Source organism: Occallatibacter gabretensis (genome assembly GCF_001449115.1).
Taxonomy (GTDB): Bacteria; Acidobacteriota; Terriglobia; order Terriglobales; family Acidobacteriaceae; genus Telmatobacter; species Telmatobacter gabretensis.
The window spans coordinates 345,889-401,736 of the sequence record NZ_LAIJ01000012.1 but is presented as its reverse complement, the minus strand read 5'-3'; the positions used below and the strand labels follow the sequence as shown (position 1 = coordinate 401,736).

Genomic DNA, 55,848 nt, shown 5'->3' with positions numbered 1-55,848 from the left:
CCAAAAATCGCAATCTTCCTACTCATCTCGATGGCGCACGCATCTTCAATGCGGCCGTCGCACTCGGCGTCGATATAAAGGACCTCACGCGCGGCTTCGACACCGTCATGTTCTGCCTGTCAAAAGGCCTCTGCGCGCCCGTAGGCTCCATGCTCGTCGGCTCAGCCACGCATATCGAACAAGCCCGCATCTATCGCAAAGCCCTCGGCGGCGGCATGCGGCAGGCCGGTATCCTCGCTGCCGCGGGCCTCATCGCGCTCGAAGAGATGCCGAAGCGCCTGCACGAAGATCACGCCAACGCGCGCTTGCTGGCCGAGTCACTCGCACAGATCGAAGGCATCGCCATCGATCCCGCTACAGTTGAGACCAACATCATCGTCTTCCGGCTCACCGGCTCGCTCACAGCCGCAGAGCTCTCTGCAAACCTGAAGACCCGTGAAATTCTCATCAGCGCCGTCGGCCCTCAAACCATGCGTATCGTCACACATCACGACGTCACGCGCGAAGATTGCCTGGCAGCAATCGAAATTCTGCGCGCACAAATCGAATCCACCACTACCGTCCGAGCCTGATCACTTCAGCGTGTTGTTGGAATATTTTCGTAAATAGTTGCCTGATTGCGCCCCTGGCGCTTGGAACGGTAAAGAGCCTCATCCGCGCAGCGCAAAAGCTGCTCCGGGGTCTCTCCATCATTCGGATACAGTGCAATGCCGATTGAAATCGTGAACGCACTATAAGTCTGCGAGCCGACAGACACGCTCATGTGTGAGACCGCCTGCAGAATTGTTTCGGCGCGCTGATATGCGGCCTCAACCGTGATGTCTGGCAGTAGAATCGTAAATTCCTCGCCACCATAGCGACATGCAATATCTTCCGGGCGAATACTGCTCTTCAGAACATTCGCAAGTCCCTGTAACCCGGCGTCTCCTGCCGCATGACCGTGGGTATCATTGAATCGTTTGAAGTGATCCATATCCAGCATCAGCACGGCCAGTGACTGCTTCTTGCGTGCCGCGCGGGACAGCTCGCGGTCCAGAGAAATCTGCATGAAATGCCGGTTGAATAGCCCGGTAAGCGCATCACGAATCGATTGATTTTCCAGCTTGCTCTGAAGATTCAGAGTAGCCACAGACATTGCCAGAATCTGCAACAACTGCCGCAGGCCGTCCATGCGGCGATTCACCGCTTGCACAGCGGCCTCGTCCGCGCATTGCACATAAAGCACTCCCAGTGTGCTTCCATGCGCCGCGATAGGCACACACACATAACATTCCGGCGCTTCTCCGGTGAAATGCGTACAGTGAATCTCTGAAAGCCCCGGCTGACGCCAGCGCGGTTGCCCGGAGCGCAGTCCGCAACAAGCCTCCGGCGGATTGAAATCATCCACCGTCGTCGTTCCCCAGAACGAAACCACTTCCACCACCTGGCGCGAGTTATCAATCATGCACAGAGAGCCGGACGTCTCCGGCAATAAGAACGAAAGCCTGCGCGAAGCCGAGCCATAGAGTTGCTGAACATCCATGCATAACTGGAGTTCGTCGCGGGCCGCGGTCAGTAAAGTGGCTTCCTGCGCGCGATCTTCCAACGCCTTCACGCTCTGCTCCAGATGTTGGTTAGTGAACTTTATCTTCCGTTCCACACGCTCGCGACGCATCGCATCGCGCACCAGAAATGCCAGCAGCACCGCGGAGGTCAGAAGCCACAGGCCCACTGCCCCCGCCTCTGTCGTGACGGAAGTAAAAATGCTCCGCTGCGATCTCTCATCGCGTTGTTTCAGCAGAGACTGCTCGGTATCCGTCATCACGCTGACAATCTGTTGGCAGTGTTGAATCTCCAGCGTCGGCAGCTCGGATTGCTTGTTGAATCCGTCAAGCGCCTTGACCAGCTCATCCGAGCCGTTTGCAAGCTTCTCTACGTTCCCGGCCTGGTCGGGGTTGTCGGAAACCAGCGTCTTCAGGTGCGTAGCGGATGTAACCAGCTGATTAGCCGCCGTCCGCGCGCGATTGAGCTGATCCTCATCTCCAGTCAGGAGAAAGAGCCGGCTGCGGTATTCGATGCGTTCCGTCAGCAGGGAGGCACGTTGCAACGTGCTTAGCACCTCTTGCGTGTGCTCTACCCATTTGTTGGCGGAAATAAGCTGCTGCGTGTTGTTGTATACCAGCAGGCCCGTGACAACCGTCACCAGCACTGCTCCGCTTGCAGCAGCGATAAGCGTTGTGATTGCGGAATACGATCGCCGGGACCGCTTAATCAACTTCGCCATCAGTGACCCGCACGCAGTGGAAAAACCCTTACTTAAGTAACAACTGTACCGCAGAGCGAATAAGAATGAAACAAGAATACTTCGCGTTGATGCCTGCGCGTCGAGCCCATGGGCCATAGTACCTCGCTGCTCATCCCTTCTGCGTACCGTCTTTTCTCAATAATTCCGCCACATCCTCCACCTTGTCCGTCAACAGGCTCAGCCTGTTGGAAAGCGCCTGAATCTCCGTCTCCGCGCGCCGGTTCACCTCAAAATCCAGCTCGCTTCTGAGCCTGTCCTTTTTATCCGTCCTGTTCTGGCTCATCATGATCACCGGTGCCTGTATTGCAGCCAGCATGGAAAGAATCAGATTCAGCAGAATGAACGGATACGGATCCCATGCGCGGGTTTTCAGTACAACATTAATGATCGAATAAACCACCAATCCCATCAGAAACGAGATAATGAATCTCCACGAGCCGCCAAAGCCCGCCACCGAATCCGCGACGCGCTCGCCCCATGTTTCCTGCTCCTCGATCATCTCGTTCGGATCGCGATTCGCTCTGCTCTGCACCAGCCTCTGCGACGCGTGAAACTGCCGCGCCTGCATCGTCAGCATGTCCAGGCCTGCCAGTGGACGCTTCGTCAGCAATGTCATCAGGTCATCCCGGCCAATCTCCAGGCACACGCTCTCATCCAACGCCATCGCGGAGGTCTGATGCGCCGTCTGCTGCAGCATAGAAGCAAAGCCGAAGAAATCTCCATGCTCAGGCTCATCCAGCACAACTTCCTGCTGATCTTCGTCCGAGGCATACACACGCACCTTGCCGCTCAACACCACGTAGCCGTGCTCGCCCGCCTCACCCGTCTTGAAAATGCGCTGCCTCGGCGCAAATTTCCGTATCTCTACCTGTGCGGCCAGAACCGCCGCCTCATCGTTATCCAGCAGCTCAAACAACGGCACATGTCGCAACTCTTCGGGATTACATGGCATGGCATCTCATCTCACATGGGATTTCGCGGCCATCACTGCCCTCCAGCCACCGCACACTCAGTATGCACGTCCACTCTGCCGCTGAGAATTTCAGAGCAACTAATTTCTCTTTTTGGCGTTCGAACAACCAGTAGTAGATTCTCTATCTCCATAAATAAGGGAGGATGTATTCGTGAAAAAATTCGTTCTTGCAGCTTTGCTCGGATTGAGCCTGCTGCCTGCTGCCGCCATTGCGCAGGTTGTTGTGCGCGTCGCCCCGCCGGTTGCGGTGGTGGAACACCCCGGTCCGCGTCCGGGCCCGGGATATGAATGGATTGCGGGCTATCACCGCTGGGACGGTGGTCGCTACGTTTGGGTTCCCGGTCGCTATGACCGTCCCCCTCATGCCGGGCAACATTGGGTTGCCCATCGCTGGGTCCATCGCAACGGCGGATACGTCCTGCAGGAAGGACACTGGAGATAAAACAAAAATTAAAAAATCAATAAATAAAACAGGCCGCCCGGCATTCACCGAGCGGCCTTTCCACTTCTACCAGTCACTAGCTGATCTCAATCACATCCGTGTTCTTCACTGCCGCTGCTTCAGCGCGCTCCTGCAGCTTCCCCGCAGCTTCATAAAACGCCGCAGCCGCCGGGCTCTTTGGACCTGCCAGCGTAATCGGCAATCCCTTGTCGCCTCCCTCGCGGATCGCGGGAATCAATTCAATCGATCCGAGGAATGGAATTCCAAACTGCTGCGCCATGCGCTCAGCGCCGCCCTTTGAAAATATGTCGATCACCTCGCTGCAATGCGGACAGGTAAAGTGGCTCATGTTCTCCACAATGCCCAGCACCTCCACATTCACCTGCGCAAACATCTCCAGCGCTTTGCGCGCATCCTGCAGGCTCACATCGCTTGGTGTCGACACCACTACGGCCCCTGTCAGCGGAACAGTCTGCACCAGTGAAATCACAACATCACCCGTGCCCGGCGGCAGATCGATAATCAAATAGTCCAGCTCACCCCACTCCACCTGCTGTAGAAACTGCCGGATAATCTGGTGCAGCATCGGTCCGCGCATCACCATCGGCTTATCGCCCGGCGAAATGTACCCAATCGAAATCGTCTTGATCCCGTGCGTAAGATTCGGAACAATAATGTTCCCTTCCGTCACCCGCGGCTGCTGGCTCGAACCCATCATCAGCGGCACATTCGGCCCATAAATATCCGCGTCAATCAAACCCACGCGCTGCCCCAGCCGGCTCAGCGCCAGCGCCAGGTTTACAGCTACCGTGGTCTTTCCCACTCCACCCTTGCCGGAGCCTACTGCAATGATTTTAGAAACGCCCGGAATCGATGCGGGCGCAGGCATGGCGTGACCATGTGCCATTTTGAATACTCCTTGTCTTGCTTCTGACGGGCCTTAGCCCGAATCATTCTTTCGATGCGCGCAATTTCAATTCGCTGCATTCGCTAACGCAGCCGTAGCCTTGCGTCCCGCCTTCCGCCGTGCGGCTTCGGCCTCACGATGCTCGCGCCGTAGTTGCGCATCCGCGTAGCGCCGTTCCTCATCACCTGTTGCAGTCTTTACTTCCGGAACCACAACCCTGCGACCATTTGTATCAATCGCTACAAACACCAGGTATGCGCTAGCCACGTGCAGCCGAGTGCCTGTAAAAGTGTTCTCTACCCACGCCTTCACACCCACCTCCACCGATGTGCGAAAGGCGCGATTCACGCTGGCTTTCAGAATCAACAGATCGCCCACATGTACCGGATGGATGAAATCAATGTGATCCATCGCAGCCGTCACCACGTGCGTACGCGAATGCCGGTACGCAGCCATAGCGCCGGTAAGGTCGATAAAGTGCATCAGCCGCCCGCCCAGCAAATTGCCCAGCGTGTTCGTGTCGTTGGGCAGAATAATCTCCGTCATCTCCGACTGCGATTCGGAAACAAAACGGGCATTGTGTTGATTTTCTATGCTGCTCATCTCTTGCCTTCTCCGTTACTTCCCGCCTGGTGACTTATGCATGCGGAAATCGAAACTTCGGTGTTAACCCGCAAACGCTCCTGAACAGCTACAATGATTCAGGCGGGGGCCGAATTCAATATGAAGTTCATATCCAGTTTCGGCAATCGCGCTGATTTACGCAAATCCCCCCAGCAGGACACCTAAGATTCCTTCATGAGTACCACTGACAAGATTGCGGGATTAAAAGAAATCCTTGCTCTGGACCCGAAGAACAGCTTTGCGCGCTACGGCATTGCTGTCGAACTGGCCAGCCGCGGCGAGGTCGACGCTTCCGTAGTCGAGTTCAATCAGCTCCTTGAGGGCGATCCCGATTACACCGCCGGTTACTTCATGGCGGCGCAGACACTCTCCAAAGCCGGCCGCAACGACGAGGCCATCATCCGCCTCAAAGAAGGCATCAACTGCGCCGCACGCTCCGGGAACCGCCATGCGCTCAGTGAGATGCAGGCAATGCTGGATGAACTTGCCGGATGAGATCTATTGATAAAGTCACTTTTCAAGCCTTTTAACTCTTGATTCCTCTCTTACTTCGCCCTTATAACTCTTTGTTTTTCCATTAACTTTTCAAGTTCTGCGGCATCTATACTACCAATATGCCGAAGTATTCCATCGTCGTCCCGTTTCACAATGAAGAAGAGAACGTAACCGCACTGTACGCCCGCCTCAAGCAAGTCATGGAGCAGGTCGGAGACAGCTTTGAGCTGGTCCTCATCGATGACGGCTCCAGCGATCGAACCTACAAGCTGCTTGAAGAGATTGCCGCCGTCGACAGCCGTGTGCTCGTCGTCAAACTGCGCCGCAACTTCGGCCAGACCCCGGCTCTCGCAGCGGGCTTCGATCACGCATCGGGCGAATTCATTCTCTCCATGGACGGCGACCTTCAGCACGATCCCAACGAGATCCCCAACTTCCTCGAGAAACTCGAAGAAGGCTACGACGTTGTCTCCGGCTGGCGCGAGAAGCGCATCGACAACTTCATCATGCGCCGCATTCCCTCGCGCATCGCCAACTGGCTCATGGCCAAGCTCTCCGGCGTAGACATTCACGACTTCGGCACTACCTTCAAGGCCTATCGCCGCGAAGTCATCCAGAACATTCCGCTCTACGGCGAGATGCACCGCTTCATCCCCGCGCTGGCAAGCTGGTATGGAGCCTCCATCTGCGAAGTTCCCATCAAGAACGTCAATCGTCTTCGCGGCAAGAGCCACTACGGCATCGGACGCACCTTCCGCGTCTTCTTTGACCTGCTCACCATTCGCTTCCTGCTCCAATATATGAGCCGCCCGCTGCACTTCTTCGGAGCCTTTGGTGCGCTGGGTATTCTCCTCGGCAGCTTCTTCTCGTTCCTGCTGTTGGGCATGAAGATCATGAGCCCGCATCAGAACGTCATGGACGCACACGGCCCGCTCTTCGTCATCGCCGGCGTGCTCATCGTTGCCGGCATCCAGATGCTGGCTATCGGCCTCCTCGGCGAACTGCAGGTGCGCCACTACTACACTACGCAGCAGCGCTCGCCCTACGCCGTCGACCGCTTGGTTCGCCTGCGCGCCCCGGAAGAACCCAGCATCCTCTCCGATGGCCGCGACAGCAGTTTCTAAATCCTACAAGCAAACAAAAGCCCCGCCGGACTCAGTCCGCGGGGCTTTTTCTTTTCTCTGCGCCTCACGCTGTACACTTCTTTCCGGAAATCATTTCGAGGTGCACCGCGTGTCTAGCTCCCGTCGTTGTCTGTTGTTCTCCCTCATAGCATTTGCCTTCACCCTACCCACATTGGCCCAGCCAGCCCCCCAACATATCAAGCACATCCTCGTCATCGGCGACACCAAGGGCTTCGAGCACGACTCCGTGTCCTCCGCCATGGCTGCCATCTACAACATGGGCAAGCAGAGCGGCCTTTGGGACGCCACCCTCCGTACCGACACCGAGCTCCTCACCAAAAAGAAGCTCGGCAATAACGCTAAGAATCTCGATTACTTCGACGCCATTGTCTTCGCCAGCACCACCGGCGAAATCCTCACCGATCCCGACCAGCGCGCCGACATGCTCTCCGCCATCCACGATGAAGGCAAAGGCTTTGTCGGCATCCACGCCGCGCTCGACACCAACTACACCTGGCCCGAGTACGGAGAAATGATCGGCGGATGGTTCGATCAGCACCCGTGGATGACCTTCGACGCACCCATCATCAACGAAGCACCGGATTCACCCATCGTCCATCAGTTCCCCAAAACCTTCACCAAACACGATGAGATCTACCAGCCCAAGGCATGGTCGCGCGATAAGGTGAACGTCCTCCTAAGCCTCGATCCTGCGAAGCTTGACTACAACAACAACCCCCGCGTCCACCGTGCCGATCACGACTTCGCAGTCGCCTGGACCAAGATGTACGGCAAAGGCCACGTCTTCTACTCCACGCTAGGCCATACAGTCGAAGCCTGGGACGACCCACAGATCCGCACCATGTACTTCGAAGCCATCAAGTGGTCTCTCGGCCTCACAGAAGCCAGCACCACCACACACCCGCGCCCCGCGCAATAGCCATCAAGTAAAGCAGGCCAAGCACAAAGCTTGGCCTGTTTATCGTCCTTCGTCATTCGTCATTCGTCCTTAAAACGAATCCCCCGGCTCCCACTCCACCACATCCACACCCGGAGCTACATATCCCGCCAGTTCCTTCGGCGTGCCGGCCAATAGCGGCCAAGTCCCCCAGTGGATCGGCAGAATCGTCCTGGCACCCAGATATTGCACCGCCACCGCCGCCTCCCGCGGCCCCATCGTATAGTGCCCGCCAATCGGCAGCATCGCAATCTCCGGCTGGTAAAGCTCTCCAATCAATCGCATGTCGCCAAACACCGTCGTATCGCCCGCGTGGTACAGCGCCGGCCCGTCCTCCGGCGTCAGCACAAAGCCCGCAGCCACTCCCACATAATGCGTGCCCGTGCTGTCCTGCGCCCCCGACGAGTGCTTCGCCTCTACCATCGTCGCCGCCACATCGCCCAGTTGCACCGTTCCGCCCAGATTCATGCCAATTGTCTTTTCCACGCCCTGCTTTGAAATAAACTCTGCCAGCTCCACCATCGCAACCACGGTCGCGCCCGTCTTCTTCGCCAGCGGCGCTGCATCGCCAACATGATCCCCGTGCCCATGCGTCAATAGCACGTAATCAATCTTCTCCGGTAACGCGAAGCCCTTCGGATATTTAGGGTTGTGCTCAATAAACGGATCGATCAGCACCGTCGTACCCTTCGCCGTTTCCACCAGCACCGTTGCATGGCCTAGCCACGTAATCTTCACTGCCTTTGAGGAAGCCATCTTTATCTCCTGTATAGAAATTACAAAATCAACTCAAATCAAACCCTTACAGAATGGCCCTTGACGCCGGATGCGCGCAAGCGTACCGTAACTCAAAAGGCGAATATATGGCGAAAATTGACAATAGCTTTACAAACTCCCTCTTCACCATCCTCGGCCAACCAGAGCCAGCCCCACGCATAACGCCCCTCGCCCGCACCGCTGCCGCAGCCCCGCTCGCTGATACAGGCTGCCTCACCGAATACCGTCCCCTGCGCTCCCGTTCCATCGTCAGCAAGGTCGTCTCAAAACGCGGCACGCCGTTCTCCCACGCCATCAACCCCTATCGAGGCTGCGAGTTCGGCTGCCGCTACTGCTACGCCCGTTACACCCACGAATTCCTCGAAATGCGCGATCCAGAGGAATTCGAGCGCAAGATCTACTTCAAGGAAAACGCCGCCTGGGTCCTCCGCCAGGATCTCCGAAGCCTCAAGCCCGGCACCGTCATCGGCATCGGCACTGCCACAGATCCCTACCAGCCCCTCGAACGCCGCCAGCGCATCACGCGCTCAATTTTTGAGGTATTCGCTGAAGTCGGCGGCTTCCGCCTCGGCCTCATCACCAAGTCAGCCTTGGTACTCCGCGATCTGGAGCTCCTTAAGGCCGTAGCCCGCCGCAATCAGCTTGGCATCCACATCACCATCACCACCATGGACGCGCGCCTGGCCCGCACCCTTGAGCCCCGCGCACCCCGCCCTGACATGCGTATGCACGCTGTCGCGCAGCTTCGCAAAGCCGGCCTCCGCGCCGGCGTCATGTGTTCACCGCTCATGCCCGGAATCACTGACTCGCGCTCCTCCATCTCCGCCGTAGCAAGCGCAGCCGCAGAAGCCGGAGCAAACTTCCTCCATGCAAACGCACTCTTCCTCAAGCCCTGCTCGCTGCCTGTCTTCTTCCAATTTGTCCGTGAAAATTTTCCCGCTCTTGAAAAGAGCTACCAGCAGCGCTACGGCCAGAACGCATTCGTATCCACCGAATACCGCAAGCGCGTTTCAGAACTCGTCGAATCCATCCGCCGCGAATTCAAACTCGGCGAGCGTACCCAGTTCGGCGAAGCCTTCGCCAGGCAGACAATCACGCCCGTTTCACCCCAGCCCTGGCTGCCATTTTCGTCATAACTAACGGGGACCCCACCTTGGCGGCGTGCTTATTTTGCCGCCAAGGTGGGATATCTATAGTCTTTGCCTTTTATGTATTACCTAGTCCCTTGTCCCTATGTCCCTCGACGCGCTTCAGCGCGTCATAATGACTTCAGAAAGACTATCCTTCGCCAGAAATTGCCGATGGCCGCTCCATCCCGCAAACAGCTTCTCAATACTCCGGTTCGTAAACACCCGCTGAATCGGAAACTGTTCCGCCAGCTGCATCTCCACGTCATCTCCCGGAGTCACATGGAACCGGCAATGCACCGTCTCTTCGCCTTGCATCCGCGTGTGAAAGAGCGCCAGCACACTCCCGCCCGGATTCATCACATCCGCCAGCCGTTGCACTACCGCAGCCACCAGCGCCTCGGGTAGATAATCCAGCGTCGTCCACAGCAGCACAATGTCGAACTTCTTCTCGGAAAAGCTCAGGCTGGAATCCAGAAAGCCGTTCACGTCATACACCGGCTTGCCATCCTCGTCCTCGCCGCGCTTCCAGTCGCCCGTGCAAGCATCATGCACCAGGTCGGCCATGTACACGCTATGGCCCAGGTTCGTCAGGTAATTGATATTCGTAGGCGAAGTAAATCCCGTATCCAGCACACGCAGCCCCGGCTCGGCCTCCAGCCGCTTCCGCAGAGCCGTCCACCCGCCTGAGTGCCGGCCCACCTTCGGGCCAGTCACTCCCCGGCTCGGAGTGGCGGCCTGGTTCCCATGACGTTTATCCAACCAGCGCAACATGAATTTAAGAGTCCTCCGCGGCGCACAAAGCGCTGCGTGTCAGGAGACAAGCTAAGAGTCAGACGTTTGCAAGATTGTTAGGGCTAAATCTTTAGGCTCGCCTGCGTTGGAACCGGCGCGCTCTCGGCCGCCGCGCCCGCAGGCGTCGCAGCCGCCTTTCCGGTGCCCTGCGTCAGATCCACTTTTCCATGGAACCCGGCATTATCTTCAATCGCCAGCCGAAGCGCACGCACATCGCCCTCCACCATGCAGCCCGCGCGCAGCTCCACCCGCCCAGTTGCAAGAATATTTCCCTGAACCTGGCCCATCACCAGCACATCCCGAGCCACCAGGTCAGCAGCCACGTTTGCATTCGGTCCAATCGTCAGCCGGTTGTCCCCAAGCTGCACCGTGCCTTCCACCCGACCGTCAATCGTCAAATCCTCAGCGCCCTTCACCTCGCCGCGAACCACAATGCTTTTGCCCAGGCGCGCCGGAGTAGTATCCATGGCCATATTCAAGTCCCTTCGGGTCTCAATTGGTAAAACTTAGCACCAGTGTAGCCGGTTTACGCGCAGCCGTGGATGAAGGAAATCTCATGGCGGCAGCATTTTCCCCTCACCAGCGCAATTCCCATTCCGGCAACCGCATGCACCCTCCGGCAAAAGCCCGAAACTACCCCGGCAATTTAGAGTCTAACCAGTAGGCGCGCCACTCAAATTCGCGCAATATAAGAAAGACTGCTATTTCGCTTCACCAGATGCCTTTGGAGCCAGATTCGAGACGCGATGCGTAAATTTTTGGCCGTGCTGACCGGGATTACGCTTGTTGCTCCCATGGCTTTGGCCTGCCCGCCGCAAACCCCCACACAGCAAATCAGCGCCGATTCCGTCGAGCGTGCTCTGCAAAACGAGCTCTCCGCCACGCAGGATGCCTCCCACCCCATGCAGTATCAACTCCGAAAATCCAGCCCCCGCCTCACCACTACCAAGCACATTGCCGAGACCAGAAATGGCCTCGTCGCCTTGCTCGTCTCCGTCAACGACGCGCCTCTCTCCGCCGACGACGCACAGAAGGAGCAGGCACGCATCGACACCCTCCTCTCCGATCTAGCAAAGCAGCAGCACCGCAAGCAATCGGAAGACGCCGACACCGCGCGCGCCATGAAGGTCCTCCGCGTGCTGCCCCAGGCCTTTCTCTATCAGGACGCAGGACCGCAAACCACAGCCGCCGGAGTCACAGTCGAGCGCTATACCTTCACTCCCAATCCCAAATTCAATCCGCCTGATCTCGAAACCACGGTCCTCACTCAGATGACCGGCGAAATCTGGATCGATTCCGTACACCAGCGCGCCACGCATCTTGAAGGGCATCTGCAGAGCGATGTGGACTTCGGCTGGGGAGTCCTCGGCCGGCTCTACAAAGGCGGCTACATAGCCATCGATCAGGCCGACGTCGGCGGCGGTGTCTGGCGCATCACGCATTTTCAGATGAAGATGAGCGGCCGGCTGTTCTTCAAGACCAAGATCTTCGACACCACAGAGGACCAAACCCACTTCGCCCCGGTCCCCGCCTCACTCGACTACAAGCAAGCCATCCAGATGCTCCGGGACACGCAGAAGGGCGTTCTTTCCGACTCCCGCTAAGCGCGCTCGGCAGTTTACACTTATCGCAATTGTGCGTCACACCACGGATTTTCCCGGAAATCAAAATGGCTTGTTTCATTGCGGGTAGAGGCGTTGATCTTCTGATGAACCTGTTGAAATCTCTTGTTGCCCTTGCTGTAATCACTCATCTACTGTTCGCAATACACAGGCGCGATGCTGGAGCCGGAAAACCGCCTGGAAAATGCAATGACTGAGCTCTCATTCCGAAAACTTCTGCTCCGCTTTGCTGCATTGCCCATCCTGTGCTGCTGTGCCTTTCTTGTAATCATCGGCCTTGAGATCCGATCGATCGCAGAGCAGCGCCTTATCGGCGCGCGGGCCACGTCCCTATTGCTCCAGAGCAATCTCATCCAGAAGAGTCTCATCGACGAAGAGACCGGATTACGCGGTTATCTGGCCTCGCAGGATACTTTGTTACTTCAGCCCTACCTGGACGGAATGACCCGTCAGGATAGCGAATTGTCTGCTCTCAAAGACTTAGCCGCCTCCGACGATTCGCTCTCGAAGCAGGTCGCCTATATCACCGACAGTGTGCGCAGCTTCAACGCGATCAATAAGCAACTGCTTGATAGTCGTCTCATCGGCCAGGACCGGGCCCAGCTCCTCCAGCGTGAAAAGGCGACGATGGACAATCTCCGCCAGGAGTTCTCCAGGCTCAATGCGTCTCAGCTCGCCATCCGAGACCAGACTCGCGCTGCGCTGACCAGCATGCTCAAACGCCTGCCCATCATCATCGTAGGCAGCGTCATGGTCCTCGGAATCCTTGTGTTCTGGTACGGAACAAGACTCTATCGTGAGATCACCGCCGCCTTCCAGCAGCAGTTGACCGATGCTGAAACGCAGCGCGACTCGCTTCGCACCACGCTTGAAAGTATCGGAGATGGCGTCATCGTATGCGAGCCCGATGGCAGCATCCGAATGCTCAATCCGGCCGCCGAAGTTCTCACCGGCTGGACACAGAAAGAGGCTGTTGGAACTCCCTTTCCAGAAGTCTTTCGGATAGTTCACGAAGAAACTCGCGTCACCGTAGAAAGCCCTGTGGAAAAGGTTTTGCGCACCAAATCTGTAGTGGCTCTCGCAAACCACACTTCGCTCATTCGCAAAGATGAGAGCGAAGTCCCGATCGACGATAGCGGGGCTCCGATTCTCGACGCCAAGGGCGAGCTCTCAGGCGTCGTCCTCGTCTTCCGCAGCGTGCTGGAGCGGCGGCGTGCCATGCGCGTCTTGAGAGAGAGCCGGGAACGCCTGAATTCCATCTACAACACCAGCCTTGAATACATCGGCATTCTCGATCGCGAAGGTCTCCTTCTCGATTGCAACCGCGCCTCGCTCACTTTTGCCGACATCTCCCGGGATGAGGTCATTGGCCAGTCATTCTGGAACGGTCCATGGTTCCGTCATACAGAAGGAATGGTCGAGCAGATGCGCACGATTGTGGAGCGCGCAGCCGCCGGACACGCCACCCGCACAGAACTGTCCCTCACGAGGCCCTCCGGGGATGTAGCCATCTTCGATTTTTCGCTCACGCCTGTCCTTGATCCGGACGGCACGGTTCTCTACATGGTCCCGGAGGCCCGCGATATCAGCGATCTAAAACGCGCGGAATCTGCGCTCATACAGAGCGAAAAACTGGCTGCCGTCGGAAGACTCGCCGCGTCCATCGCCCATGAGATCAACAATCCACTGGAAGCAGTGACGAATCTGCTCTATCTCGCAGGACACGGGGAATCGCCCGAGAGTGTTCAGTCCTTCGTGGAAGCTGCGGAGCGCGAACTTCGCCGCGTAGCCATCATCACAAATCAGACGCTGCGCTTTCACAAGCAATCGACAAATCCAGAGCAAATTTATCCCTCCGAGCTCATTGAGACGGTCCTCAGTGTTCATGAACGGCGCCTCAAAACTGGAAACATTGCCGCCGAGTTGCGTCAGGATCCAAGCGGGCCGATCCTCTGTTTTACAGGAGACGTTCGCCAGGTTCTCAATAATCTGATCAGCAATGCTATTGAAGCCATGGACGGATCAGGAGGACGCCTCCTCGTGCGCACGCATGTTTCGCGCAACTGGGAGACTCAGCAACCCGGCTTTGTCTTCACCGTGGCCGATACCGGATCAGGCATTCCTGCAGACAAGATTCGACGCATCTTCGATCCGTTCTTCACCACCAAAGGAAGCAGCGGAAACGGCCTCGGCCTCTGGATCTCGAAAGAGATTGCATCTCGTCAACACGGATCTCTCCGCGTTCGCAGCAGCACACGACAAGACGCATCCGGAACGGTCTTTCGCTTCTTTCTGCCGCGGAACCCCTGAATGGTCTTCGCTGATCACATCATCCTTCTCGCGCACTCTCATGCGATAACCTGATGCGGGAGACTTGCATGCAAATTCGTTCCACTGCCCGGCTGTTGCTTTCCTTTTTTGCCCTTGCCATCTGCGGTGCCGCCCTCGCGCAGCAGCCGGATCTCAACCCGGCGCTGCCGCTCACACATACAGACAACGGGCCCAATTCACCCGCAGCGCAAAAGGCGCATTATCTCGTGCTGGTCTCTCTTGACGGCTTCCGCTGGGACTACGCGGAACGCGATAGCGCAGCCAATCTCCTCGCACTCGGCAAGCAAGGCGTCTGGGCTCCACAAGGCATGTTGCCCAGCTTCCCTTCGCTCACCTTCCCCAATCACTACACCATCGTTACCGGCCTCTATCCCGAGCATCATGGCCTCGTCGCCAACAGCTTTTACGACGAACAAAAACAGGCCCGCTACGCTATCAACAACATCCCGGCCGTCACCGACGGAAGCTGGTACTCCGGCGTTCCCTTGTGGAGCCTCGCCGAAAGCCAGGGTATGCGCACTGCATGTCTATTCTGGCCCGGCTCAGAAGCTAAGATTGCCGGCTATCGTCCCACCTGGTACGCCACCTTTGACGGCAAGACCGAAGCCACGGATACCGTTGAGAATGCCCGCATCGACGATGCCGTTGCGCTCCTCAAACTCCCTGTCGCAGACCGCCCGCACTTCCTCACCATTTACTACTCCGAGCCCGACCACGAAGGCCACATGTACGGCCCCGACGCGTCTGAAACTCGCGCCGCCGTCCATAAAGTCGATGGCCTCATCGGCAAGCTGAAAGCCGCGCTCGATTCTACCGGCCTGCCGATCGATCTCGTCATCATCAGCGACCACGGCATGGTCAAAATCGAAGGCCCATGGATCACGCTCGATAAATTCGCCGACCTCACCAACTTTGAGGCCGTCGGCTCGCTTCTCTACGGCAAAACCGAAGAAGACCGCGCCCGCGTCTACAACCAGCTCAAGCACGCCTCATCCTCGTTTGTCGTCTACCGGCAGAAAGATGTGCCCGCCGGCCTCCACTACAACCAGAATCCGCGCGAGGGCGATCCCGTCGTCATCGCCACCGGCCCTTACTCCATTCGCGCCCATGAACCGCCGGCAGGTCGTCCCGATACGCCGCCCATCCCCGGCGCGCACGGCTTCGATCCGCACGTTATGCCGGAGATGAAGGCCAGCTTTTATGCCGCCGGACCAGACATCGTACGCGGCAAGACGGTCGTTCCGTTTGAAAACGTCAACCTCTATCCCTGGATGGCGCACATTCTCGGGCTCAACCCTCCACCGACAGACGGAAACCTCAACATCCTTTCCAAAACTCTGCGCGACCAGGGCCGCGATAAGTAATCACGCGGCCTTGGCACGCATGCAACACACGATTCGTCACAGTGTCATAAAATCGGCCAACGAGGAGATTCGCAATGCCTGTCGTGATGCTCTCGGGTCCCATCGGCGCAGGTAAAACCACCATCGCGCGGGAACTGATCGCCATCTCTCCCGCGCCGCTCTCCTATATCGAAGGCGATCTCTTCTGGCCGGTCTTCATAAAACCGGACGCAAAGCCTCGGCACGAAAGATTCCGCATACTCATGCGTTCCATCACCGCAGCCTCCGTGCCTCTGGCACGCAGCGGCTATGAAGTTCTCCTGGACTTTTCCTTCCCCCTGGAATTCCTCGACACTGCCCGCAAAATCCTCAAGGAAATCCCCATCGATTTCGTGATCGTGCGGCCCAGCCTCGCAACCTGCGAGCAGCGTGCCGCCGCAAGGCCTGAAGGCAAAATCTCCGACTACGCCGTCTATCGTGACTTCTACAAAATGTTCCAGGGCCTCCCGAAACACGAAATCAGCGATGACGCCGCAGACGCAAAATCCATCGCACAACAAATCCGCACCGGTTTAGATCAAGGTCTCTTTCGGCTCAGTTTAAGTTAAGCTATGTTATGCGGAACAGATCATTCTATGTAGCCCGTTCCGTCGGGATCGTAGCAGGCTACCTGTTACTCTTCGCCCTGTGTCTTTTTCTTACGCGGCCCTATAAGATGGCCGTCTCCTATCCCTTCCAACTTGTAGCTGTATGGTTTGCGGCCCTCGCCTGCTTCTGGAGAGCGATTCGCTGCTCCTCCCGTGTACGCGTTCTGTGGAGTTTGCTTTCAGCCGCGGTGTTTCTCTGGGCTGTAGGGCTTTCACTGTCCGCGTGGGAAGATCTGACACGGAATTCAATGCAGATCGATGCAGGCGCCTCCGATCTGTTCTATTTGCTATACGGCGTCCCTATCCTGTTGGCAATTTCACTGCCCACAGACCGGCCGGAGATTGGACTCTTCCCCTGGATCGACGGAGTGCAGGTTGTGATGACCACCTGCCTGGTCTATGTAACACTCTTCTCCACCTTTCCGTTCATGCATCACGCTCCGAAGCCCATCTCCGCAAGCCTGCTGCAAGCCACCTACAACATCGAAAACTTTGCCTTTGCCGGCTTCGCCACGTTGAGACTGCTGGGCCGCCCGAATGCCCCGGAGGCTCGCCGCTTCTATCAAATCCTCGCGGCTTTTCTGTGGGCCTATACGCTCTGCGCCGGCCTCTATAACCACGTGACCATTACACTCCAGGAACAGACAGGCATGTATGACCTGTTGGTCATTTTTCCATTCCTGCTGGTAGCGGGATGTGCGCTGCTTCCGCAGACTCAGCAACCTGCGGAAGCCAAGGCACCCATGGGCAGTCTGCTCACCTCGTTCATTGACAACGCATCCCCCATCCTTTACACCTATACCCTTCTCGCATTCGGAATCGCGGTAACACGCACCCATTTTGGTTGGGCGGTTTCCGCAATCGTCATCGCGTTGTTCGTTTACGGCGCGCGCTCGATCCTCCTGCAGAACCGGCTCATACGGTCGCAGTATGAGTTGCGCCAGGCTCGGGATCAGCTTGAAGTCATTTCTCTTCGCGACAGTCTCACCGGCGTCGCGAATCGCCGCTGCTTCGACCAGATTCTGGCAGCCGAGTGGGCCCGCGCGATGCGCTTGCAGAGTTCACTTTCGCTGCTGATGATCGACATCGATTACTTCAAGAATCTGAACGACCAGTACGGTCACCGCTATGGAGATGAATGCCTCATCAAAGTGGCCGCTGCGTTGCAGAGCGCCCTTACGCGCAGCGGCGATCTGCTCGCGCGGTATGGCGGAGAGGAGTTTGCCGCCATATTGATGGATACAGACCGTCAGGGCGCGGAAGTGGTTGCCGCCCGCATGCAGTCCGAAGTCGGTGCATTGATGCTCAACAACAAAACATCCTTGGGTGACATCATCACCATCAGCGTTGGTATTGCAACCTGCATCACATTTGAAGGCGGTTCAGCCGCCGCACTTGTCCAAGCCTCCGACCGCGCGCTCTATCAGGCGAAAGAGCATGGCCGCAACCGTATTCAATTTGGGTCGACTGAATTTGGGTCAAATGGAGACGTAGCTGCGGCCGCCAGCATTGAGTAAAAACCTGTCTGCTTACTCCACCAGAAATTCCCGATCCACAGGAATCTGCATCGAATTCGCCAGCGTATTCGTCTCTGCAGCCATCCCTACCACCGCCAGAAACTCAGCATACTGTTCGTCCGTGAGACCCTTCGCGCGTGCTCCAGCCGTGTGCGAATGCACGCAGTAGCTGCAGCTGTTCGCCGCCGACACCGCAATGTAGATCAACTCTTTCGTCAGCGGATCAAGCGTCCCCGGCTCTATCATCACCTGCTTCACACTCGCCCACGTCCGCTCCAGAAGCCTCGGCTGATTCGCCAGTGCCCGCCAGAAATTATTCACAAAATCCGATTTGCGCGTCGTGCGTATATCCTCAAAAACCGCCTTCACCGCGGGCACCGCCGCTACTTCTTCATCACTCCAGAGCTTTACAGTAGCCACTTCGCACACCTCTCAATAACCTGATCTCTGACCCCTGATCCCTTTCCTTACGCATCTCGATACTCACGCTTCTTCAACTCGCGCTGCGCCTGTTCATGGCCTTGCAGCGCAGACTGCCGAATCCAGTGCCTGTATTGCAGGTAGTCATGCTCCACGCCCTGCCCTGTAGCGTAAAGATGCCCCAGTTGAAACTGTGCCTCCGCATTGCCATTCTCAGCAGCTTTAAGAAACCACCCCGCAGCCTTCGCATAGCTATGCGGAACGCCCGTGCCAAAGTAATAAAGCTCGCCCAGCTTCTGCTGCGCCTCAGCGTAGTCCTGTTGCGCCGCCAGCCGATACCAGTGCGCAGCCTCCGTATTGCTCTGTGCCACGCCCTCGCCTTTGCGATACATCAGGCCAAGGTTATACTGCGCCCATGCCAGCTGGCTGTACGCCGCTCGCTGACACCACGTAAAAGCCTCCGCAAAATCGTTCGCCGCGTAGTAGCGAAAACTCAAATTAGCCTGTGCATAAGCATGTCCCTGATCTGCTGCCTTGCGCTCCCAATGGGCAGCCTGCGTATCGTCCCGCGCAACGCCCTGCCCCGCCTCATACATCGTGCTCAAAATATACTGTGACTCCGCGTGCCCTTCCTCCGCGGACCGCCGAAAGCTCGCCGCAGCCTCAGCAAAATCGCCCGCCTTATACTCCGCCGCACCCTGCCTGAAGTCAGGATTGGAAGCCGCGCTCGCCGCATCCCGTCGTCCTCGTGCAATCATCCCCGACCGCGACGAATGCAGCGACAGCGTACTTCTCGAAGGCGTGTGCTGCAGCCCGCCTATAGTTTTATCGTCCATGCGCCGTAACCTGCCGGTCCACAAACTCAAACCGCCGCCGCGCCTCGGCAACCTGCTCGCGCACCTTTGTCGCTAGCTCCATCAGCAGATCGCGATGTTCGCGCGTCGCCTCTTCCGCATCCAGATGCAGTTGCGCAATCTCACTCGTGAGCAACGCTTCCTGTTCGGCATCCAGCGCCGCAATGTCGCGCTCCGCATGTTGAATCTGCCGCATAACGCGCAAAAGCTCTGCTGCCGTGCTTTCACCGGCGAGTGCGCCGCTTACCTCGCGATAATCATCCATCAGACGCTGCAGCGTCTCCATGTCACCGCGTCGATACGCCTGATTTGCCCGCGCCATCAGCAGCGTAAAGTGTTGCTGTTCCGCCTCGTCGCGTGCAAAATCCGGATGAATCCGCTTCGCAACCTCCCGGAAAAGCGCCTTCAGATTCGGTGCGGGATCAAACACTTCCTCTTCTTGTTCATCCTCGCCTAATGCAGCATCATGTGTCTCCTGCGCTCGCTGCCGCGCCTCCTCGGCCCGTTGCCGCGCAGCGTCCGAGTCATACAGATCCACCTCACGTTCCGCAATCCGCGCCTCAACCTCATCCAGCTCGGCATAGAGAGTGCCAACCTGCCGAAAGTACCGGCCTTCAAAAGTTCTCAGCTGCGCACGCAATTGCGCCAGTTCACGCTCCCGCTCCGACAGCCTGCCGCGCATCGCCGCCAGTTGCTCACGCTTGTCGCGGAGAGCAACATCATCAGGGCTTTGTTGTAGAACGATCTCAACCGGCATGGCAGCTTCCAGTTTATCGAACCAGCTTACGCTTACCGCTATCCGTTCACATCGTCCATCAACTAGACTTTCTCTCGCAGTCCGCAGCGCCTTTCCCCCGGAAACAGGAGCACGCCACCATGCAGAGCCGCAGCCTCGCATCCAATCTTGGCATTTATATCTACGCCGCCGGTGCCATCTTCCTTGGCCTTCTCGGTCTCATCTCCGGCGACTTTGCCGCCACCTGGCAACATGTCGTTCTCGGCGCTCCCATCCGCACGCCACTCGCTTATCTCACGGCCCTCATCGAACTCGCCGCCGGACTCGCCCTTCTCTGGCCTCGCACCGCCCGCATCGGTGCCATCACGCTCACCATCGTCTTCTCTGTCTTCACCCTTCTCTGGGTGCCAAAAATCCTTGAGAACCCCCGCGTCTTCGATCCCATCGGCAACTTCTTTGAAGAGTTCTCCCTCGTCATCGCCGGCTCAGTCCTCATCGCATCGCTCTCACTCACAGGCTCTTCCCTCGCACGCCGCGAGCCTCTCTTCGCCCGCCTCTACGGCCTCTGCGCCATCTCCTTCGGTATCGGCCATATTGTTGCCATGCCCGGGCTGCTCGCTTGGATCCCCAAATGGCTCCCGCCCTCGCAGCTCTTCTGGGCTTATGTAACAACCATCGGCTTCTTCCTCGCCGCCGTGGCCATTCTCAGCGGAATCCTCGCGCCGCTCGCCTCACGCCTGCTCACGGCAGAAATCCTCTGCTTCGAAATCCTCGTCTGGGTTCCCTTCCTCGTCGCCAACCCGCACGGCCACTTCTACTGGGCCGGCAACGCCATCGATATCGCCATGATCGGTGCCGCCTGGGTCGTCGCCGATTCCCTCTCTTATGCCGCCAGACACGCCGGCGCCCGCACGGAACCCGCCGCCCAAACAGGCGTGCTTGCCTGAGCCGCGAATATCGCGGGCATCAGTTCTTCAGAACCTCGAAATAGCTCTTTGATTGAAAGCGATCGACAGAAGCGATCTAGGGTTGAAAGCCATCCTTCATCCACTGTGCAAACAGTTCAACATTCGCCTGCGCCCAGGGACCTTCACCCCTCGGCGGCGGCGGTGGCATGACCGCCCCGCCAATACCACGAATGCGGTCATAGATTGCATCGGCATGCGTCTTCACATCGTCATAGCTCGCCAGATTGAAAGCCTTGCTCATCGCATGAATATCCCGCTCGGTAAAAAGCAGCAGGATATCCTCCTGAAAGCTGACCGGTTTTGCCATTGCACTCTCCTTTGCTCGCCATTGTCACTACCAGCTCACCTGTACCAAAGAAACAGACTCACTCGGCAGTTCTGCCTTCACTTCGACCTGCCCGTCCTTCACGTCCCGCCACGCAGGCGACCCCACCAACTCCAACCCTTCGCGACTCAGCAACTGCGAATACTGCTCGGCCGTAGGATGTTGCGGCGACCCCATCGCCTTCCACACCGTGTACGCATTGCTGTGGTTCGTATCAATACGATATTGCTTCACCAGCACGCGCTTTGCCACGGACGGCATCCCCGTTATCGTCAAAGTAGTAGGCGCTGCCGCCGTCTCCTCGCTATCACGATAATTCCACAGCAGAATCTCCGTTTCATTGGCACCCTTCGTCGCCATCGTGTCAATATCAGCCGCAGCATGCGCACCACTCGCAACAAGCGCATTCAACGGAATCGCCGCATCGCTCCGCGTGTCGACACGCGTCCCCTGCATCATCCCCAGCATCCGAAACAAATTCAACACAGGCTCGTCGATTCCATTCGTAGACACTGATCGAAACCCTTCAAAGTAGTCTCTGTTCTCAAATTCGAAAGACCAGCTCAGCATTGAAATCAGATTCACCTGATACTTGTCCTGCAGCTCAAACAGCGCCTTGTACGCAGCCGCCGTGTAGGCCGGGTACAGCGTTCCATTCCGATAATCATTCGCCGGATTCATCTTGCTCGAACACGCCGCGCAACCCTCAGGATCAGCCTCACTCAAAATAATCGGCAGCTCTCGAAATTTTGCAAACGATGCAATCGTTGCAAATCCACGGTCCGCATCCTTCAGTTCCTTGTCCAAGCCCATCTGAACCTGTCCGTTCAATATCTGTGGACTTCCCTTCACATGGAACGAAATAAAATCCAGCGGAATCGCCCCACCCGTCGCAGCACTCTTCCCCGCAGCAACATGCGTCAAAAATCCTTGCAGATAACCATTCGCCTTATCGTTGCGCGGACTCGTCGTCGCCGGCCCGCCAACCCTCGCACCCGGAAGCGCAGCACGCACCCCCGCAACGGCGTAGTCATACAGCTTCCAGTAATCTTCAGCAGAGCCATGCCAGTAGTCGATGTCCGGCTCATTCCACACTTCGAAGTACCACTGCAACACCGCCTGTTGCCCATACCGCTCCACCAGGTGCGCAGTCACCACCCGCGCCAACTCGCCCCACTTCACATAATCCTTCGGCGGATTATTCGAAGCTCCGGAAATAGTGCTCTTCGGAAAGTGAACCTGGTACTCTTTTCGATCCGGCAGTGACGCCGCCAGATCCTTCGGCATAAAGCCAAGCTCCACCATTGGCCGCACGCCGGCAGCTTTGAACTCATCAAAAATTCCATCCAGAATCGCGAAATCGTAGATCGGCTTGCCGCTCGCATCCTCACGGTACACATTCGTCGAACTCCATTTGAGCTCAGCCACCCCATCTCCAGAAGTCAGCAAATGATGCGCGCGAATATATACCGGCACCGGACTCAGATCATGCAGCTCGGCAAGCAGCTTCCTGCCATCGCGCATCGTGGTGTAATTGCCTTCGTCATAGCCAAACCAGCTATAGATAGGCTTGTACGGCCCCACCGGCTTCGCTAGATCAACCACGATATGTACCGGCGCGCCCGTAGCGTGCGATGGCAACTCCGGAACAGTTCCCTGTCCAATCACCGGCAACGACAGCAAACCAAACGCAAACCCGCACGCACAACGCGCAAACGTCATATCTTCTCCTGCAGAGATCGATCATGCCACGAAAACCGGCTTGCAGTTACGTCTTCTCAAGACAAACTCTACAAGTCACGGATGAATGTAGGCCAGGTTATCGAAGCGCAACGCATGACCGTTAGTAAACTCAAAGATCACTTTGGAGCTCGGATCACGCCAGCCCGTCCTGAAGTGAAGAAGCTCCTTCGACTTGATCTTGCACGAAATCTCGCGACTCCCAAGCGAATGCACAGTCAACGTCGCTTCCTTATCTCCATCGTTATAAACATCCACGCCGGCAAAGATGCGTGGAGAATAAAAATTGAACTCCCCGCGCGTTGCATTTGGATCCGATAGTGCAAGCGTGAAGGTTCCGAACTTTCCGTACGGCGTGCCAATCGCCCATTCTCCGTCTCCCCAATCAATCACGCCTGAAGGATATTGGCCAAGCAATCGAGTTCCCGCAGAAAGATGCGGATCGTCAAAAGTAATCAGGGAAGATGGTGCCTGATCGCTCTTGCCCTGAATGTCCACATCTCGAGAACTCGTGTGACGAATGGAGAGCGTGCGACTCTTATCGTCAAAGACGTACCCCTCATGCTGCAAGTCGCTATGCCGCGAGATGATTCTTCCTCCCACGCTGATGAAATCAGGAATGAAGTTCAACCGCAGAACATCGGTTGAGTCTGCATCGAAGGTCGAATAAGTCACTCTTCCTGCGCTGTATTGAATCTTTGTAACCACTGAGATAGATCCAAGCAAATGTGACTCATCCGCCGGAGCCCATTCCGGCACAGCCCAGAACGCATCCATCATCCTTCGCGGCCCGTCCGCAAATTCATCGGTAAACCACCACTGGTTGCTGAACGGAGCGTGGGCCGCGGCAGGCAGGCCCTGAAAATATGTCACCCAGTTATAAGTTCTGTATGCGGCCTGCTTGTATGCAACATCACCTGTCCTGGCGTAATACAGCGCCTCCACAGCAGCGAGACGTGAGCTATGGCTATCGCAGCACTGGTTCGGCAGATTGCAGCAAAACTCCTTTCCGCTGCCCTGCTCGGTCGTCACCATCGCGCCATGCACCAGGTACTTCGGCCACTTGGGTGTGGTCTTCACCCAGTCAATCAGTTGTCGCGCATGCTCGCGCCACTCAGAATCTTTCTCGGGATGCAGCAGAATATAACGCGCAAACTCCAGCGGAATAACCTGGTTCATGTTATCCATGCTGCCCTGCACATCCTCAAAGTAACCAACCCACACATTGTTGTGCATCGGATATTTCATCAGCCATGACCATGCACCAGCACGAACTTTCTTGAACGAAGAAACGTCCCCCTGATCCAGGCGGACAAGTTCGTCCAGCAACATGATGGGTTCCACCACATTTGCGGAGTAAGGAAACATCCCCTTTCCGTCTTGCAGGCTGCCGTCACGCGCATGGCATCGGTACGGCCACGGAGAATGATTTTCATCTCCCGGCTTGAAATTCTTGACGAGAGCATTGGCACAACGTATCGCCGCGCGCAGATACCTCGTGTTGCCTGTCATTTCATAAAGCCGCAGATAAGCATAACCATCTTCCCCAACAACGTGTGGCTCTACAAAATCCTCTCCATGCTGGCTCCAGCCGGTGTAGCGCTTGCTTCCGGGATTCGCAGAAGGATAAGGCACCTGAGCCCAGGCGTAGCCTTCCGGCGTCAAACCATTCTCTAATTCGTAATCGACAAAGTTTTCGAGAAATTCGAGCGTACGCGGGTCGCCTGTATAGGGATACAAACGTTCCATAAATCCCTCCATCATGGCGCGCAGATAACCCGTCGAATTCACCCAGCTCGGATCAGGTATCAACTCAAATGTCGTGCGATCGAAATCGAAGCAGCAGTAATAGTAGGGCAGCCGCTGACGATTGTATTGATCCAGCACAATTGTCCACTGCGAAAGGAAATACGCGGAATAGGAGTAGCCAGTGTTCTCCGGAATGGGCCACGGCAGCAGTTTGCCTTCACTATCCAGCGCAACCTGCCGCCCGGCGATAGTCGGCTCGTCCACCGTCGAGACAACTGGAAAAGCCTGCTGTCCGGCAATCATTGGCATGCTTAAGAAGACAGCAATGATCGAACTCGCCAGTCCAATGGGTTTCTTCATAGGAAGCCTGCACCAAAACCAAATCAATAAGCACGGCAGATACTGAGCACAGTAATATCATCATCCTGCCCAAAATGTTGCGCGGCAGTCGCAATCGACTCGGGAGATCCTCGGCTGACGGAATGCGTTCGTGCGAATCCGAAGAGCTCTCCACCCTTGCTGCGCGCCTCAACCACGCCATCGGTAACCAGCGTGAGCTGGTCATTTACAGCCAGATGAAAAGTCGATTCTGCGTAAGTAGCATCCGGCGAAAGCCCCATCGGAAAACCATTTTCCAGCTCCAGTTCCCCGCCATCGACATAAGGCGAAATATGGCCGGCATTCGCAATCGTCACCGTTCCGTCCGGGGCCGCTCGCAGCACAAGGCACGTCGTAAATCCACCATTGGAACGGCCGATCAACCGCTGGTTCATCGCAGTCAGTATCTGTGCAGGACTTTGGGTGTAGTGAGCAAGTGTGCGCACCGTTCCCACCAGTAGCGAAACAGTCATTGCCGCCGGAAGGCCTTTGCCGCTCACATCGCCGATCACCACAAGCACGGATCCGCCGTGTTCGCCGGTTTCAATCGGTATCACTTGAAAAAAATCACCGCCCACCTCACCGAATGGCTTGTAGACGCTTGCAATTCGAAATCCAGGAATAACCGGAATAGCATCGGGAACCAGCACCTGTTGCACGCTACGTGCGGCTTCACGCTCTCGTTCGTACGTTTCTTCGTGCAGGCGGGTGCGGGTGAACCGTCGAATCAGGACCGCAAGCATCGTTAGTAGAAGAAAGAGTTCGCCCAGCTGCTGAACAGTGAATGGCATGGGCCAGTCTGAGGTGTAGAAGAACCAGTCCCACCAACTGCTTCCGCCCTGTTGAAAAATCGTCTGGGCGGCCGTGAAACCATAATTTAGCGCGTTATCCAGTGCAACCATCACAACAGCAGGCAGCAGCAGACGCGCGTCGGTCACACCTTGAATGGCCTTTCGCGCCACGAACACGATCACCCAGGCGGCGAAGGGAAGGAACAGTAGAAAGCTCAGGCCGTTATACAGACGAATATCGGCCCATAGCCACTCCTCGCGAAACATGTAGGGGACAAAATCCGCAAAAGCCATCAGCATACCCACCAGGATGGAGCTGATGGCAATCCAGAAGAACCTGTCGCGTTTCCCTCCCAGCAGACGGTAAAGGAAAACCATCAGAGCCAGGCAAGACGCTTGCCATAAAACGTTGGCCGTGAGCAGCAACTGGGGCCAGCCAAAAGTATTCGTAGTCGTCCAGATCATATGGCTGTGAGTGGCCGCAAAAATGAGAGTGAGCAGGCTGTACCAGAGATATTCTTTTTCCTGGCGGCGGAAAAGGAATAGCCCCATTGCAGTGAGGCCGGCCAGGGTATTCAGCATCGCAAGGAATAAATCGCTTGCCAGGTACCAGAATGCGTTTCGCGTGCGAAGCAGGAATGCCTCTTGAACAAGCGGAGTCGCTCCAAGCCGGATTCGCCCTCCCAGTGCACTATCGTCCGATGAGGATTGCACGAATCGCCAGCAACGGAATGCGACGGAAAGGATGCGGGGATGACTTGAAGCCTCTGCAGCCGCAACAGGAAAGTTGAATACCCTGGAAGCAACGTGCGTAGAAGTCGAATATGGCGGCAAGCCGTCGATTCGTTGTCCATCAACGAATATCTCGAAGTTCATATCAACGTGTGGAACATAGATCGAAAGAGGCGGGGTGCCTGCGGGAACAAAGATCCTGGTGCGATACCAGAATCTGGCCAGTCCATGTGGCAGGGATTCGTTTTGCCTTCCGGTTTGATCGGCGGGCACCAGCAGCCATGCGGAATCATCGAAAGCAGGCTCGGCGAAGGCTGGATCGTCGCCCGCATGAAAACGCCACAGGCCATTAAGCGAGATGAGAGGCAAACGCCCCTTGTCCAGATCGAACGTGCTATCCAAATTCGCTGACTGCGATTGAGCAAAGGTCAGGACCGCGGAAAGTTGAAGAAGGAGGAACAGTGCGATAAGGCCGTGACAAAAGCAACGGAAGATAGGAGTGAAGCTTCGCACGTGCAATTATCCCTTCATCCCGCCACTAGGACACGAGTGTATCTGGACAGTTTCCGAGAGGGAAAGAAAATTACCTCAGGCTGCTCAAATAGAAAAGGAACCCGTCACAACCACGCCGCTTGAAACCACCAGAGCCCCATGCGTGACAACATGCAATCATTCCGGTCCAGAATAGTAGCGTTCAACCAAAAGCCGTTGGGCAGGCATTACTTTGGTCCAATTCCCTTTCGTGCGAGATTTTCATCCAGATAGTTTGCGTACAATTAAGGGGTTTTGTGCCACACTCATAATCAGTAGAAGAAAGATGGCCCGAATCTAACCGGATTTGGGCCATTCGCTTTTAGGGATCGTGTACCCCCTCCCCCCTCTTTTTCGGGACCAGGTAACCATATGTATTGCACAAAGAGTAAACAGTTTTGGATTGCTCTCGGGGCACAGAATTGCAGCTGCAATCCTGCACAGTTCCGAAATAAAGATCGTATGAAGATTCCCGCAAAAACTGTGCCAATGTCGGCAACCATCACAAATAACATAACTTAGAGATAATCACAGCACAGGATAACTCCCGCAGCAAACAAAAAATCGGCCCCACCCATCCGGGCGAGGCCGATTCTTATACCGCAGCGTTCTTACTTAACCTGCAGGAAGATAACCACGAGGGTGAACAGCGTGAGCGACTCGATGAACGCCAGACCAAGCACCAGCAGCAGCTGGATGCCGGCGCGTGCGCCTGGGTTACGAGCAAGCGCTTCGGTAGCAGAAGCAGTCGCCTTGCCCTGGCCAAGACCGCAAAGACCCGCGGCAAGCGCCATGCCAATACCGGCGCCGATCGGCACCAGGCTGATCGTTCCAGAACCCGTGTTCTGCGCGAAGACCGGCGTAGCGAGGAAAAGCGCCGCCAGCGTCATAAACACATATTGAAGCTTCTTCATAGTTCTCCAGCTTCCCTGAAATTAGCTGCCAGTGGGTGGTTGAGGCTCACCGTGCCGGAAACTCTCGCGAGTCCCTTTGGCCCCCTCACGCTTGCAGCCCTCTGTTGTCCCGGAGCGGAAGCGCTCTCCGGCAGAATCTTTGGTAGACCGGGCTTCAGCCCCGGCAACGATCGCAACGCGATCGTTTAGTGCTCGTGCGAAACCGCGCCGGTGAGGTAAATCATCGCCAGCAACATAAACACATACGCCTGAATCAACGAAACCGCCGCATGCAGTCCCAGGAAAATCGCAGGAATCGCAATCGGAATCATCGAGAAAAACACCAATGTCAACAGATCGCTGGCAAACATGTTCGCGTAAAGACGAATCGTCAACGACATCACACGCGCGCAGTGCGAAATGATCTCAATCGGAAACAGCAGCGGAGCAATCCACCATACCGGCCCGGCAAAATGCTTCACATAGCCGACCGCACCCTGCTCCTTGAAACCATAAAAGTTGTAATAAACAAAGGTGCACAACGCAATTCCAAGCGGCACAACCGGCACGCCGGTAGGCGTCGGGATGCCGGGGATAAGCCCCAGCAGGTTGTTGAACACCACGAAGAGAAACACGCAGGTCGTGAACGCCTGAAAGCGCTCGTAGCCATGACCAATAATCTGGTCGGCCTGGCCGCCGGTGAACTCGTGAATCATCTCCGCAATCTGTTGCGCGGGATTCGGCTTTTCCACCGAGAGCGTGAGCCGCACCAGCAGGAAGAACGCAACAAGAATCGCGAAGACCAGAAACTCCAGCGCAAACGTGTCATTAATCGGCGCGGCAGCATCTGCCGGATGCACGCCGACCAGGTTCATGGCAGCAGTGACGGCAGGGCCAAAAAGGGTATTGAGCAGGTGCGTGATGGCGAGTGTTTCCATCGTCAGGGAACAAGTCTTTCTGTTTTCAGGTAAGTGAGTTGCAACTCAGTTTCGCAGTAGCCGGAGCGCCTCCCAGGCAAGGACCAGCATAGCTAGCCCCAAACCGCAGAGAAGAGCGACCGGAGAGCCCTGTAAACACTTTAGGCTACCATAGATGGCGGCCGCATAAACGATCAACCGCGCCAGAAAAAAGAGGACCACCCTGGTGGCCCCGCGAGGGGTCTTCTGCTGATCGAGTTTCGCGTTAAAAAGCCGGATCAGCCGCTGCCATTCAAAGATGCTGGCAGCAGAAATCATCGCGCCAACGGCAAGCATCGCCGCATTGCGCCAGCTGGAGGCGATCCAGATAACCGCAGCGCCAATAGCGCCGAGAATCAGCGTGTTGCGGATCGCGCGCTTGAGTACAAGTTGCAGTGCCTCATCTGTAAGGTCTGCAATAGGAGGGTTGGAATCGCTCATTGCTTGTTCTTATTATCGCCGGACTTGTCGTCAATTTGCGAGCTTGAGGAAAGCACAAGGCGGATAACGTAAACAAGGCCTGCTATGCCACCGAAAACAATGCCCGCCGCAGCAATCCATGTGGTATGAAACAGCTTGTCGAGCCCAGCGCCCATGAGCCACCCGACGAAGGCCGCCGAAGGCAAGAGCAGCGCAATCTGCATCATCTTTTCGGCCTGCACTAACGTAGCCAGGCCGCCGGAATCGCGTCGCTTCCCGCCGCTGTCTTGATTCGAGTCCGGAATGGGCTTGTTAAAGGCCATGCATGCTGGTTATACACGGGGACTGGCCATCCAGGCTAATGCGCCTTCGGCGCGAATGCTTCGCCTGCAAGTCTCGCTATACTGAGCGTTAGGCATTTTACTGAAAGACGAAGGATTTCCCGTGCATTTTGAATCGGAATTTGAGCGCGAACTCTTTGCCCTGCGGCAGGATAAGCTGCGGCAGATTGAGGCGCTCGGTCAGGCAAAGTACCCCAACCAGTTCGCGTTCACGCACACCATCCCTGACATTCGCTCCAAATGGAACGAGACAGCCAGCGAAACGCTCGAGGCCGAAAAGCCGCAGGTCGCCATCGCGGGCCGCATCCTGGCCATCCGTGCACAGGGCAAAGCGGGCTTTGCCTCCCTGCAGCAGGAAGGTCAGCGGCTCCAGATTTACGTCCGTCTGGATGCCGTCGGCGAGCAGGCCTTTGCCTTGTATAAGCTTCTCGACCTTGGCGATCACATCGGCGTCACCGGCTACCTTTTCCGCACGCGCACCGGCGAGTTGACCGTACACGTGGAAAGCCTGAAGTTCCTGGCCAAGGCGATGCTGACGCTCCCAGAAAAATTCCACGGTCTTTCCGACGTAGAGATGCGCTACCGCCAGCGGTACGTGGACTTGTTCACCAATCTCGACAGCCGCGAAGTCTTCGTGAAGCGCGCGAAAGTGCTGAAGGCCGTGCGGCAGTTCTTTGATACACGCGGGTATCTCGAAGTCGAAACGCCGATGATGCAACCGATTGCCGGCGGTGCAGCAGCGCGTCCATTCAAGACGCACCACAACACTTTGGATATGGATCTGTTCCTCCGCATCGCCCCGGAGCTGTATCTCAAGCGCCTGGTCGTCGGCGGCCTCGATCGCGTCTACGAGATCAACCGCAACTTCCGCAACGAAGGCATAAGCACACAGCACAACCCTGAATTCACAATGCTGGAGTTCTATCAGGCCTACGCGAACTACAAAGACTTGATGAAGCTTACGAAGGAGTTAATCGCGTTTGTTGCTCAGGAGGTGAATGGAACTACTAAGACCATATTTAATGGTGTGGAGATTGATCTTGCGGTGAAACAATGGCAAGAACTGACGATGCGGGAGGCGATTCAAGTACGTTGGGACAATAGATTCGGACAGCCTCCTTCTGCTATTGATTTCTTAACTAGCGCAAGTTTCGCTGACTTTTTGGGACGTGCGGTCGAGTATTGGGACAGCTCACGCGCAGATCTGAAGCCGATCAAAGGGGCTCTTTTGTACAACGTGCCAGATGATGGTGAGGACCGACTTATAGCAGCGATACGGAACGAATTCCTTATTTTACAGGGAGACTTGAATAAGGGACTGTCGCTTGGAAAGGCCATTTACACGGTATTTGAAGATATCGTCGAACCCAACCTAACCCGACCCACCATCATCTACGACTACCCAACCGTAGTTTCGCCTCTGTCGAAAGCAAAGCCCGACGACCCAGAACACGTAGAGCGCTTTGAGTTCTTCATCGGCGGCTTCGAAGTCGGCAACGCCTTCAGCGAGCTGAACGATCCCGTCGAGCAGCATAAGCGTTTCGAAGACCAGCTAGCCGAGCGTGGCCGCGGCGACGATGAGGCACACCAGATGGATGAGGACTACGTCCGCGCGCTTAGCTACGGGCTGCCACCGACCGGCGGCGAAGGCATAGGCATAGACCGGCTGACGATGCTGTTGACCGGCTCAAAATCCATTCGCGACGTGATTCTCTTCCCGCTCATGCGGAGCGCAAAGAATGTGGAGCAGGCTCAGTGAAGATACTTTTTGTCGGCGACATATTCGGGAGCGCGGGACGCAAGATCGTCGCCGAGCACATTGGCCACCTGCGCGAAACACATAGCGTAGACCTGACCATCATGAATGCCGAAAATGCCGCAGGCGGTTTTGGCGTCACGCCAGCCATCGCCGAAGACCTCTTCGACCTGGGCGCTGACGTGCTGACTACAGGCAACCACGTCTGGGACAAACGCGAGCTGATCGACTACTTCAATGAAGCCACTGCGGATGGCCATGCGCGCGGCCGGCGTGTGCTGCGGCCTGCGAACATGCAGCCGGGATTGCCAGGATACGGTGTGTACGAAGGCATAACGGCGAGCGGCGTTGCCTACGCCGTCATCAATCTGATGGGCAAAGTTTTCATGGGCGGAACGAATGATCCGTTCCATGCAGTGAATGATCTACTCAAGGGAATCACCGCCAAGGTGATCGTGTTGGACTTCCATGCCGAAGCTACAAGCGAGAAAGTAGCAATGGGCTGGCACCTGGATGGGCGCGTGACAGCTGTGCTGGGCACGCACACTCACATTCCCACGGCCGATGAACGAACCTTGCCCCAAGGAACTGCCTATCAGACCGACGTAGGCATGAGCGGTCCCTATGACAGTGTGATCGGGGTGGACAAGGACATGGTATTGAGCCGCTTTCTCACCGGGATGTCAGGCAAATTCGAGGCGGCCAAAGGAAATCCAAAGCTGTGCGCTGCACTGATTACATGCGACGCGGCGACTGGCCGCGCTTCGGCTATTCAGAGAATCATGCTCGGCGAATAATCACTACTGCGGCGGCGGAACGGCCTTGGCAGCATCCGACACGTAAGATCCGGCGACCGGCTGCCATTGCGCCTGGCCCGCCTTGGGGACTGGGTGTACGGTGTAATCCGCCACACCGGTATGAATGGCCTTTTTGAGCACGCCATTGCGGTCAAAGATCATCGTCCAGTCCTTGGCGTGAGGATCCGTTGTAGCAATAATGATCGTTGCGCCGCCATCTGACTGAAGTTGCAGGATCGGGCCGCCGACCGGAGCCAATATCCCTTCATTGCCAGTACCGGCCAGAGCCGCATAGCACACCGCGATTGCTGCCCAGTCAGGCTCGCCGGACGTTCTCTCTTCAGCCAGAATGTGATTGAAAGATGCAATCGTCATGGCATTGATCGGCGCGGGAGAGAAGAGTGAGTAGCCCCGGCGCTGAATGGGAATAATGCGGTCCTTGCCCTGTCCAAAGCGGGGGATAGAGGCCGTAAAAGCACTCACGTCCCCTTGGCCCGCTGTACGCATAAAGCGCAGAAAAAGATGGCCGGGAAATGCTGGGCACACGATCTGGCTGTAGCTCCAGCCACCTGGCGCAAAATCCATCAGGCGCATACCCGCTCGTTCACGAATGGAGTTCTCCTCATTGGACTCAAGCTGCTGGTCCTGAGCGGAAACAGCCGTCGCCGGAAGAATATCTACCGTGTATGGAACCTTAGCCTTGATCGGAAATGGGGCATGAACTGGTGCTGCCGGCGGAATCGGATGCCAGGCGGACGCATCTTGCTGAGGCGGCTGAGACGAAACGGCCTGGGATTGCATGGGCGCCGAGAAGCCGGCCGCGGCGAGCAAAAGTCCAAGGGGGGCAATGCGGAAGCAGTCCATGTAAATCTAGGGTACCAGAATGACAAAGGGCAGCCGTAACGGCTGCCCTTTGCTTTCCCAGGAGAAAGGATGAAGTAATTTCAACAGGCAAACTACCTGCCGAAACAGGATTAGTTGTGGTGAGCCGCTGAAGGCTTGCGAGCTGGAGCGGCCTTCTTCTTCTCTGCCGGAATGATTTCGCCTTCGCGCATGATGATCTGTGCGCCGGCAGAGGTGGTGTCAGTAGCTGCAACCTGTGTATAGCTGTCGAAGGTGCCGGCGATCTCGGCAGCAGGGGCTGCCTTGAACTCAAAACCCTTCGGGTATAGTGCCAGCTCTGCGTCGGTGAGCGGCTTCTTCAGGTTGATGATGAAGTCGGCAACCTTGGAGTCCTTGGCGTCCTGTGTGACGGCGAGCTTAACCTGACTGGCTGCGATGTCGATGACAATGCCCGGGATGCCGGTGTTCTTATCCTTGAGGACGGCCCACATCTTGTCGGCATCGTCTTTCGAGCCGAGCGCGAGAATGGTTTCCTTGTCGGCCAGGGCCAGCGTATTCAGATCCGGCGTAGAGGCGATAAGGTCGTGAATCTGCTCCGCCGGGCTCTTGGCAGGCTTGATGTCAATGGTTCCCGGGGGAAAGAGCGATGCGGCAGCTTGTTGCTTAATCGCATCCAGACCGTCAAGACCGCCGTGGAACTTCTTGTAGTAATACTCAAGCTTAGGCTCAATCTGCGCCTTGTACTGGGCGGGAGCAAATGCCCACACGCGTGCATAGAACCAGATGGCTTCCTTAAGATCCTGTCCGGAACCCGGCTGGCTGTAAGCCTGCGCCATGAGCAGCGTGTCATTCAGGCCGGCTGATTTGCTCTCATCATCGGAGTAGAGCTTTAGTTCCGAGCCGTACTCAGTCTGGGCACCCTTGTAGTCCTTCTTTGAAATCACGTCGTCCAGCGCGATGGTGGAGTGGAAGATGGGTCCGCCAACGTGTTGAACCTTTTGCCAGTCCGCGTCGCTCATGCTGGCAGGCTTGGTAAGCGCGAGGCCTTTCTGCGCGAGAGCGGCTGCGTCATCGCAGGTCTGTGCGTCGCTTGTCTTGGCGCACTGGGCCTTCTTGATAATCACGGAGTAGAGGATCGCCTGCGGATTATTAGGATCCACCTGAAGAATACGGCTGGCAGTGCTGATGGTGTGGTCGGCGTCCTGCGCTGTCCAGTAGATTCCCAACAGTTCGTTCAGAACAGATGGCTTTGCCACGGTCTGCGGGTACTGGGTAAGGAACTGCTCGTAAGCTGCAGCCTTCGCCTTGGGATCGGACTGAGACGCGGCGTTCTGGTAAGCATTGAACTCAGCCTGGTCCTTGATGCTGAGGTCTTGTGCGCGCAGTACGGGGGATACGACGAACGCGGACACGGCGAGCGCCAGTGCGGACGCAAAGATAAACTTCTTCATTCAGTGCTCCTGGGAAGTAGCCTTATGGGAATCGTTTGTGCACGCGCTGATCCGAAGACGAGCGTTCTGTCGTCCGCGGCTGAAAACCGCAGAGCTGCCACGGCTTCTGATGCGGTGTTGGATGGATTATAAAAAGCCCCGCTCGCTCTGACAAGCAAAGTTCTCTCCGAAATGAACAATTCTTCCTTAGGCGCCACGCGACAGCGCCTATTTCGGGTTAGACACCGGCAGATCGCAGAGTGTTCCCATAGGGTTGGATGCGAATTCAATATATGCGTATTGAGCCGGAGAAAAATTTGCGGATTTATTGCAGCAGACGGACAAGATCGACCTGCTCGGCGAGGAACGCGTCGTGGCCGTGGTCGCTGGTCATCTCGCGGTAGTCGACGGATACACCTGCCGAGCGGATGGTTTCGGCAAAGCGACGGACATCCCCGTGCGGAAAGAGCCAGTCCGAGTTGATGCCAACGAATGTGAGTTGGGCTTTGATCTTGCCGAAGATCTCCTCCGAAGAGTTGCCTCCCCGCAGGGGATCCCAGGTGTCCATGGTGCGGAGAATGGCGAGATACGAATTGGCTTCAAAGCGCTCCACAAAGCGGCGGCCCTGCTCGTCCAGATAGCCGGCAATGTCGAAACGCCCGCCAATCAGGCCGCCCCCAAAATCGTCCAGACCCCAGGGATTTTCGCCATTGCGGTTGGGATTGCGGGCAAAACGCTCGTCAAAGAGTGGACCGGATTTGTAGCTGAGCATGGCGATCTGCCGGGCCAGCGAGAGGCCGCGGCGCGGGGGTTTTTGCGGCAGATAGCCGCCATTTTGCCAGTCAGGATCGTGCCGGATGGCCTCGCGCTGGAGATGATTGAGCGCCAATCCCATGGCGCCGAGCGGGGCTACGCCCACAATGAGCGCCTTTTCTACACGGGTGGGATATTGGATAGTCCACTCCAGGGCCTGCATTCCGCCCAGGGAGCCACCCATGACGAGGCGCAGCTTGCGGATACCGAGGGAGTCAAGGAGTTTGGACTGGGCGCGAACGTTGTCGTGGATAGAAACTAGAGGAAAATCTGCTCCATAGGGCTCGCCGGTTTCAGGATTGACCGACGACGGCCCCGTGGAGCCATAACACGATCCCAGCAGGTTGATACAGATAACGAAATCGTGCTCCAGCGAGAGCAGCGCGCCGGGGCCGAAGACCTCCGGCCACCACTCCCCCACCAGCGCCGAGCCGGAGAGCGCGTGACAGACGAGCACCGCATTGTCACGGGCCGCGTTCAACTTGCCGTACACGGCGTAATGCAGGGTGACGCCTGCCAGAGTTCGACCGCACTCCAATAGCAAGTGCTCGTTCAGCACGTAATCGCCTTCATAGGTAGGCGCAGGAGTAGGCGTGCGCGGCTTGGGCGGAGTATTCTCCGTCGTCTGCGCCGCGCCGATTTCAGCGCCCTTTTCCGTCTCTGCCATCACCTTCATTATTGTGCCGCATGAACCGGGGATGCGACATCCGGGGTTGCCCCCTTGGTAACGACATGCCCGTTGGCGGCCTCAATGGCCTGATCGAGGTCGGCAAGGATGTCGCGAATATCTTCAATGCCAACCGAGAGGCGCACGAGCTCAGGCGTCACGCCGGTTCCGGCCTGCTCTTCTACGCTGAGCTGCTGGTGCGTGGTGCTGGCGGGATGGATGACGAGAGACTTGGCGTCGCCGATGTTCGCCACGTGCGAGAAAAGCTCCAGATGATCGATCAGCTTCTTGCCTGCTTCGTATCCGTCTCCCTCTTTTCCAGCCTTGATTCCGAAGGTGACAATAGCGCTCTGTCCGGTGGGCAGATACTTCTTTGCGCGAGCATAGTACTGGCTTGACTCGAGACCGGGATAGTTGACCCACTCGACGCCTGGATGCCCTTCGAGGTGCTTTGCGACCGCCAGCGCGTTCTGTGAGTGGCGCTCGAGGCGGAGATGCAGTGTTTCAATGCCCTGAAGAAGCAGGAAGGAATTGAACGGCGAGAGCGCTGCGCCGGTGTCACGCAGGCCCTGCACGCGTGCTTTGAGGATGAAGGCCAGTGGACCGAAGGCTTCGTGGTAGCTGAGGCCGTGATATGAAGGATCGGGTTCAGTAAATTCTGCGAAGCGGCCGTTGGCCCAATTGAACTTGCCCGCGTCCACAATGACGCCGCCGATGGTGGTGCCGTGGCCGCCGAGGAACTTGGTGGCTGAGTTCACCACGATATCCGCGCCCCACTCGATAGGCCGTACCAATGCTGCTGAGGGGGTGGTGTTGTCGATTACTAACGGGAGATTGTGTTCGTGAGCGATGGAAGCCAGCCGCTCGATGTCGACGACATCCAGCTTGGGGTTGCCGAGCGATTCGGTGTAGATGGCGCGGGTCTTGTCATTGATGGCGGCGCGGATGCCGTCGAAATCGTCGGCATCGGCGAAGCGCACCGTGATGCCCAGGCGCGGGAGTGTGTAGTGGAAGAGATTGTAGGTGCCGCCGTAGAGCGAGGTCGTCGAGATGATCTCATCGCCAGCCTTGGCCAGCGTGGTCAAAGCCAGAGTCTCCGCAGCCTGACCGGAAGCGGCTGCCAGCGCGGCTACTCCGCCTTCTAGGGCGGCGACGCGCTTTTCAAAGACATCCGTGGTGGGGTTCATGATGCGGGTGTAGATGTTGCCGAATTCCTTGAGCGCGAAGAGACGGCCAGCGTGGTCGGCGTCCTGAAAGAGATACGAGGTGGTCTGGTAGATGGGCACGGCGCGAGAGCCGGTGGCGGGGTCTGGGGATTGGCCTGCGTGGACTGCGAGGGTGGCAAAGTGGCGCTGTTCTTCAGACATGAATCACTCCTTGGTGCGGGTTGCGGGTGTAATCGGATTGAATCGTTGACCGGAACCGGAAAGCTGCCTCGGAAAGATTGGAACCAAATGGGAAGGCCCGAATCCTTGAGGACCCGGGCCGTTTTGCTCTTTCAAGATCGTTTGCGCTTATCGCATTCGCTTCTCAGGAGCCAGGCGGACCGGTGCCGTCATCATGCACATACACATGCACATGGTGGAGATGGCCGCTGCGAGCTCAAAAGCAAAGCGCATGGATGGAAGTATCTACGGCTGGCGAAGTCCTGTCAAATGCTTTTGCTGGCGAGCAGACGTGCTATTCCAGCCTAGCGGCAAGAACAAAGACGCCGCGAGGGTGGGGCACCCGAAATCTTGCGTTTATTCTTCCGGCTTCCAGACGTATGCGCCGGGTTGGGGAAGGCCGATGTGGGCCAGTACGCGCGAGACGAACTGACGCGCCATCTCTTCGGAGTCTTGCGGATGATTGTAGAAGGTTGGGATGACTGGGAAGATCACTGCTCCGGCTTCTGAGGCAAGAGTCATGTTGCGAAGATGGATTCGGTTGAAGGGGGTTTCGCGTACGCAGAGGATAAGTGGACGGCGCTCCTTGAGGGTGACGTCTGCGGCGCGGGCGATGAGTGTATTGGCGAGGCCGTTGGCGATGGCGGCGAGCGTGCCCATGGAGCATGGGAGGACGATCATTCCTGTGGATGGATGGCTGCCGCTGGCGATGGATGCGCCGATATTTTCATCCGTGTGCTGGATGGTCTTTGCCGGCGTAGCGCCGAGAAGTTTTTCGATGAGGCCATTGCGACCGGAAATTGCGAGCTCTTCGGCGAGTACGCGGAGCGAATTGTCCGAAGCTATGAAATGCACGCGGGAGACACGGTCGTCGGCTTCGAGGGCGCGCAGCATGGTACGGGCGAAGACAGCGCCGGAGGCTCCGGTGATGGCGAGGGTGAGTTCCATGAATTACCTATTGCGATTGCAATTTTGAAGTATGTTCCCGAACAAGTTTGTACCGGGTGCCATCATAGTGAAAATACCGGTCTACTTCGTACCCAAGATTACCTGCCCACAAGGTTTCGATATCCTTGTAACCATTCGTGCGGGACCGTAAGACATTCAACGCAAGCCCGTTGGCAAATAACAAGACCTCCGCCCGCTTCCCAACTTGGCGAACAACCCAGTACCACTCGTTATCAGCTCCACCCATAGGCCCTGAGCCTAATACAATCCAGTCGACCTCATCCGGCCTCGAAAGATGCACTGGAACAACCTGGAAAAGCTTGCGCTGCTCCTCTCGTCCCATCTTCTGTAGCTCATCTGCGCTTTGCTGAGCCTCTGTAGTCTTCAAGAGAGCATCAAGCACCACATTCGATGGAGGCAGCGCGTTGCGAAATGCGCTGGTATCCTCATCTTCAGCCGAAAAAACGGTTGGCTCATGAACAGGATGCTTTGTCTGTGCCATCGCTGCTGCAATGACAACACATATTCCAGCGAAAACACACGAGGCGCGAGCAATTCGTGTCATCGTTTGTCCCTTGCACACGTTCTTCAAATCCGCCACAAAGCTAGAAGCTGTTCACCTGCCCAACACCCGCTCAAAGATGGCATCCACATTCCCAAGCTGCCGCGTGTAACCGCAGATTCCCTTTCTGGCGTTCTCAATGCTTCACGGCTGTGTTGCAGCGGCCTTCTTCGAGTAAGTGGTCAGAAAAAGCCGGGTCCATGATTCGCCGCTTTTCATCTCCAGAAGAAATGTCAGCTTGTTCTCGGAGGGACTCTCATACGTCGCTCGCATCACAGGCCCTGGACCGGAGGAATTGCTGAGCAACACAAGCTTTTTGCCGGTCAGGTCGCCAGTCAATTCCGTGGGATGGGACGAGGTGTCGTTGAACCACCACGCCGTATATTTTCCTGACTGCCGGTCGAAGGAGATGAAATGGCGCGTGTCCGTGGGCTTGCGGCCTGACAGCGTTGTCGAAAGCGTCTCGCACAGGTATTTCCCGGCAATCCCCATCTCAATCCGGTCGGTGGCATCATCCGTCATCGCCGGTCTGTCCGGCGTATTGAATTCCTGCTTGCCGGCCCAGTCGCCTTTCATGAACGACAAGCTGTTCAACGCGTCGGCGGGCTGCGTAACCGGCTGCTGGCAAAATGCCAACAAGCTGCTGATCAGGACGAGTAGGCAAACGGAGAATTTCATCGATACCTCCTGCTGAAGAGACAATATCAGGCGCAGCGAATCCATTGGCCGCAAACAGCTCATCAGCCCTGCTTATTCGCCTTGCTCATTCACCCAAAACGCGCCGGAAAATCGCATCCACATTGCCTAGCTGGCGGGTGTAGTCGAAGGTCTTTTCCAGCTTCTCTGGTGTTAGCAGTGCGGTGATCTTGGGGTCTTTGGCTACTTCGTCGCGGAAGATCAGGTCTTCTTTCCACGATTGCATTGCGTGGCTTTGGACTAAGCGGTAGGCGTCTTCGCGCATCATGCCGGCTTCGGAGAGATCGAGGAGAAGCTGGCCGCTGAAGATGAGACCGCCGGTGGATTCGAGGTTCTTCTTCATGCGCTCGGGGTAGACGAGCAGGCGGTCGAGCAGGTCTGTCGTTTTGGCTAGCAGATAGTCCGCGAGGATGGTCGAGTCGGGGAAGATTACGCGCTCGACTGAGGAGTGCGAGATGTCGCGCTCGTGCCAGAGAGCTATGTTCTCGAAGGCTGCCTGGGCGTTGCCGCGGAGAACGCGGGCGAGGCCGCTGATCTGCTCCGAGATGATAGGGTTCTTTTTGTGCGGCATGGCGGAGGAGCCTTTTTGCTTTTCGCTGAAGTACTCCTGGGCTTCGCGGACTTCTGTGCGCTGCAGGTGGCGAATCTCTACGGCGATCTTGTCGAGCGTGCTGCCGAGGATGGCGATTGTTGAGATGTAAGCGGCGTGGCGGTCGCGCTGGATGACCTGCGTGGCCACCGGTGCGGGCTTGAGTCCGAGCTTTGCGCAGATGCGTTCCTCATGCTCGGGCTTGAGGTGGCCGAAGGTGCCGACGGCTCCGGAGAGCTTGCCGACGCGCATGTCTTCCGCGGCTGCGTCAAAGCGGGCGAGGTTGCGCTCCATCTCTGCGAACCAGTTTAGGAACTTGAGGCCGAAGGTTGTGGGCTCGGCGTGAATGCCGTGCGTGCGCCCGATGGTGGGCGTGTCTTTGAACTCGATGGCGCGGCGCTTGAGGACTTCGAGCAGGGCTGCGATTCCCTTGCAGATTTGCGTGGAGGCTTCCTTTACCTGGAGGGCCTGCGCGGTATCAACGATGTCATTTGACGTAAGTCCGTAGTGCAGCCAGCGGGATTCGGCATCGAGGCCCTGCGCCTTGAGGCTTTCGGCTACCGCTGTCGTGAAAGCAATTACGTCGTGGCGGACTTCGGCTTCGATCTCGCGGATACGATCGACGGAGAAGCTGGATTTTTCTTCGATCGCCCTGGCGGCGGCGGCGGGGATTACGCCGTCTTCCGCGAGCACGGCAGAGGCGGCGGACTCGACCTGCAGCCAGCAGCGGTACTTGTTTTCCTCGGTCCAGATGGCACCCATCTGCGGGCGGGTGTAGCGGTCGATCAAGAGCGGGCTCCTCAGTGCGATTGCTGTGGGATTTCCAACACTTGATTGTACGTCGTGTCTTTTGCCTGAAAAGTGATGCCGGGGTGTTTACCACTTAATATTACCATCCCCTTGACACATGTTTAGAATTGGATTATATTGATTTCGTATTGGGGGATTTAGTTATGCCACAAACTAACGCTCATCCTTGTCCGAAGTGTAAAGCAGAAATGAAACCACTAGCGCCGCATGTATTGCCAGCGGTAAAAGACTCCACATCCTCCGCTCAATCAGGGCCTTATTCGTTACACGATGTGCTGGTTGTTCGGCCTTTGGTTTGTGCAGACTGCGGTTTTGTGGAGCTATATAGTCCGGAGAGCTAGGGTCAATCGTTCGCAGATAGGCCCTTACTTCGGGGTCATCTAGCATTTCAACGGTCATCAAGCCTTGAGGAATATCACCCATGAATCTCTACAATCTAGCCAAGCAATTCCCCAGCGAAGAACATGCTTTAGCTCATTTGATGAAAGTACGCTGGCCCGGCGGAATTACCTGTCTGTATTGCGGCCATGACAAATGCTGGCTCACTGAATCCAAGAACAAATCAGGCAAACCGCGCCGAGTTTTTCAATGCGCCAAATGCAAGATGCAATTCAGCGCGACTACAGGAACTTTGTTTCACGATTCTCACTTGCCTCTGACAAAGTGGTTTGCGGCCATTGCGTTAATGGCTGAAGCAAAGAAAGGCATTTCCGCCGCTCAACTTGGACGGCACATCGGCATGACCTATAAAACCGCTTGGTATGTCTGCCATCGCATCAGGGAAGCAATGCGGGAAATAGATCCCGAACCATTAGGCGGAAAAGGTAAGACCGTAGAAGTTGATGAGTCATTTGTAGGCGGCACAGAATCCGGCAAAGGTAGAGGATGGACTACGCAATCCGCTAAAGTACGGGTTTTAGGCATTGCTGAACGCGGAGGGCGAGTCCATTTGCAATCTGTAAGCAGTTTAAAGAACGAAGAAATCAAACCTATTCTTGACGCAAAAATTGACCCCGAAACCGAGAAAATAGCCACTGATGGAGCTACCCGGTATTTGGCTCTGATTCCGGCAGAAAAGCATGAGCGCGGAAACCATGCCAAGGAAAAGAAAACCGGCAAGCCAATATCGAATCAAACCATAGAGGGTGCGTTTTCCCTATTCAAGCGTGGATTGATAGGCCAGTATCATCAACTTAGTTCATGGCATTTGGATCGTTATTTAGGCGAGTTCTGCTGGCGATTCAATCGGCGCGGTATGCAGCCGTGGATTTTCGGGATGACGCTAAATAACATGGTTTGCCGCAGGCCGTTGCCGTACAAGAAACTAATCGAGTTCTAAAAATCCAGTTAATGGACAAACAGCTAGCAGGAGAACAGTCCGCTTAATCGGACAGGTTTCTGAGCAGTGCACCTGGAGTTGTTTCTAAAGCCTTGGCAATCGCCTCTAGGTTCCGCAGTCCGATCTCTCTTGCTCCGCGCTCCAGTTCGCTAATATGGTTTTTGCCGATATTGGCGTGAGCAGCCAAGTCTATTTGTCTCCAGCCTCGACTCTTTCTCAGCGCCCTGATTCGTTTACCCAACCGGACGCAAATATCGGTTGCCATCCCTCCAGCATCGCGATATGCTCAGTTTGATAATCCACTCATGCAGGGATTTCACTAAAAGAATGGAGAGAAAATGGGACTTCCGCCAACAGACCGGGAGAAATTTGACACGCTAATGTATCAGCGGTTCAAAGAAAACGCGCCCAAGCAGGATAGCGCCGGAAAAACGATATTGCAGTTCCTTGTATTTTTTCTTGTGATGGCGGTTCTGTACTTGATCTTCGGACATTGAGAATATGACGGTGGAGAAAATATGAACCCCGAAAAACCTGACGACAAAACACTAATCCTGCTGATGGCAATTGCGGAGCTAGTGGGAAAGAAAAGTGATGCTCAAGCTATGAGCATTCTGTATGAGCGAATGGCAATAGCGTTACGGGACAAGCCTCCGTACTAAATTTCCATTCCCCATAATCCCTAGAATTAGCAGCAGATTCTGCTCAACGTAAACAGATACGCAGCCAATCTACCCAGTCATACGGGTCTTCTGAATGACTCTGCAAAGTCCGAAATACATCCGTGATTGCAGGAGCTTCGTTTGTCAGAACTAATCTAAGCATTTTTGTCCATTAACCGGATTTTTCAGCCAGCAGTAAGCGGATTGCCCGCAAGCGTTAGAAATCTCAGTGACCTGGATACGCTGTAAATCTACTGGCCGAGCTTTTTAGACTTATATTTCTTAATGTTTTCGCGTAATTTAGCAGTTTCCTCTGGGTTTGCTGCTCGCCTCGCCTTTACGCGTTCGCTAATCACTGCTTTAGATAGCGGTCTGGCCTTCAGCATATTGCTAAGGATTCGGTCGAATTTGTCGGCGTCTACTGTTATGTCTTCTGGTTTGGTCATCCCTTAAAACTCACTAAAGCTGGTTTCAGCATTTCTTCGCTCAATCCTTCGGGGGTCAGTGCATCACCGTTTCTTACAAGCGAAACAACGCCGGAAGTCGAATTGAGATTGAAAGAAATATCTCCGTAATGAGACTGATATATTTTGCCGTCTACGATGTTTGGGGTTTCAACAAGATACCTAATCAGCGGTGGTCCGTCGAGTAACTCAACCGATAGCCGAAACGACGGGGAATAGGCTCTGCGAATCTCAAATTTCTTCGCTCCAATGTCAACTAGATCGTTCAACTTCTCGTTATAAGCCGGGAAATGCTTATTGAATCGCTCAACGTCTGTCTTAACAGCATCCTTGACGGCTGCAAAGAGAGTAGGAACCTGCTCCCCGATGAGTTGACGCTTGAGATTCAGATCAGCTAATCGCTTCTCTTCGCGCTCTCTAGCCTCTTTGTCCTCTTGTTTGGCTTTCTCAATCCAATCTTGCATTTTCCCCCCTCTATCTGATGGGGAAGTATACGCCGAACGGCCAAAACCAAAAGACAGCAGAAAGCGGAAATAGGACATTAATCCTTAGGTCAGCTTTTGAATTAGCACAGTACTTCAGTCCATCTCACTCAACATGTGTAAAGGATATGGTTATTCCACTTAAATAACGGAAGCGGTTACCGAAATAAATAAAAAAAATTGCACATCTGGCTGCAAATGATTGATTCAGCATCTGGTTACCGCGGAATTTAGGTGTGCCCCGGTGTGTTCGCCTTCACTTCGCCCCGTTGCAGTGAAATCAATGAGTTACATAGATCTGAATTTGAAGCGCTCTCCGGGATTCTGTGCGCTGGTCATTCTACGAATAAAAAGCGAATGGCCCGACTCCTGTGGGAGTCGGGCCATTTCTCAACTTAATAAAGAGATTATGCCATAGAGAGGCATAATTCTACGCAAAGTATTTGGAGGGCTTATCGAAAAAATGTGCTCTGGAGTGTTTCAGCCGCGAGGGATGCCGAGGCGGGTGTACATCTCGTCATATAGAAGACCGCGGCCCGGCGCGTAAGGCTGCCACCATTCGCCGTTAATGACCATTTGCGGGATAGCGCGTTTGCCCACGTTGCGAAAAACGTCGTCGAAGGCGGTGGGATCGAGCTCCACGTCAACTTCGGTATAAGTGACGCCATGCGTCTCAAGAAATTGCTTGGCTGCGCGGCAGTCCCGGCACCATTCGGCTGAGTAAACTACAACTCTCATACATACGATTGTAATCTGAGAGGAGTGCCAGGAGTGGATCACGCGTGACGCCTGATGAGATCAAAATCATTTTGAAATTGGCACCGCATCCGGTGGAGGGCGGGTTTTTCCGGCGGACGTATACTTCAGCGCTGACGGTTGAGACGGAGCGAGGGGCGCGAGCGGCGGGAACGGCCATCTATTACCTGCTGGAGCCGGGGACATTCTCCGAGATGCACAGGCTTGCCTCAGACGAGATCTTTCACTTTTACCTGGGCGACCCGGTGGAGATGCTGCAACTCCATCCCGACGGCAGCTCCGCTGTTTTTACTCTTGGACAAGGTTTATCGGAAGGTCAGCAGGTACAGCTTACGGTGCCGGCGGGCGTGTGGCAGGGTACGCGGCTGTTGGCTGGCGGAAAGGTGGCGCTGCTGGGGTGCACGGTGACGCCGGGATTTGAATTTGCCGATTATTTGAGTGGAAGCTATGAGGACCTGGCGGCAAGGTGGCCTGCCGAGGCTGAGCGTATCAGATCACTAACCCGGGGGTCACTAACCCGGGGGTCATTAACCCATGGGCGCTGACACATAATTTAAGCAATTTATGAGCGATTTGCTGTAAGCTGTCTGCGCTGTGGAATTCCGCAATACCAAGAGGAGCTGACAGACATGGACCGTAATCGCAGATTGATTTCACTCACTGTGCTGGCACTGGCGGCAACGCTCGCGCTCAACGGCTGCAAGAAGAGCGAAGCTCCACAGGCAAATAACCCGCAGCAGCCAGCGGCAACTCCGGCGCCTGGCAGTCCTGATCAGTCCGCGGCCAGCCAACCAGGTGCCCCTGCCTCGCCGAGCGGACAACCGGCTCCTGCAGCCGTTCCCGCGCCCACACCCGGTGCAGCGGGTCAGGCTGCGGCTCCAGTTCCGCCGCCACCTCCTCCGCAGCCGACGGTCGTTGTTCTTCCGACGGGGACAAAGATTTCAGTACGCCTTGACCAAGACCTGGGTTCAAAGATCAGCCAGCCTGGGCAAAGCTTTGCGGCCACGGTTTCAAAGGCCGTTATTGTTGACGGCCAGACCATTATCCCTGTGGGCGCGCGAGCGGCAGGCACGGTTACCGATGCCAAGGCGCTTGGCAAGATCAAAGGCGAGGCGCGCCTGTCTGTCAGGCTGGACAAGGTTCGTACGAAGTGGGGCAGCTATCCGGTTGCCACAGGCTCGATTGACCAGGTGGAGAAGGGCAAAGGCAAGCGCACGGCTGTGATGGGCGGCGGCGGCGCGGGCGTTGGCGCAATTATTGGCGGCATTGCCGGCGGCGGCAAAGGCGCGCTGATTGGCGGCCTTGTGGGCGGCGGTGCGGGCACTGCTACCGGCGCGTTTACGGGGAACAAGCAGATTGTGCTGCCTGCCGAGACTGTGCTGGTTTTCAAGCTGGAGCATTCGGTCAAGGTGGTTCAGGAGCCTTAGGCGCGATCAGCGTTCACGGCGTTCGCGGAAGAAGCTGCGAAGAAGTTCGGCAGCTTCTTCTGCGCCGATTCCCTGCTCTACCTGCATTTGATGGTTCAGCTTTGGATGGTTGAGCACTTCAAGGACTGAGCCTGCGGCTCCGGCCTTTGGGTCCGGTGCGGCGTAGACCAGGCGGTCCAGACGCGCGTGAATCATGGCTCCGGCGCACATGGCGCATGGCTCTAAAGTTGCGTAGAGCGTGCAGCCGAGCAGGCGGTAGTTGCTGAGCGCGAGGGCGGCGGCGCGCATGGCTACGATTTCGGCGTGGGCTGTTGGATCGTTATCGCGCAGAACGCGGTTCTGGCCGGCGGCGATGATGGTTCCATTGTGCACGATGACCGCGCCGATGGGGACTTCGCCTGCTTCATCGGCGAGGCGAGCCTGAGCAAGGGCGGCGTGGATGGCTTCGTGGTCGGTCATGATTACGACGACGTGGCTGACTGCGATGGTACAGCGGCTGGCTGCTGCTGGGTCATGCAGTGCAGGGTGCCGAGGCCCCAGACTAAGTCGACGGCGTGAATGCCGATGACTTCGCGGTCTGGGAAGAGTTCCGACAGAATGTTGAGGGCGATGCGGTCGTTGCGGTCGTGGAAGGTGGGCATCAGCACTGTGCCGTTGGCGATGTAGAAATTGGCGTAGCTTGCCGGGAGGCGCTGGCCGCGGAAGACGACTGGGCGTGGCAGCGGGAGTTCTACGATTGTGTACTGCTTGCCCTGCGGCGTGCGCGCGGACTTGAGGCGCTGGAGGTTTTCTGCGAGCGGCTCGTGGTTGTAGTCGGTTGTGTCGGGTTCAACGGCGGTGACGATTGTGTCCGGCGCGACGAAGCGCGTGATGTCGTCGACGTGGCCGTGGGTGTCGTCGCCGGCAATGCCGCGGTCGAGCCAGAGGACTTGATCGATGCCGAGGTAATCGTGGAATGCGCGCTCAAGCTGCTCGCGGCTTATGCCGGGATTGCGCTGTTGGACTTCGCTTAATAGACATTCTTCGGTGGTGAGGAGAGTTCCCTGCCCGTTTGGATCGATGGAGCCGCCTTCAAGGACGAGGCGGTGGGTTCCGACTTTCGGCTCCCATATGGGAAGGTCGAGGAGTTGTGCGGCGCGGGCGGGGAGCTTGTCGTCCAGTTGCCAATCGTCATATTTGGCCCAGGCGTTGAAGTGCCAGTTGGTGATGGCGAGGCTTCCCTTTGCGTTGCGGACCCCATCTTTTCGGACAAAAATTGGACCTGAATCGCGCGTCCAGACGCGGTTTGTGGGCCAGCGATGGAAATCTACCTGATCGAGGTTTGCGCCGGCGCGGTCGAGGATGCTTTTCACTCGCGACTCCGCTGTGGCGTCCTGCACCAGAAGATGGACGCGCTCATTACGGGCCAGGATACGGACGATCTCCGCATAGAGCCATGGAATGGACTGGAATTTCCCGGGCCAGTCTTCCGGATTGTGCGGCCAGGCAAGCCACGTGGCATCGTGGCGATCCCACTCGGCGGGCATGCGGTAGCCTGACGCGCTTGGCTTCTTGCTGGGCTCGATGGACATTGTTACTTGGGGTCTCCGTCGGGCGCCCAGGCGCGCACGGGGTCAAGGAAGCGCTTGGTAATCGGCGAGTAGGCATCGATGCGGCGATCGCGCAGGAATGGCCAGTTACGGCGGGTTTCTTCCATGAGATTTGGATTGATCTCTGCGACGAGGATTTCCTCTTCTGTGTGCGAGGCCTTGGCGATGATACGGCCGAAGGGATCCGCAAGGAAGCTGCCGCCCCAGAACTCGAGACCTGCGCCTTCGAGGCGGTTGCCGAGAACGTCGCCATTTTCATGTCCTACGCGGTTGACTCCCGCCACATAAACGCCGTTGGCGATGGCATGCGACCGCTGAATCGTCTGCCAGGCGTCATACTGCGCTTCGCCGAACTCTTCCTTCTCTGAAGGATGCCAGCCGATCGCGGTGGGATAGAACAGCACCTCAGCTCCCTGCAGAGCTGTGAGGCGCGCGCCCTCCGGATACCACTGATCCCAGCAGACAAGCGTGCCTACGCGACCTACGTGCGTGTCTACGGCCTGAAAACCCAGATCGCCGGGGGTGAAGTAGTACTTCTCGTAATAGAGCGGGTCATCCGGAATGTGCATCTTGCGATAGACGCTGATGATCTCGCCTGCGGGATTCAGAGTGACGGCGGTGTTGTGATACAGGCCCGGCGCGCGGCGCTCAAAAAGCGAAGCGATGATGGTAACGCGAAGCTCCGCAGCGAGCTTGCCGAGGCGCTGCGTTGCAGGACCGGGGATGGATTCGGCAAGGTCAAAAAGGCGAAGATCTTCACGCTGGCAGAAGTATTGCGCCTGAAAGAGCTCCGGCAAGCAGATAATCTGCGCTCCCCGGCCTGCAGCCGTGCGGATGCGATCTTCTGCGGCGGTAAGATTTATTGCCGGATCCGGCCCCATGCTCATCTGCACAAGACCGACTTTGTATTTACGTGCGTTGCTCATTGATTTCGTTCCTATTAGCAGCAGTATTGGATGCGACAAGCCAATCCCGCGATGCGGAATTAGAGCGGCTCCAGAAGCAAAAGAAGGCGCCTTACGCAAAACGTTCCCGGATGAGCTTATCTCATTCCAAAGGCCAAAAACGTGTGCGCGCGAATTTTATCCAGTGTTCACACACATGGCGGAGTATGCTCATCTTCGTGCTTAGTTTGGGCGCTGTCGAGATCTCCGGAAAATTGCCCCGTTCGTGCGCAACTTTTCCGCGGCTTTTGTGTCTTTTCAGCATGAATCAAAGTGCGAGGATCGGTCTGCTTGCCTGCTGCGTAGTAATGGCCACCGCAAGCACGTTTGGCCAGCAGCAGCAGCCGGCACCACCGCCCGTGCAGCCCGCGCCGCCGGCCGCTGTGGCGGATAGCAATCCTGTGCCGCTTGAATGGACGCCTCCGGCGCTGACTACCTTGATGGCACAGGCTGTGGTGAAAAACAGCTTTACGCTGGACCGCAATCTGATTCATGCAGCTGCCCAAATGTATACGGATTCCGATGCCGGCGTAAACCAGGCCATTAACAAGGTGGATGGCGTGAGCGTTCACACACTACGCTTTGGGCCGAATGGCGTACCGGATGAGGCAGCCGTCAGTGCGATCCGTGATGCGTATCACCTACGCGGCTGGAAGCATGTGATTACGACGACCAGCGCAGGCGGGCCGGTGCATAACGACCACACCGATGTCTGGATGGTGTTGGATGGCATGAATGTTCGCGGGGCGGTGATCCTGGCGGAAACGCCGCGCAGCGTGACCCTGGTCACTGTGGCGGGCAATCTCAGTCCGGTAGATATTCTTCATCTGCGCGGGCATTTTGGAATCCCGAAGTTTGATGATGGCGGCTTGCAGGTACAGAAGTAGCTTTGATCAGCTGGCCGCGAGCGGGTTGACCCAGCGCAGTCCGGGGAAACGGGCGAAGTCACGATCATTGGTATGCAAGACGCCACCGTATTCCATCGTCAACGCGGCGAGTGCCGCGTCAGAGGTAAGTTTGCCTCGCACGCCGCCGCTTTCAAGCACATCGCGAAGAATCGCCCAATGCCTATCCCCAGGATTCAACAGGCGCACATTCGGCATCTCCAACCACTGCTGAACGATCTCAACCGCAGTCTGCATGTTGAGACGCTCACCCGCCTGACCGGGATAAGTGAGAACTCGCAGGAAAGCCCATACGGCGAGCCAGGGTAAACCAATGAGATCACTGCCCGAAAGCACGTCTTCCAGCCACATGCGAGCTTTTGCATGTTCAGGTGTCGCACTGTCGTAAGCGTAAATAAGAAGATTTACGTCAATGACAATCATCGATACAGCGGACCTTCCATCGCCTCAATCAGGTCTGCCACCTTGTCATAGCGTGTTCCCAAACCAGTATTTAATGGAAGCGGTTTCACCACAAATCTCTTCTTCCGCTGAGGCTTGCGACGGTCAAGCAACCCTCTCCGCAGCACATCGTTCACCGTTCCCTTGAACGTGTCTCCCGAGCGCGTGGCTTCCTCTTGCAGAAGCTTCGCCACATCGTCATCAATAGTCAGAGTCGTTCGCACATCATGATGTTCGCATGAAAGGCATCATGATGTCTAATGATTTAGCCCGGCGCCGGTTGTGAACTCTGCGACTGCCGTTTCACCTGGCCGTAAAAAACAGAGGCGAAGCGAACGCGGGCACACCTGCAAGCTGCTTCATAGCATGCGCTCGTTCACGATGTGCGCCCCGTCATTGCCACCTCTAAATTCCAGGTGTTAGCCTTCCTCTTTGACAACCTAACACTGAGGAACCGACACATCCATGCAAACCACCTATAACGGTCTTTCCCTGCCCGCCGATGGGCAGCCTATTGAGTACAGCAACGGACAGTTCAGCGTTCCCGATCATCCCATCATTCCTTTTATTGAAGGCGACGGCACAGGCCGCGACATCTGGAAGGCTTCGCAGCGGGTTTTTGACGCGGCTGTCGAAAAAGCCTACGGTGGCAAGCGCTCCATCAAGTGGTTCGAGATTTTTGCCGGAGAAAAAGCGTACAAGCAGTTCAACAACTGGCTTCCTGACGACTCTGTGAACGCGGCTCGCGATCTGCGCATCTCAATCAAGGGACCGCTCACAACTCCTGTGGGCGGCGGCATTCGCTCGCTTAACGTGGCGCTGCGACAGATTCTCGATCTCTACTCCTGCGTGCGGCCGGTGAAGTACTACCAGGGCGTTCCCAGCCCGGTGAAGCACCCGGAGAAGCTGGATATTGTTCTCTTCCGCGAGAACACTGAGGACGTTTATTCGGGCGTTGAGTTCAAGCAGGGGTCGGAAGATGCTGCGAGGCTTATTGCGTTCCTCAACGACGATCTTCTGTCGAAGACCAAGAAGAAAGTCCGCACGGATTCCGGCGTCGGCATCAAGCCTATTTCAATCTTCGGCACCAAGCGCCTTGTTCGCTATGCCATCAAACAAGCCATTGCGTTAGGCCGCAAAACCGTCACGCTGGTGCACAAAGGCAACATTCAGAAGTTCACGGAAGGCGCGTTCCGCGAGTGGGGCTATGAAGTAGCTGTCGAGGAGTTTCGCGAGCAGACCGTTACCGAATTTGAAAGCTGGATTCTTGGCAATCTGGAAGCCAATCCCGGCCTTACTGTGGAACAGAATGCCGCGCTGGTTGAGCCGGGTCTCGAGTTTGGTTCGGAAGACTTCCGCAAAGCGCTCTACGCGCAGGTGCAGGGCGTGCTCGACTCGATCGGCACCACGCATGGCAACGGCGCGTGGAAGTCGAAGATTCTGGTCAATGACCGCATTGCTGACTCTATTTTCCAGCAGATCATCATTCGGCCTTCGGATTACAGCATTCTTGCCACATCCAACCTGAACGGTGACTACATCTCTGATGCGGCCGCTGCGCAGGTGGGCGGGCTTGGCATTGCGCCGGGCGCGAATATCGGTGATGGCTACGCGGTCTTTGAGGCTACTCATGGGACTGCGCCGAAGTACGCCGATAAGGATGTCATCAATCCGGGTTCGGTGATTCTTTCGGGCGTGATGCTGCTGGACTTTATCGGCTGGAAGGAAGCTGCGCGGCTGGTTGAAACGTCTCTGGAAAAGACCATTGTGCAGAAGTTTGTCACGTATGACTTTGAGCGGCAGACACAGGGCGCGACGAAGGTGGGAACCAGCGAGTTTGCTACGAGAATTATTCGCAATATGTAAACACCAGTGGTCAGAGATCAGGGGTCAGTTTCGTTCTGGGAGATTCGATCGGTTTCGACAACATTCGCCCCTGTAAACTGAAACAGAAATAACTGATCTCTGATCTCTGACAACTGATCTCTGGAGAATTTGAAATGCGTAAAAAAGTAAGCATTGTGGGCGCCGGTAATGTGGGCGCCACTGCGGCCCACTGGATTGCTTCCAAGGAACTGGCCGATGTTGTGTTGATTGACGTGGTGGAAGGCGTGCCGCAGGGCAAGGCGCTCGACCTGCTCGAGGCCATGCCGATTGAGAAGCGCGACGTGAGCGTCATCGGCGCAAATGACTATGCCGCTACGGCCAACTCAGACATTGTTGTGATTACTGCGGGCATTGCGCGCAAGCCGGGCATGAGCCGCGACGATCTGCTGAACACGAACTTCAAGATCATGTCCGATGTGATTGCGAAGGTTGTGGCGCAGTCACCTGAGTCCATCCTGATCATTGTCTCGAATCCGCTGGATGCGATGGCGCAGGCAGCTTACCGGCAGGCAGGCTTTAATCGTGAGCGCGTGATCGGGATGGCCGGCGTTCTGGACTCTGCGCGCTTCCGCACCTTTATTGCGGAAGAGCTGAACGTGAGCGTGGAGAATGTGACTGCTTTTGTGCTTGGTGGACACGGCGACACGATGGTTCCACTGGCGCGCTACTCCACGGTTGCCGGTATCCCTATTACTGAACTGATCGCTCCTGAACGACTGGAGCAGATTGTGCAGCGCACCCGCGACGGCGGAGCGGAGATTGTGAAGCACCTGAAGACCGGCAGCGCTTATTACGCGCCTTCGGCGGCTGCAACGGAGATGGTGGAAGCGATTCTCAAGGACAAGAAGAAGATCCTTCCCTGCGCGGCGTATCTGGAGGGCGAGTACGGCATCAGCGGCTACTACATCGGCGTGCCGTGCAAGCTGGGCGCGGCGGGGCTTGAGCAGATCATCGAGATCAAGCTCACGCCTGAGGAAGACGCGGCGCTGAAAAAGTCCGCTGAGGCTGTGAAGGAACTCTGCGCCGTGATCGGCGTTTAATTGCCTCTCGCGGCGGAAGAATGCATTATGATTTCTTTCGCCGCGATCCCGTCTGTTGAAGAACGCCGTTGACATTAAGGCCCCGAGACGTCAGGATTAAATCCGCCTGTCAAATCCTGCGTGAATGGCGGTTCCTAATGAATTCTTTTCGGTGGATGATTCTGTGCGCGCTTGTGCTGCCGGCTACGGCGAATTGCATGGCGCAGGAGAAGTTTCCTCTTCGCTCCGGTGAATGGGAAGCCAAAATGTCCGACGACAGTATGCCTAACTCGGCGATGACGATGAAGTATTGTCTGAACGATGAGCTATGGACGAGAGCGCTGACGCGGAATCCTTCCTGCAAGATTGATCAGTTGAGTGTCACGTCCGGCGGCGCGACCTACACCATGGACTGCCCGACGAAATCGTTCCAGATGAAGGGCAAGGTTGAGCTGTCTTTCGACGGCATGGAGCATATGACAGGCAAAGGCCTGATGGATATGACGATCAACGGAAAGACGACCAGTTCTGTCTCTCATGTGGATTACCGCTGGAAGGGTGCAACCTGTAGCCCGGACGACGTTAATCTTCGGCACAGATAGCTCATCTCCCCAGCCATTCGTTCCCGAACAATTCATATTTTCGCGCCTGGAACTGGCCGGATGTCCATCGAAAGGTGGAGGATTCCGTCCCACCCCAGTCGGTTGCCTGTTCCGGCTCTGAGTAGAGATTCTCAGGGGACATTATGAAAATAATTCCCTGTGCCCTGCTTTCCTTGCTTGTTTCTGCCAGTGTGTACGCTCAACAGACCGCCGATCCCGGCAACTTCTATGCGCGCTACTCCGCGCAGACCAACGCAATTCAATCTAAACAGCCAAACTGGCCGCCTCCGCTGGTGACCACTTATACCGGCCTGTTTCAGGTTGTCCGCACGGATTATCTTCGTCAGATTACGCCGACGCGTACGGACACATGGAATATAGACGGTAGTAAGTGTGTGAGCTTCATCCCCTTCAACCGCACCGAGTTTGACATCAATCTTCCGCCTTACATTTTTCACAACACGCCTGCGGCAAAGGATGGCTGGGGAGATATGTCGTTCCTCGGCAAGTTCCGCGTTGCCAGCGGCAATGAACAGCACGGACATTACGTCATCAGTGTCTTTGCGCTGGCTACCGTGCCCACTGGCCAGTACAAGAACGGTTCGACGGACGCGAGCATTGCGCCTAACCTCGCCGTGGGCAAAGGTTTTGGCCCGTTGGCGATACAGACCACTGCGGGTACTACGCTGTATGTGAGCAAGCCTGCGACAACCACTACCGGCAATCCGGTGGCATGGAACCTGGCAACGCAGTATCACCTGCACAAGTATTTCTGGCCGGAGGTTGAGAGCAACGCTACGTGGTACAAAGGCGGCACAAACCATGGCAAGATGCAGGAGTTTGTTACGCCGGGCATTCTTTTTGGCAAGTTGAAGCTGCATCCGGATGACCCGAAATCGCGTCCAGGGCTCACCTTTGGCGCAGGAATGCAGATTGCCACCAGCCAATTTCATAGCTATAACCATGAGCTAGTTATGACGGCGCGCTGGATCTACTAAAACTGCATACCGGACAACAAAGGGCGCGGAAAATATTCCGCGCCTTTCTTATTGCGCTGAGCGTAGAAAATCCTGTACCAGCGGCCCGATGCGATCGGCGCACTGCACATGGGCCAGGTGTCCACAGCCCGGCATGACGTCTAGTTTGGACTGCGGAATGAGCTGATGCATCGTCTGCCCTTGCGAGAGCGGAACGATATGGTCCTGGTCACCCCAGACCAGCAGGACCGGCATCTTCAACTGCGGCAACAGCGCATCCGTTGCGTTCTGGCGCGTCCACATTGTGTTCAGTGCACGCTGAATGACCCACGCATTCTTATTCGAGATGCGAACCATGTCGCGCGCAACAAACTCCGGAACGTGCCGGGAATTTGGCACCAGCAAGCGATAAAGCGCGTCGAGCTGCTGCGGATTCTGTGGCGTAAAGAGGTGCGTATCCCAGTCAGGAAGGACATCCAGGCCCACGGCGTCAAAGAGCATCAGCTTCTGCACACGTTCCGGCTGATGAGCGGCAATTAATTGAGCAATCCAGCCACCCATGGAGACGCCGCCAAGATCCACCTGCTTCAGCCCGAGCGCATCCATAAAGCCGGTAACCACGTTTGCCTCATCGGAGACTGAGTAGGAAAAGTCCGCAGGCTGCTCGCTCTTGCCATAGCCCACGAGGTCCGGCGCGTAGACGCGATACCCGGCGTACTCAAAATATGGCATCAGGTTGTGCCACTCCGCGGCGCTGCCGCCCAGGCCGTGAATGAGCACGAGAGGCTTGCCATTCTCGGGACCGATGGCGTAATAGTGCACCTTGTATCCGGAAACCGTAACCCACCTGCTCTGCGCGCCGGTGGCGCGCATCTGGAAATCAACCTGGGCATTAAAAAAACTTACCGGACGCAGATAAAAAGCCACTCCGGCAGCAGCCAGCAGCAATACAAACACGCCCGGAATCCAGAATCGCTTGCGAATTGCCATCTCTATTTGTCTCCAGCTTCCATCGCTTTTGCCCGCTGCCATCCGGCCTCGATCACGCGTACGGTGATGGGGTCCAGCTTCAGAGCGGAGTGGCTGTTCCACTCTGCTCGCTCCACCCATCGCACCGCTGCTGCATCGGACGCTGCCTGCAACTCGCCGCCTGTGACTCGGCAGAGAAAATCTGCAATCACGTAATGGTAGCGGACGCGCTCGCCCTCGTGATAAATGCGGTCCAGGAGCTCAACCAGCTCCACGGGCTCAACGATCA

General features: G+C 56.4%; 60 protein-coding genes (2 of these 60 cut by a window edge). 23 read left to right on the top strand and 37 right to left on the bottom strand.

Annotated features, from left to right (window positions below; all coding sequences use genetic code 11):
• A protein-coding gene (locus VO84_RS20930) for a threonine aldolase family protein (protein WP_058189926.1) crosses the window boundary here: on the top strand, positions 1–572 show its 3' portion. 472 nt of this gene lie to the left of the window's left edge; 572 of the gene's 1,044 nt are visible here — the last part of the coding sequence; its start codon lies off the left edge, out of view; the stop codon is at positions 570–572.
• Between the two features lie 5 nt (positions 573–577).
• Here VO84_RS20930 and VO84_RS20925 read toward each other — a convergent pair whose 3' ends face one another.
• Together VO84_RS20925 and VO84_RS20920 are read right to left on the bottom strand one after the other, a co-directional pair.
• Positions 578–2,263: a sensor domain-containing diguanylate cyclase gene (locus VO84_RS20925; RefSeq protein ID WP_058189714.1), complete on the bottom strand. Its 1,686-nt coding sequence runs from the start codon at positions 2,261–2,263 to the stop codon at positions 578–580.
• A 130-nt stretch (positions 2,264–2,393) separates the two neighbouring features.
• On the bottom strand, positions 2,394–3,236 hold the full coding sequence (locus tag VO84_RS20920; RefSeq protein WP_058189713.1) for a DUF1003 domain-containing protein: 843 nt from the start codon (positions 3,234–3,236) through the stop codon (positions 2,394–2,396).
• 172 nt (positions 3,237–3,408) lie between these two features.
• On the opposite strand from VO84_RS20920, the gene VO84_RS20915 reads away from it, so the two are divergent.
• Positions 3,409–3,699, top strand: coding sequence for a YXWGXW repeat-containing protein (locus VO84_RS20915; RefSeq protein ID WP_157440039.1), 291 nt, complete (start codon positions 3,409–3,411; stop codon positions 3,697–3,699).
• A gap of 76 nt (positions 3,700–3,775) precedes the next feature.
• On the opposite strand, the gene VO84_RS20910 is transcribed toward VO84_RS20915, so the two are convergent.
• On the bottom strand, positions 3,776–4,606 hold the full coding sequence (locus tag VO84_RS20910) for an Mrp/NBP35 family ATP-binding protein (RefSeq protein ID WP_058189711.1): 831 nt from the start codon (positions 4,604–4,606) through the stop codon (positions 3,776–3,778).
• Positions 4,607–4,672: 66 nt separating this feature from the next.
• The gene (locus VO84_RS20905) at positions 4,673–5,209 is read right to left on the bottom strand and encodes an acyl-CoA thioesterase (RefSeq protein WP_058189710.1); all 537 of its coding nucleotides are present in this window, start codon (positions 5,207–5,209) and stop codon (positions 4,673–4,675) included.
• A 195-nt stretch (positions 5,210–5,404) separates the two neighbouring features.
• On the opposite strand from VO84_RS20905, the gene VO84_RS20900 reads away from it, so the two are divergent.
• From VO84_RS20900 to VO84_RS20890, 3 genes are all read left to right on the top strand, one after another.
• Positions 5,405–5,725, top strand: a complete 321-nt coding sequence (locus VO84_RS20900) for a tetratricopeptide repeat protein (protein ID WP_058189709.1) — start codon at positions 5,405–5,407, stop codon at positions 5,723–5,725.
• Between the two features lie 119 nt (positions 5,726–5,844).
• The gene (locus VO84_RS20895; protein ID WP_058189708.1) at positions 5,845–6,849 is read left to right on the top strand and encodes a glycosyltransferase family 2 protein; all 1,005 of its coding nucleotides are present in this window, start codon (positions 5,845–5,847) and stop codon (positions 6,847–6,849) included.
• Positions 6,850–7,021: 172 nt separating this feature from the next.
• On the top strand, positions 7,022–7,789 hold the full coding sequence (locus tag VO84_RS20890) for a ThuA domain-containing protein (RefSeq protein ID WP_231738129.1): 768 nt from the start codon (positions 7,022–7,024) through the stop codon (positions 7,787–7,789).
• A 69-nt stretch (positions 7,790–7,858) separates the two neighbouring features.
• Here the strand turns inward: VO84_RS20890 and VO84_RS20885 are convergent, their stop codons facing one another.
• The gene (locus VO84_RS20885; protein ID WP_058189707.1) at positions 7,859–8,563 is read right to left on the bottom strand and encodes a metal-dependent hydrolase; all 705 of its coding nucleotides are present in this window, start codon (positions 8,561–8,563) and stop codon (positions 7,859–7,861) included.
• 107 nt (positions 8,564–8,670) lie between these two features.
• Here VO84_RS20885 and VO84_RS20880 point away from each other — a divergent pair, with 107 nt between their 5' ends.
• Positions 8,671–9,720 (top strand): SPL family radical SAM protein, encoded by a 1,050-nt coding sequence (locus VO84_RS20880; protein WP_058189706.1) that lies wholly within the window; start codon positions 8,671–8,673, stop codon positions 9,718–9,720.
• A gap of 114 nt (positions 9,721–9,834) precedes the next feature.
• On the opposite strand, the gene VO84_RS20875 is transcribed toward VO84_RS20880, so the two are convergent.
• Both VO84_RS20875 and VO84_RS20870 read right to left on the bottom strand, forming a co-directional pair.
• Positions 9,835–10,485 (bottom strand): class I SAM-dependent methyltransferase, encoded by a 651-nt coding sequence (locus VO84_RS20875; RefSeq protein WP_058189705.1) that lies wholly within the window; start codon positions 10,483–10,485, stop codon positions 9,835–9,837.
• 83 nt (positions 10,486–10,568) lie between these two features.
• Positions 10,569–10,973 (bottom strand): bactofilin family protein, encoded by a 405-nt coding sequence (locus VO84_RS20870; protein ID WP_231738127.1) that lies wholly within the window; start codon positions 10,971–10,973, stop codon positions 10,569–10,571.
• 279 nt (positions 10,974–11,252) lie between these two features.
• Between VO84_RS20870 and VO84_RS20865 the strand changes: the two genes are divergently transcribed.
• The 5 genes from VO84_RS20865 (at position 11,253) to VO84_RS20845 (ending at position 17,966) form a co-directional block, all read left to right on the top strand.
• The gene (locus tag VO84_RS20865) at positions 11,253–12,110 is read left to right on the top strand and encodes a hypothetical protein (protein WP_058189703.1); all 858 of its coding nucleotides are present in this window, start codon (positions 11,253–11,255) and stop codon (positions 12,108–12,110) included.
• 207 nt (positions 12,111–12,317) lie between these two features.
• The gene (locus VO84_RS20860; RefSeq protein ID WP_197414146.1) at positions 12,318–14,438 is read left to right on the top strand and encodes a PAS domain S-box protein; all 2,121 of its coding nucleotides are present in this window, start codon (positions 12,318–12,320) and stop codon (positions 14,436–14,438) included.
• Positions 14,439–14,506: 68 nt separating this feature from the next.
• Positions 14,507–15,823 (top strand): alkaline phosphatase family protein, encoded by a 1,317-nt coding sequence (locus VO84_RS20855; protein WP_058189701.1) that lies wholly within the window; start codon positions 14,507–14,509, stop codon positions 15,821–15,823.
• 74 nt (positions 15,824–15,897) lie between these two features.
• Complete coding sequence (locus VO84_RS20850) at positions 15,898–16,410, top strand: AAA family ATPase (RefSeq protein ID WP_058189700.1); 513 nt, start codon at positions 15,898–15,900, stop codon at positions 16,408–16,410.
• Positions 16,411–16,418: 8 nt separating this feature from the next.
• Complete coding sequence (locus VO84_RS20845; RefSeq protein ID WP_082662246.1) at positions 16,419–17,966, top strand: diguanylate cyclase; 1,548 nt, start codon at positions 16,419–16,421, stop codon at positions 17,964–17,966.
• A gap of 12 nt (positions 17,967–17,978) precedes the next feature.
• Here VO84_RS20845 and VO84_RS20840 read toward each other — a convergent pair whose 3' ends face one another.
• From VO84_RS20840 to VO84_RS20830, 3 genes are read right to left on the bottom strand one after another with little or no spacing between them, the layout of a single operon-like run.
• On the bottom strand, positions 17,979–18,386 hold the full coding sequence (locus VO84_RS20840) for a carboxymuconolactone decarboxylase family protein (RefSeq protein WP_058189924.1): 408 nt from the start codon (positions 18,384–18,386) through the stop codon (positions 17,979–17,981).
• A gap of 47 nt (positions 18,387–18,433) precedes the next feature.
• Entirely contained in the window at positions 18,434–19,222 is a 789-nt protein-coding gene (locus VO84_RS20835; RefSeq protein ID WP_058189698.1) for a tetratricopeptide repeat protein, read from the bottom strand.
• Positions 19,212–19,997 carry a coiled-coil domain-containing protein gene (locus VO84_RS20830; RefSeq protein WP_058189697.1) on the bottom strand — a complete coding sequence of 262 codons (786 nt, stop codon included), beginning with the start codon at positions 19,995–19,997 and terminating at the stop codon, positions 19,212–19,214. Before VO84_RS20830 ends, VO84_RS20835 begins: the two co-directional genes overlap by 11 nt.
• A 119-nt stretch (positions 19,998–20,116) precedes the next feature.
• On the opposite strand from VO84_RS20830, the gene VO84_RS20825 reads away from it, so the two are divergent.
• A complete protein-coding gene (locus tag VO84_RS20825) occupies positions 20,117–20,923 on the top strand; it encodes a hypothetical protein (RefSeq protein ID WP_058189696.1) in 807 nt (268 codons plus the stop codon).
• A gap of 76 nt (positions 20,924–20,999) precedes the next feature.
• Here VO84_RS20825 and VO84_RS20820 read toward each other — a convergent pair whose 3' ends face one another.
• The 5 genes from VO84_RS20820 to VO84_RS20800 form a co-directional block, all read right to left on the bottom strand.
• Positions 21,000–21,251 (bottom strand): hypothetical protein, encoded by a 252-nt coding sequence (locus VO84_RS20820; RefSeq protein ID WP_058189695.1) that lies wholly within the window; start codon positions 21,249–21,251, stop codon positions 21,000–21,002.
• 27 nt (positions 21,252–21,278) lie between these two features.
• Positions 21,279–22,991, bottom strand: a complete 1,713-nt coding sequence (locus tag VO84_RS20815) for a GH39 family glycosyl hydrolase (protein ID WP_058189694.1) — start codon at positions 22,989–22,991, stop codon at positions 21,279–21,281.
• A 75-nt stretch (positions 22,992–23,066) separates the two neighbouring features.
• Positions 23,067–25,118, bottom strand: coding sequence for a glycoside hydrolase family protein (locus VO84_RS20810; protein WP_231738125.1), 2,052 nt, complete (start codon positions 25,116–25,118; stop codon positions 23,067–23,069).
• 23 nt (positions 25,119–25,141) lie between these two features.
• Positions 25,142–27,061 (bottom strand): SpoIIE family protein phosphatase, encoded by a 1,920-nt coding sequence (locus VO84_RS20805; RefSeq protein WP_058189693.1) that lies wholly within the window; start codon positions 27,059–27,061, stop codon positions 25,142–25,144.
• Between the two features lie 740 nt (positions 27,062–27,801).
• A complete protein-coding gene (locus VO84_RS20800) occupies positions 27,802–28,104 on the bottom strand; it encodes an ATP synthase F0 subunit C (protein WP_058189692.1) in 303 nt (100 codons plus the stop codon).
• Positions 28,105–28,155: 51 nt separating this feature from the next.
• Between VO84_RS20800 and VO84_RS22680 the strand changes: the two genes are divergently transcribed.
• The gene (locus VO84_RS22680; protein ID WP_157440037.1) at positions 28,156–28,293 is read left to right on the top strand and encodes a hypothetical protein; all 138 of its coding nucleotides are present in this window, start codon (positions 28,156–28,158) and stop codon (positions 28,291–28,293) included.
• On the opposite strand, the gene atpB is transcribed toward VO84_RS22680, so the two are convergent.
• From atpB to VO84_RS20785, 3 genes are read right to left on the bottom strand one after another with little or no spacing between them, the layout of a single operon-like run.
• Positions 28,290–29,021 carry a F0F1 ATP synthase subunit A gene (gene atpB, locus VO84_RS20795; protein ID WP_058189691.1) on the bottom strand — a complete coding sequence of 244 codons (732 nt, stop codon included), beginning with the start codon at positions 29,019–29,021 and terminating at the stop codon, positions 28,290–28,292. The two genes, VO84_RS22680 and atpB, sit on opposite strands and share 4 nt — an antisense overlap.
• Before the next feature lie 45 nt (positions 29,022–29,066).
• Positions 29,067–29,480 (bottom strand): hypothetical protein, encoded by a 414-nt coding sequence (locus VO84_RS20790; protein ID WP_058189690.1) that lies wholly within the window; start codon positions 29,478–29,480, stop codon positions 29,067–29,069.
• The gene (locus VO84_RS20785; RefSeq protein WP_058189689.1) at positions 29,477–29,782 is read right to left on the bottom strand and encodes an AtpZ/AtpI family protein; all 306 of its coding nucleotides are present in this window, start codon (positions 29,780–29,782) and stop codon (positions 29,477–29,479) included. Before VO84_RS20785 ends, VO84_RS20790 begins: the two co-directional genes overlap by 4 nt.
• Positions 29,783–29,903: 121 nt before the next feature.
• Between VO84_RS20785 and VO84_RS20780 the strand changes: the two genes are divergently transcribed.
• Both VO84_RS20780 and VO84_RS20775 read left to right on the top strand, forming a co-directional pair.
• Complete coding sequence (locus VO84_RS20780) at positions 29,904–31,559, top strand: lysine--tRNA ligase (protein WP_058189688.1); 1,656 nt, start codon at positions 29,904–29,906, stop codon at positions 31,557–31,559.
• A complete protein-coding gene (locus tag VO84_RS20775; RefSeq protein ID WP_058189687.1) occupies positions 31,556–32,353 on the top strand; it encodes a TIGR00282 family metallophosphoesterase in 798 nt (265 codons plus the stop codon). Before VO84_RS20780 ends, VO84_RS20775 begins: the two co-directional genes overlap by 4 nt.
• Positions 32,354–32,356: 3 nt before the next feature.
• On the opposite strand, the gene VO84_RS20770 is transcribed toward VO84_RS20775, so the two are convergent.
• The 9 genes from VO84_RS20770 to VO84_RS22950 all read right to left on the bottom strand — a co-directional run bounded on the left by VO84_RS20770 (position 32,357) and on the right by VO84_RS22950 (position 41,519).
• Positions 32,357–33,217 carry a hypothetical protein gene (locus VO84_RS20770; RefSeq protein WP_058189686.1) on the bottom strand — a complete coding sequence of 287 codons (861 nt, stop codon included), beginning with the start codon at positions 33,215–33,217 and terminating at the stop codon, positions 32,357–32,359.
• A 110-nt stretch (positions 33,218–33,327) separates the two neighbouring features.
• The gene (locus tag VO84_RS20765; RefSeq protein WP_058189685.1) at positions 33,328–34,647 is read right to left on the bottom strand and encodes a hypothetical protein; all 1,320 of its coding nucleotides are present in this window, start codon (positions 34,645–34,647) and stop codon (positions 33,328–33,330) included.
• Between the two features lie 304 nt (positions 34,648–34,951).
• Positions 34,952–36,106 carry a homoserine O-acetyltransferase MetX gene (gene metX, locus VO84_RS20760; protein WP_082662278.1) on the bottom strand — a complete coding sequence of 385 codons (1,155 nt, stop codon included), beginning with the start codon at positions 36,104–36,106 and terminating at the stop codon, positions 34,952–34,954.
• A gap of 8 nt (positions 36,107–36,114) precedes the next feature.
• On the bottom strand, positions 36,115–37,473 hold the full coding sequence (locus VO84_RS20755) for an O-acetylhomoserine aminocarboxypropyltransferase/cysteine synthase family protein (RefSeq protein ID WP_058189684.1): 1,359 nt from the start codon (positions 37,471–37,473) through the stop codon (positions 36,115–36,117).
• 375 nt (positions 37,474–37,848) lie between these two features.
• Entirely contained in the window at positions 37,849–38,439 is a 591-nt protein-coding gene (locus tag VO84_RS20750; RefSeq protein ID WP_058189683.1) for a UbiX family flavin prenyltransferase, read from the bottom strand.
• A gap of 7 nt (positions 38,440–38,446) precedes the next feature.
• Positions 38,447–39,040, bottom strand: coding sequence for a hypothetical protein (locus VO84_RS20745; protein WP_197414145.1), 594 nt, complete (start codon positions 39,038–39,040; stop codon positions 38,447–38,449).
• 105 nt (positions 39,041–39,145) lie between these two features.
• On the bottom strand, positions 39,146–39,679 hold the full coding sequence (locus tag VO84_RS20740) for a DUF1579 family protein (protein WP_197414144.1): 534 nt from the start codon (positions 39,677–39,679) through the stop codon (positions 39,146–39,148).
• Between the two features lie 85 nt (positions 39,680–39,764).
• Entirely contained in the window at positions 39,765–41,075 is a 1,311-nt protein-coding gene (purB, locus tag VO84_RS20735; RefSeq protein WP_058189680.1) for an adenylosuccinate lyase, read from the bottom strand.
• Positions 41,076–41,249: 174 nt separating this feature from the next.
• A complete protein-coding gene (locus VO84_RS22950; RefSeq protein WP_058189679.1) occupies positions 41,250–41,519 on the bottom strand; it encodes a hypothetical protein in 270 nt (89 codons plus the stop codon).
• On the opposite strand from VO84_RS22950, the gene VO84_RS20725 reads away from it, so the two are divergent.
• A complete protein-coding gene (locus VO84_RS20725; RefSeq protein WP_058189678.1) occupies positions 41,518–42,435 on the top strand; it encodes an IS1595 family transposase in 918 nt (305 codons plus the stop codon). The two genes, VO84_RS22950 and VO84_RS20725, sit on opposite strands and share 2 nt — an antisense overlap.
• Positions 42,436–42,478: 43 nt before the next feature.
• Here the strand turns inward: VO84_RS20725 and VO84_RS20720 are convergent, their stop codons facing one another.
• The 3 genes from VO84_RS20720 to VO84_RS20705 all read right to left on the bottom strand — a co-directional run bounded on the left by VO84_RS20720 (position 42,479) and on the right by VO84_RS20705 (position 44,781).
• The gene (locus VO84_RS20720; RefSeq protein WP_058189677.1) at positions 42,479–42,700 is read right to left on the bottom strand and encodes a helix-turn-helix domain-containing protein; all 222 of its coding nucleotides are present in this window, start codon (positions 42,698–42,700) and stop codon (positions 42,479–42,481) included.
• An 839-nt stretch (positions 42,701–43,539) separates the two neighbouring features.
• Positions 43,540–44,025 carry a hypothetical protein gene (locus VO84_RS20710; RefSeq protein ID WP_058189675.1) on the bottom strand — a complete coding sequence of 162 codons (486 nt, stop codon included), beginning with the start codon at positions 44,023–44,025 and terminating at the stop codon, positions 43,540–43,542.
• A 498-nt stretch (positions 44,026–44,523) separates the two neighbouring features.
• A complete protein-coding gene (locus tag VO84_RS20705; protein ID WP_058189674.1) occupies positions 44,524–44,781 on the bottom strand; it encodes a glutaredoxin family protein in 258 nt (85 codons plus the stop codon).
• A gap of 77 nt (positions 44,782–44,858) precedes the next feature.
• On the opposite strand from VO84_RS20705, the gene VO84_RS20700 reads away from it, so the two are divergent.
• Complete coding sequence (locus tag VO84_RS20700; protein WP_231738123.1) at positions 44,859–45,344, top strand: cupin domain-containing protein; 486 nt, start codon at positions 44,859–44,861, stop codon at positions 45,342–45,344.
• Between the two features lie 84 nt (positions 45,345–45,428).
• Positions 45,429–46,226 (top strand): hypothetical protein, encoded by a 798-nt coding sequence (locus tag VO84_RS20695; RefSeq protein ID WP_058189672.1) that lies wholly within the window; start codon positions 45,429–45,431, stop codon positions 46,224–46,226.
• Between the two features lie 6 nt (positions 46,227–46,232).
• On the opposite strand, the gene tadA is transcribed toward VO84_RS20695, so the two are convergent.
• Genes tadA through VO84_RS20680 form a run of 3 tightly spaced genes read right to left on the bottom strand, consistent with a single transcriptional unit; the run spans position 46,233 to position 48,741 of the window.
• Positions 46,233–46,685, bottom strand: coding sequence for a tRNA adenosine(34) deaminase TadA (tadA, locus tag VO84_RS20690; RefSeq protein ID WP_058189671.1), 453 nt, complete (start codon positions 46,683–46,685; stop codon positions 46,233–46,235).
• 2 nt (positions 46,686–46,687) lie between these two features.
• Positions 46,688–47,797, bottom strand: a complete 1,110-nt coding sequence (locus VO84_RS20685; protein ID WP_058189670.1) for an agmatine deiminase family protein — start codon at positions 47,795–47,797, stop codon at positions 46,688–46,690.
• A 2-nt stretch (positions 47,798–47,799) separates the two neighbouring features.
• Positions 47,800–48,741 (bottom strand): carbon-nitrogen hydrolase, encoded by a 942-nt coding sequence (locus tag VO84_RS20680; RefSeq protein WP_058189669.1) that lies wholly within the window; start codon positions 48,739–48,741, stop codon positions 47,800–47,802.
• Between the two features lie 281 nt (positions 48,742–49,022).
• On the opposite strand from VO84_RS20680, the gene VO84_RS20675 reads away from it, so the two are divergent.
• Entirely contained in the window at positions 49,023–49,646 is a 624-nt protein-coding gene (locus VO84_RS20675) for a hypothetical protein (protein WP_197414143.1), read from the top strand.
• Positions 49,647–49,652: 6 nt separating this feature from the next.
• On the opposite strand, the gene VO84_RS20670 is transcribed toward VO84_RS20675, so the two are convergent.
• Both VO84_RS20670 and VO84_RS20665 read right to left on the bottom strand, forming a co-directional pair.
• Positions 49,653–50,087 (bottom strand): type II toxin-antitoxin system VapC family toxin, encoded by a 435-nt coding sequence (locus tag VO84_RS20670; RefSeq protein ID WP_058189667.1) that lies wholly within the window; start codon positions 50,085–50,087, stop codon positions 49,653–49,655.
• Positions 50,084–50,329, bottom strand: a complete 246-nt coding sequence (locus tag VO84_RS20665) for a hypothetical protein (RefSeq protein ID WP_058189666.1) — start codon at positions 50,327–50,329, stop codon at positions 50,084–50,086. The genes VO84_RS20670 and VO84_RS20665 overlap by 4 nt, the downstream gene beginning before the upstream one ends.
• A gap of 241 nt (positions 50,330–50,570) precedes the next feature.
• Here VO84_RS20665 and VO84_RS20660 point away from each other — a divergent pair, with 241 nt between their 5' ends.
• From VO84_RS20660 to VO84_RS20645, 4 genes are all read left to right on the top strand, one after another.
• Positions 50,571–51,971 (top strand): NADP-dependent isocitrate dehydrogenase, encoded by a 1,401-nt coding sequence (locus VO84_RS20660; RefSeq protein ID WP_058189665.1) that lies wholly within the window; start codon positions 50,571–50,573, stop codon positions 51,969–51,971.
• Positions 51,972–52,105: 134 nt separating this feature from the next.
• Positions 52,106–53,032, top strand: coding sequence for a malate dehydrogenase (gene mdh, locus VO84_RS20655; protein WP_058189664.1), 927 nt, complete (start codon positions 52,106–52,108; stop codon positions 53,030–53,032).
• 137 nt (positions 53,033–53,169) lie between these two features.
• Entirely contained in the window at positions 53,170–53,613 is a 444-nt protein-coding gene (locus VO84_RS20650; RefSeq protein ID WP_058189663.1) for a DUF3617 domain-containing protein, read from the top strand.
• Between the two features lie 143 nt (positions 53,614–53,756).
• Entirely contained in the window at positions 53,757–54,611 is an 855-nt protein-coding gene (locus tag VO84_RS20645; RefSeq protein WP_058189662.1) for a transporter family protein, read from the top strand.
• 48 nt (positions 54,612–54,659) lie between these two features.
• Here the strand turns inward: VO84_RS20645 and VO84_RS20640 are convergent, their stop codons facing one another.
• Together VO84_RS20640 and VO84_RS20635 are read right to left on the bottom strand one after the other, a co-directional pair.
• Positions 54,660–55,580 carry an alpha/beta fold hydrolase gene (locus tag VO84_RS20640; RefSeq protein WP_058189661.1) on the bottom strand — a complete coding sequence of 307 codons (921 nt, stop codon included), beginning with the start codon at positions 55,578–55,580 and terminating at the stop codon, positions 54,660–54,662.
• 2 nt (positions 55,581–55,582) lie between these two features.
• A protein-coding gene (locus VO84_RS20635) for an NUDIX hydrolase (protein WP_231738121.1) crosses the window boundary here: on the bottom strand, positions 55,583–55,848 show its 3' portion. 169 nt of this gene lie beyond the right edge of the window; 266 of the gene's 435 nt are visible here — the last part of the coding sequence; the start codon falls outside the window, past its right edge; the stop codon is at positions 55,583–55,585.

Bases quoted from the DNA above. Each gene is read 5' to 3' on its own strand.
- VO84_RS20925 (WP_058189714.1), bottom strand. From the start codon at position 2,263: ATGGCGAAGTTGATTAAGCGGTCCCGGCGATCGTATTCCGCAATCACA.
- VO84_RS20920 (WP_058189713.1), bottom strand. From the start codon at position 3,236: ATGCCATGTAATCCCGAAGAGTTGCGACATGTGCCGTTGTTTGAGCTG.
- VO84_RS20910 (WP_058189711.1), bottom strand. From the start codon at position 4,606: ATGGCACATGGTCACGCCATGCCTGCGCCCGCATCGATTCCGGGCGTT.
- VO84_RS20905 (WP_058189710.1), bottom strand. From the start codon at position 5,209: ATGAGCAGCATAGAAAATCAACACAATGCCCGTTTTGTTTCCGAATCG.
- VO84_RS20900 (WP_058189709.1), top strand. From the start codon at position 5,405: ATGAGTACCACTGACAAGATTGCGGGATTAAAAGAAATCCTTGCTCTG.
- VO84_RS20895 (WP_058189708.1), top strand. From the start codon at position 5,845: ATGCCGAAGTATTCCATCGTCGTCCCGTTTCACAATGAAGAAGAGAAC.
- VO84_RS20885 (WP_058189707.1), bottom strand. From the start codon at position 8,563: ATGGCTTCCTCAAAGGCAGTGAAGATTACGTGGCTAGGCCATGCAACG.
- VO84_RS20880 (WP_058189706.1), top strand. From the start codon at position 8,671: ATGGCGAAAATTGACAATAGCTTTACAAACTCCCTCTTCACCATCCTC.
- VO84_RS20875 (WP_058189705.1), bottom strand. From the start codon at position 10,485: ATGTTGCGCTGGTTGGATAAACGTCATGGGAACCAGGCCGCCACTCCG.
- VO84_RS20870 (WP_231738127.1), bottom strand. From the start codon at position 10,973: ATGGATACTACTCCGGCGCGCCTGGGCAAAAGCATTGTGGTTCGCGGC.
- VO84_RS20865 (WP_058189703.1), top strand. From the start codon at position 11,253: ATGCGTAAATTTTTGGCCGTGCTGACCGGGATTACGCTTGTTGCTCCC.
- VO84_RS20860 (WP_197414146.1), top strand. From the start codon at position 12,318: ATGACTGAGCTCTCATTCCGAAAACTTCTGCTCCGCTTTGCTGCATTG.
- VO84_RS20855 (WP_058189701.1), top strand. From the start codon at position 14,507: ATGCAAATTCGTTCCACTGCCCGGCTGTTGCTTTCCTTTTTTGCCCTT.
- VO84_RS20850 (WP_058189700.1), top strand. From the start codon at position 15,898: ATGCCTGTCGTGATGCTCTCGGGTCCCATCGGCGCAGGTAAAACCACC.
- VO84_RS20845 (WP_082662246.1), top strand. From the start codon at position 16,419: ATGCGGAACAGATCATTCTATGTAGCCCGTTCCGTCGGGATCGTAGCA.
- VO84_RS20835 (WP_058189698.1), bottom strand. From the start codon at position 19,222: ATGGACGATAAAACTATAGGCGGGCTGCAGCACACGCCTTCGAGAAGT.
- VO84_RS20830 (WP_058189697.1), bottom strand. From the start codon at position 19,997: ATGCCGGTTGAGATCGTTCTACAACAAAGCCCTGATGATGTTGCTCTC.
- VO84_RS20825 (WP_058189696.1), top strand. From the start codon at position 20,117: ATGCAGAGCCGCAGCCTCGCATCCAATCTTGGCATTTATATCTACGCC.
- VO84_RS20820 (WP_058189695.1), bottom strand. From the start codon at position 21,251: ATGGCAAAACCGGTCAGCTTTCAGGAGGATATCCTGCTGCTTTTTACC.
- VO84_RS20815 (WP_058189694.1), bottom strand. From the start codon at position 22,991: ATGACGTTTGCGCGTTGTGCGTGCGGGTTTGCGTTTGGTTTGCTGTCG.
- VO84_RS20810 (WP_231738125.1), bottom strand. From the start codon at position 25,118: ATGAAGAAACCCATTGGACTGGCGAGTTCGATCATTGCTGTCTTCTTA.
- VO84_RS20800 (WP_058189692.1), bottom strand. From the start codon at position 28,104: ATGAAGAAGCTTCAATATGTGTTTATGACGCTGGCGGCGCTTTTCCTC.
- atpB (WP_058189691.1), bottom strand. From the start codon at position 29,021: ATGGAAACACTCGCCATCACGCACCTGCTCAATACCCTTTTTGGCCCT.
- VO84_RS20790 (WP_058189690.1), bottom strand. From the start codon at position 29,480: ATGAGCGATTCCAACCCTCCTATTGCAGACCTTACAGATGAGGCACTG.
- VO84_RS20785 (WP_058189689.1), bottom strand. From the start codon at position 29,782: ATGGCCTTTAACAAGCCCATTCCGGACTCGAATCAAGACAGCGGCGGG.
- VO84_RS20770 (WP_058189686.1), bottom strand. From the start codon at position 33,217: ATGGACTGCTTCCGCATTGCCCCCCTTGGACTTTTGCTCGCCGCGGCC.
- VO84_RS20765 (WP_058189685.1), bottom strand. From the start codon at position 34,647: ATGAAGAAGTTTATCTTTGCGTCCGCACTGGCGCTCGCCGTGTCCGCG.
- metX (WP_082662278.1), bottom strand. From the start codon at position 36,106: ATGGCAGAGACGGAAAAGGGCGCTGAAATCGGCGCGGCGCAGACGACG.
- VO84_RS20755 (WP_058189684.1), bottom strand. From the start codon at position 37,473: ATGTCTGAAGAACAGCGCCACTTTGCCACCCTCGCAGTCCACGCAGGC.
- VO84_RS20750 (WP_058189683.1), bottom strand. From the start codon at position 38,439: ATGGAACTCACCCTCGCCATCACCGGAGCCTCCGGCGCTGTCTTCGCC.
- VO84_RS20740 (WP_197414144.1), bottom strand. From the start codon at position 39,679: ATGAAATTCTCCGTTTGCCTACTCGTCCTGATCAGCAGCTTGTTGGCA.
- VO84_RS20725 (WP_058189678.1), top strand. From the start codon at position 41,518: ATGAATCTCTACAATCTAGCCAAGCAATTCCCCAGCGAAGAACATGCT.
- VO84_RS22950 (WP_058189679.1), bottom strand. From the start codon at position 41,519: ATGGGTGATATTCCTCAAGGCTTGATGACCGTTGAAATGCTAGATGAC.
- VO84_RS20720 (WP_058189677.1), bottom strand. From the start codon at position 42,700: ATGGCAACCGATATTTGCGTCCGGTTGGGTAAACGAATCAGGGCGCTG.
- VO84_RS20710 (WP_058189675.1), bottom strand. From the start codon at position 44,025: ATGCAAGATTGGATTGAGAAAGCCAAACAAGAGGACAAAGAGGCTAGA.
- VO84_RS20705 (WP_058189674.1), bottom strand. From the start codon at position 44,781: ATGAGAGTTGTAGTTTACTCAGCCGAATGGTGCCGGGACTGCCGCGCA.
- VO84_RS20695 (WP_058189672.1), top strand. From the start codon at position 45,429: ATGGACCGTAATCGCAGATTGATTTCACTCACTGTGCTGGCACTGGCG.
- tadA (WP_058189671.1), bottom strand. From the start codon at position 46,685: ATGACCGACCACGAAGCCATCCACGCCGCCCTTGCTCAGGCTCGCCTC.
- VO84_RS20685 (WP_058189670.1), bottom strand. From the start codon at position 47,797: ATGTCCATCGAGCCCAGCAAGAAGCCAAGCGCGTCAGGCTACCGCATG.
- VO84_RS20680 (WP_058189669.1), bottom strand. From the start codon at position 48,741: ATGAGCAACGCACGTAAATACAAAGTCGGTCTTGTGCAGATGAGCATG.
- VO84_RS20675 (WP_197414143.1), top strand. From the start codon at position 49,023: ATGAATCAAAGTGCGAGGATCGGTCTGCTTGCCTGCTGCGTAGTAATG.
- VO84_RS20670 (WP_058189667.1), bottom strand. From the start codon at position 50,087: ATGATTGTCATTGACGTAAATCTTCTTATTTACGCTTACGACAGTGCG.
- VO84_RS20660 (WP_058189665.1), top strand. From the start codon at position 50,571: ATGCAAACCACCTATAACGGTCTTTCCCTGCCCGCCGATGGGCAGCCT.
- mdh (WP_058189664.1), top strand. From the start codon at position 52,106: ATGCGTAAAAAAGTAAGCATTGTGGGCGCCGGTAATGTGGGCGCCACT.
- VO84_RS20650 (WP_058189663.1), top strand. From the start codon at position 53,170: ATGAATTCTTTTCGGTGGATGATTCTGTGCGCGCTTGTGCTGCCGGCT.
- VO84_RS20645 (WP_058189662.1), top strand. From the start codon at position 53,757: ATGAAAATAATTCCCTGTGCCCTGCTTTCCTTGCTTGTTTCTGCCAGT.
- VO84_RS20640 (WP_058189661.1), bottom strand. From the start codon at position 55,580: ATGGCAATTCGCAAGCGATTCTGGATTCCGGGCGTGTTTGTATTGCTG.